Origin of the sequence: Bradyrhizobium sp. AUGA SZCCT0431 (assembly GCF_018131065.1) — a bacterium.
Classification (GTDB): domain Bacteria; phylum Pseudomonadota; class Alphaproteobacteria; order Rhizobiales; family Xanthobacteraceae; genus Bradyrhizobium.
In genome coordinates, this window is sequence record NZ_JAFCLR010000028.1 from 1 (window position 1) to 54665 (window position 54665).

Annotated in this window: 61 protein-coding genes (1 of these 61 running past the window's edge); 36 read left to right on the plus strand and 25 right to left on the minus strand. The window is 63.0% G+C overall.

From position 1 onward, the window contains the following. Nucleotides 1-506 precede the first annotated feature (506 nt). Nucleotides 507-1058 carry a carboxymuconolactone decarboxylase family protein gene (locus JQ567_RS24790; RefSeq protein WP_212441231.1) on the plus strand — a complete coding sequence of 184 codons (552 nt, stop codon included), beginning with the start codon at nt 507-509 and terminating at the stop codon, nt 1056-1058. A gap of 8 nt (nt 1059-1066) precedes the next feature. Then, nucleotides 1067-2458, plus strand: coding sequence for an amidase (locus JQ567_RS24795; protein WP_212441232.1), 1392 nt, complete (start codon nt 1067-1069; stop codon nt 2456-2458). A 41-nt stretch (nt 2459-2499) separates the two neighbouring features. On the opposite strand, the gene JQ567_RS24800 is transcribed toward JQ567_RS24795, so the two are convergent. From JQ567_RS24800 to JQ567_RS24815, 4 genes are all read right to left on the minus strand, one after another. Next, nucleotides 2500-3480, minus strand: a complete 981-nt coding sequence (locus tag JQ567_RS24800) for a thioredoxin family protein (RefSeq protein WP_212441233.1) — start codon at nt 3478-3480, stop codon at nt 2500-2502. Nucleotides 3481-3482: 2 nt separating this feature from the next. Beyond that, nucleotides 3483-4184, minus strand: a complete 702-nt coding sequence (locus JQ567_RS24805; RefSeq protein WP_212441234.1) for a cytochrome c biogenesis CcdA family protein — start codon at nt 4182-4184, stop codon at nt 3483-3485. Between the two features lie 30 nt (nt 4185-4214). After that, nucleotides 4215-4631 (minus strand): cupin domain-containing protein, encoded by a 417-nt coding sequence (locus JQ567_RS24810; protein WP_212441235.1) that lies wholly within the window; start codon nt 4629-4631, stop codon nt 4215-4217. Nucleotides 4632-4715: 84 nt separating this feature from the next. After that, on the minus strand, nt 4716-5375 hold the full coding sequence (locus JQ567_RS24815; RefSeq protein ID WP_212441236.1) for a VOC family protein: 660 nt from the start codon (nt 5373-5375) through the stop codon (nt 4716-4718). A 369-nt stretch (nt 5376-5744) separates the two neighbouring features. On the opposite strand from JQ567_RS24815, the gene JQ567_RS24820 reads away from it, so the two are divergent. Then, nucleotides 5745-6341 carry a YdeI family protein gene (locus JQ567_RS24820; RefSeq protein ID WP_212441237.1) on the plus strand — a complete coding sequence of 199 codons (597 nt, stop codon included), beginning with the start codon at nt 5745-5747 and terminating at the stop codon, nt 6339-6341. A 59-nt stretch (nt 6342-6400) separates the two neighbouring features. On the opposite strand, the gene gcvA is transcribed toward JQ567_RS24820, so the two are convergent. Then, on the minus strand, nt 6401-7324 hold the full coding sequence (gcvA, locus tag JQ567_RS24825; protein ID WP_249165695.1) for a transcriptional regulator GcvA: 924 nt from the start codon (nt 7322-7324) through the stop codon (nt 6401-6403). Nucleotides 7325-7459: 135 nt separating this feature from the next. On the opposite strand from gcvA, the gene JQ567_RS24830 reads away from it, so the two are divergent. Together JQ567_RS24830 and JQ567_RS24835 are read left to right on the plus strand one after the other, a co-directional pair. Further along, on the plus strand, nt 7460-7855 hold the full coding sequence (locus tag JQ567_RS24830; protein ID WP_212441238.1) for a RidA family protein: 396 nt from the start codon (nt 7460-7462) through the stop codon (nt 7853-7855). 1 nt (nt 7856) lies between these two features. Beyond that, entirely contained in the window at nt 7857-9044 is a 1188-nt protein-coding gene (locus JQ567_RS24835; RefSeq protein WP_212441239.1) for an NADH:flavin oxidoreductase, read from the plus strand. A gap of 75 nt (nt 9045-9119) precedes the next feature. Here the strand turns inward: JQ567_RS24835 and JQ567_RS24840 are convergent, their stop codons facing one another. The 3 genes from JQ567_RS24840 to JQ567_RS24850 are packed head-to-tail and all read right to left on the minus strand — an operon-like array spanning nt 9120 to nt 12094. Continuing rightward, complete coding sequence (locus JQ567_RS24840; protein ID WP_212441240.1) at nt 9120-10619, minus strand: tripartite tricarboxylate transporter permease; 1500 nt, start codon at nt 10617-10619, stop codon at nt 9120-9122. A gap of 1 nt (nt 10620) precedes the next feature. Next, on the minus strand, nt 10621-11079 hold the full coding sequence (locus JQ567_RS24845; RefSeq protein ID WP_192739635.1) for a tripartite tricarboxylate transporter TctB family protein: 459 nt from the start codon (nt 11077-11079) through the stop codon (nt 10621-10623). A gap of 31 nt (nt 11080-11110) precedes the next feature. Next, nucleotides 11111-12094 carry a tripartite tricarboxylate transporter substrate binding protein gene (locus tag JQ567_RS24850; protein WP_212441241.1) on the minus strand — a complete coding sequence of 328 codons (984 nt, stop codon included), beginning with the start codon at nt 12092-12094 and terminating at the stop codon, nt 11111-11113. Between the two features lie 206 nt (nt 12095-12300). Here JQ567_RS24850 and JQ567_RS24855 point away from each other — a divergent pair, with 206 nt between their 5' ends. From JQ567_RS24855 to JQ567_RS24865, 3 genes are all read left to right on the plus strand, one after another. Then, nucleotides 12301-13191, plus strand: coding sequence for a LysR substrate-binding domain-containing protein (locus JQ567_RS24855; protein ID WP_212441242.1), 891 nt, complete (start codon nt 12301-12303; stop codon nt 13189-13191). 95 nt (nt 13192-13286) lie between these two features. Continuing rightward, nucleotides 13287-14237 carry a 5-dehydro-4-deoxyglucarate dehydratase gene (kdgD, locus tag JQ567_RS24860; RefSeq protein WP_212441243.1) on the plus strand — a complete coding sequence of 317 codons (951 nt, stop codon included), beginning with the start codon at nt 13287-13289 and terminating at the stop codon, nt 14235-14237. A gap of 77 nt (nt 14238-14314) precedes the next feature. Continuing rightward, nucleotides 14315-15472 (plus strand): substrate-binding protein, encoded by a 1158-nt coding sequence (locus tag JQ567_RS24865; protein WP_212441244.1) that lies wholly within the window; start codon nt 14315-14317, stop codon nt 15470-15472. A 43-nt stretch (nt 15473-15515) separates the two neighbouring features. On the opposite strand, the gene JQ567_RS24870 is transcribed toward JQ567_RS24865, so the two are convergent. The 5 genes from JQ567_RS24870 to JQ567_RS24890 all read right to left on the minus strand — a co-directional run bounded on the left by JQ567_RS24870 (nt 15516) and on the right by JQ567_RS24890 (nt 19978). Then, on the minus strand, nt 15516-16808 hold the full coding sequence (locus JQ567_RS24870) for a TRAP transporter large permease (RefSeq protein WP_212441245.1): 1293 nt from the start codon (nt 16806-16808) through the stop codon (nt 15516-15518). 1 nt (nt 16809) lies between these two features. Continuing rightward, the gene (locus tag JQ567_RS24875) at nt 16810-17310 is read right to left on the minus strand and encodes a TRAP transporter small permease (RefSeq protein ID WP_212441246.1); all 501 of its coding nucleotides are present in this window, start codon (nt 17308-17310) and stop codon (nt 16810-16812) included. A 95-nt stretch (nt 17311-17405) separates the two neighbouring features. After that, the gene (locus JQ567_RS24880) at nt 17406-18401 is read right to left on the minus strand and encodes a TRAP transporter substrate-binding protein (protein WP_212441247.1); all 996 of its coding nucleotides are present in this window, start codon (nt 18399-18401) and stop codon (nt 17406-17408) included. Between the two features lie 84 nt (nt 18402-18485). After that, a complete protein-coding gene (locus JQ567_RS24885; protein ID WP_212441248.1) occupies nt 18486-19844 on the minus strand; it encodes an NAD(P)H-dependent oxidoreductase in 1359 nt (452 codons plus the stop codon). Then, complete coding sequence (locus JQ567_RS24890) at nt 19841-19978, minus strand: hypothetical protein (protein ID WP_212441249.1); 138 nt, start codon at nt 19976-19978, stop codon at nt 19841-19843. The genes JQ567_RS24885 and JQ567_RS24890 overlap by 4 nt, the downstream gene beginning before the upstream one ends. A 155-nt stretch (nt 19979-20133) precedes the next feature. Here JQ567_RS24890 and JQ567_RS24895 point away from each other — a divergent pair, with 155 nt between their 5' ends. Both JQ567_RS24895 and JQ567_RS24900 read left to right on the plus strand, forming a co-directional pair. Beyond that, nucleotides 20134-21039, plus strand: a complete 906-nt coding sequence (locus JQ567_RS24895) for a LysR substrate-binding domain-containing protein (protein WP_212441250.1) — start codon at nt 20134-20136, stop codon at nt 21037-21039. A gap of 220 nt (nt 21040-21259) precedes the next feature. Beyond that, entirely contained in the window at nt 21260-22942 is a 1683-nt protein-coding gene (locus tag JQ567_RS24900) for an SWIM zinc finger domain-containing protein (RefSeq protein ID WP_249165696.1), read from the plus strand. A 112-nt stretch (nt 22943-23054) separates the two neighbouring features. On the opposite strand, the gene JQ567_RS24905 is transcribed toward JQ567_RS24900, so the two are convergent. Further along, nucleotides 23055-23513, minus strand: a complete 459-nt coding sequence (locus JQ567_RS24905) for an SRPBCC family protein (RefSeq protein WP_212441251.1) — start codon at nt 23511-23513, stop codon at nt 23055-23057. Between the two features lie 118 nt (nt 23514-23631). Here JQ567_RS24905 and JQ567_RS24910 point away from each other — a divergent pair, with 118 nt between their 5' ends. The 7 genes from JQ567_RS24910 (at nt 23632) to JQ567_RS24940 (ending at nt 28666) form a co-directional block, all read left to right on the plus strand. Continuing rightward, entirely contained in the window at nt 23632-24717 is a 1086-nt protein-coding gene (locus JQ567_RS24910) for an adenylate/guanylate cyclase domain-containing protein (RefSeq protein ID WP_212441252.1), read from the plus strand. Nucleotides 24718-24799: 82 nt separating this feature from the next. Beyond that, on the plus strand, nt 24800-25153 hold the full coding sequence (locus JQ567_RS24915) for a helix-turn-helix transcriptional regulator (protein ID WP_212264863.1): 354 nt from the start codon (nt 24800-24802) through the stop codon (nt 25151-25153). Between the two features lie 12 nt (nt 25154-25165). Beyond that, nucleotides 25166-25696, plus strand: a complete 531-nt coding sequence (locus JQ567_RS24920; RefSeq protein ID WP_212441253.1) for an SRPBCC family protein — start codon at nt 25166-25168, stop codon at nt 25694-25696. A 54-nt stretch (nt 25697-25750) separates the two neighbouring features. Then, on the plus strand, nt 25751-26497 hold the full coding sequence (locus tag JQ567_RS24925) for a DUF899 family protein (protein ID WP_212441254.1): 747 nt from the start codon (nt 25751-25753) through the stop codon (nt 26495-26497). A gap of 104 nt (nt 26498-26601) precedes the next feature. Then, complete coding sequence (locus JQ567_RS24930; RefSeq protein ID WP_212441255.1) at nt 26602-26889, plus strand: hypothetical protein; 288 nt, start codon at nt 26602-26604, stop codon at nt 26887-26889. A gap of 42 nt (nt 26890-26931) precedes the next feature. Then, on the plus strand, nt 26932-27357 hold the full coding sequence (locus JQ567_RS24935) for a GFA family protein (RefSeq protein WP_212441256.1): 426 nt from the start codon (nt 26932-26934) through the stop codon (nt 27355-27357). A 94-nt stretch (nt 27358-27451) separates the two neighbouring features. Next, the gene (locus tag JQ567_RS24940) at nt 27452-28666 is read left to right on the plus strand and encodes an MFS transporter (protein WP_212441257.1); all 1215 of its coding nucleotides are present in this window, start codon (nt 27452-27454) and stop codon (nt 28664-28666) included. A 22-nt stretch (nt 28667-28688) separates the two neighbouring features. Here the strand turns inward: JQ567_RS24940 and JQ567_RS24945 are convergent, their stop codons facing one another. From JQ567_RS24945 to JQ567_RS24955, 4 genes are all read right to left on the minus strand, one after another. After that, a complete protein-coding gene (locus JQ567_RS24945) occupies nt 28689-29645 on the minus strand; it encodes a hypothetical protein (RefSeq protein ID WP_212441258.1) in 957 nt (318 codons plus the stop codon). Nucleotides 29646-29647: 2 nt separating this feature from the next. Further along, nucleotides 29648-31939, minus strand: a complete 2292-nt coding sequence (locus JQ567_RS24950; RefSeq protein ID WP_212441259.1) for an AAA family ATPase — start codon at nt 31937-31939, stop codon at nt 29648-29650. Then, complete coding sequence (locus JQ567_RS38675) at nt 31926-32057, minus strand: hypothetical protein (protein ID WP_283816549.1); 132 nt, start codon at nt 32055-32057, stop codon at nt 31926-31928. Before JQ567_RS38675 ends, JQ567_RS24950 begins: the two co-directional genes overlap by 14 nt. A 162-nt stretch (nt 32058-32219) precedes the next feature. Further along, nucleotides 32220-32657, minus strand: a complete 438-nt coding sequence (locus JQ567_RS24955) for a VOC family protein (protein WP_212441260.1) — start codon at nt 32655-32657, stop codon at nt 32220-32222. A gap of 192 nt (nt 32658-32849) precedes the next feature. Here JQ567_RS24955 and JQ567_RS24960 point away from each other — a divergent pair, with 192 nt between their 5' ends. From JQ567_RS24960 to JQ567_RS24980, 5 genes are all read left to right on the plus strand, one after another. Continuing rightward, nucleotides 32850-34034, plus strand: coding sequence for an aminotransferase class V-fold PLP-dependent enzyme (locus JQ567_RS24960; protein WP_212441314.1), 1185 nt, complete (start codon nt 32850-32852; stop codon nt 34032-34034). Between the two features lie 139 nt (nt 34035-34173). Next, a complete protein-coding gene (locus JQ567_RS24965) occupies nt 34174-34524 on the plus strand; it encodes a Lin0512 family protein (RefSeq protein WP_192739734.1) in 351 nt (116 codons plus the stop codon). Nucleotides 34525-34593: 69 nt separating this feature from the next. After that, nucleotides 34594-35928, plus strand: a complete 1335-nt coding sequence (locus JQ567_RS24970) for an amidohydrolase (protein WP_212441261.1) — start codon at nt 34594-34596, stop codon at nt 35926-35928. A 6-nt stretch (nt 35929-35934) separates the two neighbouring features. Continuing rightward, nucleotides 35935-37650 carry a dihydroxy-acid dehydratase gene (locus JQ567_RS24975; RefSeq protein ID WP_212441262.1) on the plus strand — a complete coding sequence of 572 codons (1716 nt, stop codon included), beginning with the start codon at nt 35935-35937 and terminating at the stop codon, nt 37648-37650. 22 nt (nt 37651-37672) lie between these two features. Beyond that, entirely contained in the window at nt 37673-38353 is a 681-nt protein-coding gene (locus JQ567_RS24980) for a GNAT family N-acetyltransferase (RefSeq protein ID WP_212441263.1), read from the plus strand. Nucleotides 38354-38361: 8 nt separating this feature from the next. Here JQ567_RS24980 and JQ567_RS24985 read toward each other — a convergent pair whose 3' ends face one another. Both JQ567_RS24985 and JQ567_RS24990 read right to left on the minus strand, forming a co-directional pair. Next, nucleotides 38362-38994, minus strand: a complete 633-nt coding sequence (locus JQ567_RS24985; protein ID WP_212441264.1) for an HAD-IA family hydrolase — start codon at nt 38992-38994, stop codon at nt 38362-38364. A gap of 18 nt (nt 38995-39012) precedes the next feature. Continuing rightward, a complete protein-coding gene (locus JQ567_RS24990; RefSeq protein ID WP_249165697.1) occupies nt 39013-39849 on the minus strand; it encodes an SDR family oxidoreductase in 837 nt (278 codons plus the stop codon). A gap of 113 nt (nt 39850-39962) precedes the next feature. On the opposite strand from JQ567_RS24990, the gene JQ567_RS24995 reads away from it, so the two are divergent. Beyond that, a complete protein-coding gene (locus JQ567_RS24995) occupies nt 39963-40667 on the plus strand; it encodes a glutathione S-transferase family protein (RefSeq protein ID WP_212441266.1) in 705 nt (234 codons plus the stop codon). On the opposite strand, the gene JQ567_RS25000 is transcribed toward JQ567_RS24995, so the two are convergent. Further along, on the minus strand, nt 40664-41221 hold the full coding sequence (locus tag JQ567_RS25000; RefSeq protein ID WP_212441267.1) for a disulfide bond formation protein B: 558 nt from the start codon (nt 41219-41221) through the stop codon (nt 40664-40666). The two genes, JQ567_RS24995 and JQ567_RS25000, sit on opposite strands and share 4 nt — an antisense overlap. 7 nt (nt 41222-41228) lie before the next feature. Beyond that, complete coding sequence (locus JQ567_RS25005; RefSeq protein ID WP_212441268.1) at nt 41229-41387, minus strand: DUF5993 family protein; 159 nt, start codon at nt 41385-41387, stop codon at nt 41229-41231. Between the two features lie 118 nt (nt 41388-41505). Between JQ567_RS25005 and JQ567_RS25010 the strand changes: the two genes are divergently transcribed. Then, entirely contained in the window at nt 41506-41874 is a 369-nt protein-coding gene (locus tag JQ567_RS25010) for an ArsC family reductase (protein ID WP_212441269.1), read from the plus strand. A gap of 13 nt (nt 41875-41887) precedes the next feature. Here the strand turns inward: JQ567_RS25010 and JQ567_RS25015 are convergent, their stop codons facing one another. Then, nucleotides 41888-42511, minus strand: coding sequence for a PAS domain-containing protein (locus tag JQ567_RS25015; RefSeq protein WP_212441270.1), 624 nt, complete (start codon nt 42509-42511; stop codon nt 41888-41890). A 4-nt stretch (nt 42512-42515) separates the two neighbouring features. Beyond that, a complete protein-coding gene (locus tag JQ567_RS25020) occupies nt 42516-43118 on the minus strand; it encodes a PAS domain-containing protein (protein WP_212441271.1) in 603 nt (200 codons plus the stop codon). 370 nt (nt 43119-43488) lie between these two features. Here JQ567_RS25020 and JQ567_RS25025 point away from each other — a divergent pair, with 370 nt between their 5' ends. From JQ567_RS25025 to JQ567_RS25055, 7 genes are all read left to right on the plus strand, one after another. Next, nucleotides 43489-44244 carry an ABC transporter ATP-binding protein gene (locus JQ567_RS25025; RefSeq protein ID WP_212441272.1) on the plus strand — a complete coding sequence of 252 codons (756 nt, stop codon included), beginning with the start codon at nt 43489-43491 and terminating at the stop codon, nt 44242-44244. After that, nucleotides 44237-44980, plus strand: coding sequence for an ABC transporter ATP-binding protein (locus JQ567_RS25030; RefSeq protein WP_212264842.1), 744 nt, complete (start codon nt 44237-44239; stop codon nt 44978-44980). The genes JQ567_RS25025 and JQ567_RS25030 overlap by 8 nt, the downstream gene beginning before the upstream one ends. A gap of 37 nt (nt 44981-45017) precedes the next feature. Continuing rightward, entirely contained in the window at nt 45018-46235 is a 1218-nt protein-coding gene (locus JQ567_RS25035) for an ABC transporter substrate-binding protein (protein ID WP_212441273.1), read from the plus strand. A gap of 109 nt (nt 46236-46344) precedes the next feature. Then, complete coding sequence (locus JQ567_RS25040) at nt 46345-47208, plus strand: branched-chain amino acid ABC transporter permease (protein WP_192739604.1); 864 nt, start codon at nt 46345-46347, stop codon at nt 47206-47208. A gap of 1 nt (nt 47209) precedes the next feature. After that, nucleotides 47210-48178, plus strand: a complete 969-nt coding sequence (locus JQ567_RS25045) for a branched-chain amino acid ABC transporter permease (protein ID WP_212441274.1) — start codon at nt 47210-47212, stop codon at nt 48176-48178. A 151-nt stretch (nt 48179-48329) separates the two neighbouring features. Continuing rightward, the gene (locus tag JQ567_RS25050) at nt 48330-48974 is read left to right on the plus strand and encodes a DUF47 domain-containing protein (protein WP_212441275.1); all 645 of its coding nucleotides are present in this window, start codon (nt 48330-48332) and stop codon (nt 48972-48974) included. A 14-nt stretch (nt 48975-48988) separates the two neighbouring features. Then, a complete protein-coding gene (locus tag JQ567_RS25055) occupies nt 48989-49993 on the plus strand; it encodes an inorganic phosphate transporter (RefSeq protein WP_212441276.1) in 1005 nt (334 codons plus the stop codon). A gap of 95 nt (nt 49994-50088) precedes the next feature. Here JQ567_RS25055 and sugE read toward each other — a convergent pair whose 3' ends face one another. Beyond that, the gene (gene sugE, locus JQ567_RS25060) at nt 50089-50403 is read right to left on the minus strand and encodes a quaternary ammonium compound efflux SMR transporter SugE (RefSeq protein ID WP_212034055.1); all 315 of its coding nucleotides are present in this window, start codon (nt 50401-50403) and stop codon (nt 50089-50091) included. 151 nt (nt 50404-50554) lie between these two features. On the opposite strand from sugE, the gene JQ567_RS25065 reads away from it, so the two are divergent. From JQ567_RS25065 to JQ567_RS25085, 5 genes are all read left to right on the plus strand, one after another. After that, nucleotides 50555-52174, plus strand: a complete 1620-nt coding sequence (locus JQ567_RS25065) for a peptide chain release factor 3 (protein ID WP_212207951.1) — start codon at nt 50555-50557, stop codon at nt 52172-52174. 258 nt (nt 52175-52432) lie between these two features. Further along, nucleotides 52433-53158, plus strand: a complete 726-nt coding sequence (locus tag JQ567_RS25070) for a crotonase/enoyl-CoA hydratase family protein (protein ID WP_212441277.1) — start codon at nt 52433-52435, stop codon at nt 53156-53158. A 60-nt stretch (nt 53159-53218) separates the two neighbouring features. Continuing rightward, nucleotides 53219-53776, plus strand: a complete 558-nt coding sequence (locus JQ567_RS25075; RefSeq protein WP_212441278.1) for a TetR/AcrR family transcriptional regulator — start codon at nt 53219-53221, stop codon at nt 53774-53776. An 87-nt stretch (nt 53777-53863) separates the two neighbouring features. Continuing rightward, on the plus strand, nt 53864-54466 hold the full coding sequence (locus JQ567_RS25080; protein WP_212441279.1) for a hypothetical protein: 603 nt from the start codon (nt 53864-53866) through the stop codon (nt 54464-54466). Nucleotides 54467-54552: 86 nt separating this feature from the next. Beyond that, nucleotides 54553-54665: the 5' end (the start) of an NnrU family protein gene (locus JQ567_RS25085; RefSeq protein ID WP_212441280.1), read on the plus strand. It continues 472 nt past the right edge of the window; 113 of the gene's 585 nt are visible here — the first part of the coding sequence; its start codon is at nt 54553-54555; its stop codon lies beyond the right edge, outside the window.

Below are 54665 nucleotides of genomic sequence, written 5' to 3' on the forward strand. Positions count from 1 at the left end.
AGATCGCGTTATAAGCCGTAAAGCAATTGCGCAGGGAAGGCTGGGTGTTCTCCGCTGCCCTGTATGCTCGTGTGCACACTTTTCTGTGCAAACCGCACACGAGACCGCGGGTGCAGCGCGCACCCGGTCTTCCCTGCGCCCTCTTGATGAGAGGGCGGGAAGTTACTTGCAAAGCTCGGGCGCGATGCGTCGCGAGAATGCGAAGTCATGTTTGGGTCTCGGTGCAACAACAAATACGCTGTCGTCCCGGCCTTGAGCTCAGATGCGCAATTGCGCATCGGGGGACCCATAACCACAGGAAGAAGTTTTGCGAACGGTCTCTGTTATCGGGGCTTCATCGAGAGATCACGCGGTATGGGTCCCGGCATTCGCCGGGACGACGCATGGTGGAGTCCTGTTTGACAATACCCGCCCCGGACAGATCTGCTATTCCAGGCAAGCCGCGCCAAAGATTCCTGTCTGTGGCAACATCACTGCAATTCCCATCCTCGATTAAGGATAAGCCGATGTCACGCGTGTCGATCAAGACCAAAGACGATCTCCCGGCCGAGTTGCAGCCGCTGTGGGACAAGATGACGACCTATGGCGCGTTCGAGAACCAGGCGGGCGTGATGGCGCACCGGCCGCCGATCTTCAAGCACACCTGGTCGCTGCTGGTTGATCTCGCCGAGAGCGGCACCTTGTCGAAGCGCCATCTGGAGATCGCGCTGGTGGCGGTGTCCTTGTTGAACAAGTGCGACTATTGCGTATCGCACCACGCGCCGAAACTGGCGATCCAGGGCGTATCGGAAGCGGGCGCCGAACGGCTGCTCGACTACAAGGACCATCCGGAACTCGATGTCGTCGACAAGCTCGTGGTCGAATATTCCGTTGCGGTCAACAATAACTGGAGCAAGACCCGCGACGAAATCTTCACCCGCCTTCGCGAACATTTCTCCGAAGCCCAGATTGTCGAACTGACCTGGCGCATCTCGCTGTGTGGCGCGTTCAACCGCTTCACCGATATCCTGCAATGCGATATCGAGCCGAGCGTCCCCGCGCGTGAAGCGGCCGAGTAACCCGCGCGATGTCTGACGATTTGAACTGGCTTTCCGGCCGCGAGATGACCCGGCGCTTCGCCAAGGGCGACCTGTCGCCGGTCGATGTATTGGAAGCGACGCTGGCGCGACTGCACGCGGTCAATCCGGCTCTCAATGCGACCTGCCTGCTGGATGAGCCGCAGGGGAGGCGATTAGCTGCGGAGTCGGCGGAACGCTGGCGTCGCGGTGAGCCAATGGGGCCGCTCGACGGCGTGCCCGTCGCGATCAAGGACACCGGACATGTCAAGGGTTGGCCGATGCGCATCGGCTCGCACTCGACGGCAACGGCGCCGAGCACGGAGGATACGCCGGGCGTCGCGCGCCTGCGTGAGGCCGGCGCGGTGTTCTTCTGCAAGACAACGACTCCGGAATTCGGCTGGAAGGGGATTACGCACGGCCCGCTGACCGGCATCACCCGTAACCCCTGGGACACTTCCCGCACGCCCGGCGGCTCCAGCGGCGGCTCGGCCGCCTTGGTCGCGGCGGGCGTCGTGCCGCTGGCCACCGGCGGCGATGGTGGCGGCTCGATCCGCATCCCCGCAGCGTTCAGCGGCGTGTTCGGATTGAAGGCGAGCTATGGCGTGGTCCCGAATCTGCTGGGGCCGATGGGCACGCTCGCGGTCTATGGCGGCCTGTCGCGCGATGTCGGAGACAGCGCGCTGCTGCTGAACGTGCTGGCGCGGCCGGATGTGCGGGATTCCTTCGCGATTCCCTATCGCGGCATCGACTATCTCGAGGGCCTTGAGCAGGGCGTGGCGGGAATGCGCATCGCCTGGTCGCCCGATCTCGGCTTCCCGGTCGCCGATCCCGCCGTGGTGGCCGGTATGCAGCCGGCCATCGACGCGCTGGTGAAGGCCGGCGCCGACGTGCAGCCCGTTGAACTGGATATCTCCGGCGCTCAGCCTGCGCTGGAAGTGATCTGGGGCGCATCGCACGCCGCTGTGGTGCGGGATTTCGACGGCGCGCAGCTGGCGGCGCTCGATCCGGGCCTGCTGAGGCTGGTCATCGCCGCCCAGGATATTTCGGCGAGCGAATTGCAGGCGGCCTATGCCGACATGCGCACGCTCAGCCAGCAGATGCATCATTTTCATCAGGAATACGATCTGCTGCTGACGCCGACCATTCCAATCACCGCCTTCGCGGCCGGCGTCGACACGCCGGATCCGGCACGCTTTCCGCAATGGTTCGATTGGACGCCGTTGACGTGGCCGTTCAATCTCACGCGCCAGCCCGCGGCCTCGGTGCCCTGCGGGTTTGTCGAGGGCTTGCCGATCGGCCTGCAGATCGTGGGGCCGATGTTCAGCGAGGAGAAAATCCTCCGCGCCAGCCGATGCGTCGAGCAGGCTTGCGCCAGCGGCGCGCGGCCAAATCTTGTCTAAGAAGCCTTGTCTAAGAAGCCTTTTCAATCAAGCCTTGGCGATCAACCGAACGTAAAGCTGTAAGCGCTCAGGCCGGCCTTGGGCACTTTCAGGCGCAACACATGCTCGCCACTGCTGCCGCTGTAGAGGGGATAAAGCCGGCTTCCATCGATGGTGACCGGCGGTTGCGGCCTGCCGTCCACGGTGACGGAAACCGCTTGCGGCAACGCGCTGCCAGCGACCAGATTGACCTTGGGCGCGTTGAAGCGGACCACGATCTCGGTCCCGTCTGCCGAGGCGGTGGCGCTGTCGCCAACGAGCTTCCAACCGCCACCGAGCGCGAAGCGACCTTGCGGCACGCTGTCCGGCAGCGCGTAGGATCGCTCTCCAGCTGCGGCATCCTGCGAGGCCACGATGGCGCCGTCGTTCTTCTCCGACCCGAGATAGAGTTCAGGCGTTTCGATGCCGGCGAGATCCGGATCGCTGGCCTGCGCCGCCGGTGTGGCTTCGCCGACGAGGCGGGCGATCGTGTTCTCCATCTGCTGGTAGCCGCCTTCGCCGAACTGCGTCGCGACGATGGTGCCGGACCTGTCGATCACATATCCGGCCGGCCAATACTGATTACCGAAGGCGCGCCAGGTGCGGTACTGATTGTCCTGAGCAACCGGGTATTTGATACCGAAGCGCTTGATGGCGGTCTCGACATTCGCCGTCTCCCTCTCGAAGGCGAATTCAGGCGTATGTACGCCGACCACGACGAAACCCTTGTCCTTGTAGGTGTCGTACCACTTCGTCACATAGGGCAGGGTGCGCACGCAGTTGATGCATGAATAGGTCCAGAACTGCACCAGTACGACCTTGCCGCGCAGGCTTTCCAGCGTCAGCGGCGGAGAGTTCAGCCAGGCCGAAATCCCGGCAAATTCCGGCGCGGTGCGGCGCTCGCTCGATGTGGTTTGCTCGCCGCGGGTCAGCGACGGGCTGAACTGCACGACGACGAGGAAGCCGACGATCAGAAGCACAACGAGGGTGAGGAGCTTGCGCATGGTCATAGTCCTGTTTGGTGGTTCGGGTAGAAGTCCGAGAGCCACACCGTGATGATGGTGTCGTATTGCGTGTAGAACGCGAACGCGACGAGCAGTACTGCCGCGCCGAAGCTGCGCTGCAGGGCAGGCGTGTAGGGCGTGAGCCTGCGCATCTGGGTGGTGGCGTATTGCCCGCCATAAGCGATCAGCAATATCGGGAGGGCCGCGCCGGTTGCGTAGGTGACGAGCAGCACGCCGGCGCGTGCGAGGTCTTCGGACGTTGCGATCAGCGTGAGTATGGAGCCGAGCACCGGCCCGGCGCAGGGCGTCCACAACACGCCGAGCGAGAGGCCGAGAACGAGGCCGCCGAAATTGCCCGGTCCGGCGGCCCGCACGGCGCCATCCGCGTGCGAGAGCAGGCCGCTCAACCGCGCCACGAGCCATTCGTAGGGTCGCGGCCAGAGCATCAGCACGCCAAAGCCGCCGAGCAGCACGATGGAAATCTTCCGCAAGCTGTCATGCGACAGCCCCAACACCGTTGGGAACGCGCTGAACAGCAGCGCGAAGCCGGAGAAGGCGATGACGAAACCGCCCACGATGAACAGTGGCCGCAACCGGCCTTGCTGGCCGATCGACGTGCCGAGCAGGATCGGAAGCAGCGGCAGGATGCACGGCGCCGCCACCGTCAGCAGTCCTGCCGCGAGGGCGAGGGCTATGTCGATCATCGCAGTATTCCTCGTGGGAAGCCGTCGCCGTCACTTCTTCAACGTCAGAAGCGGCTTGCCCTTTTCGACGATGTAGGTGGCGAGCTCGCTGCCGGTGACGCTGCCGACATTTTTGGCCGCGTGAACGGTACCGGCCGGAATGAACAGAACATCGCCCGCCTTGAGCGTGAGCGGTGGCTTGCCCTCGACCTCGTATTCGAGCGTGCCCTCCAGCACATTGACGATCTCTTCGCCGGGATGGCTATGCCTGCCGAACGCCGCACCCGGCGCGAAATCGACGCGCACCTGGACGACCTCGCGTCCGGGGATGCTGAGATCATGCCGCTGCAGATCGGTTCGCTTGATGCCGGACGGCTGCGCCTGCGCCGCAGGCAGCGCCAAAACGCTTGCCGCCATCAACGCGGCCGTTGTCGCAATTCGTATCGTCTTCAACAGATGGTTGCTCATATCGATTCTCCATGGGTTCAAGAATTTCGCAGTCCCTCGTGGACCGGGCCGAGACCCGGCCGGTCCGCGTGGGTTAGAAGCGGCTCACAGCGGCAGCGGCTCGCCGGCCTGTTCCTTGGCGATGTACTCGGCGTACCAGTCCGGCCAGTTCACATCGTGCTGGCCGCCGTTCCGCTTCTCATGCTCGCCATGGGCTGCCGCGGCGCGGCGAAGGGCGCTGGCGATTTCGGCCGACGACGAGAACGTCGTGTCGCCTTCGACGCGTCCGGGGGCGCGGGCGGTGACTTCCTGGAACAGCCAGCCATTGCCGTCAGGATCGCTAAAGGAAGCATAGGATTGGTAGGTGCGACGCTCCGGATCCGGGCCGCTGGCGCGATCGCGTCCGAGCAGGAAGGGTTCATGTTTGCCGGTGAACACGCCGTCGGCGGCGTGGAACACTTCGCTCACGTCGACGCCGCGACCCTGCAGTTCCTTGCGCGCGGCTTCGATGTCGGAGACCACCAGGTAAAGTCCCTTTGCGGAGCCGGGGGACGCCGCGGTGACGTTCTTGCCGAAGATGACAGAAGCGTCGGAGCCGGGCGGGGTGAACTGGATAACGCGATAGTCCTTGCCGTCGGCGAAGTCGGCATCGAGCCGCCAACCGAGGCTGCCGTAGAACGCCTTGGCGCGATCGACGTCGGAAACCGGGATGACGACGACCTCGAGCTTCATGGCGGTCGTCGCGGTCTTGCTTGCATTGGTCATGGTCCTTCTCCCTTTGTGAGTTAGATCGGATGCGATCTATTTGCGTACGCGGTATAAAGGCCCGAAAGCATCGGAAGTCAATGTGTCCGATTTAATCGTATGCGATATATTATTCACGTGTTCGTGTCCGGCAGACGGGGGCGCTGGCCACTTGTGAAGGACGGGCCCGGGCCGATTCCCCAGACAATTCAAAGGGAAGCTTCGCGACATTCGGGAGCCCTCTGGGAGACGCATAAGCTCGTCACTGCACGGCCAGTGCTGCCTTGGGGGTAAGGCCGGCCGCGCGCTGCAGCGCTCCTGAAGCCCGGCGGATGCGCGCGGTGATAGAAGCGTTCAACTACGAATGATTCTGCGATCAAAGGTCTGCTGGTGGCACCCGTTAAAATCAATCCCGACAAGGTCCGCGAATTCAAGGACGCCGAAAGTTTTTACAAGTGGCTCAGTAAACACCACGACAAGGAAGATGAAATCTGGATCAAGATCCACAAGGTGGATTCAGGATTCAAATCGATTACGCCGAAGCAGGCCATCGACGTCGTGCTGTGCTGGGGTTGGATCGATGGCCAGCGCAAGGGTTTCGACGACAAGAGCTACATGCAGCGCTACTCGCCGCGCACGAGGAAAAGTATCTGGAGCCAGATCAACGTCGATAATGTCGCAAGGCTGATCGATGAAGGCCGAATGACCGATCCTGGGTTAAGAGAAGTGGACGCGGCCAAGTCCGACGGGCGCTGGGCGCGCGCCTATAACAGCAAGGACATGAAGATCCCCGACGATCTGCAAGCCGCGATCGATGCCGAGCCCAGGGCGAAGGCCATGCTGGCGAAACTCAGCGCGCAGAACCGCTTCGCGCTGGCGTTTCGGACTCACAACATGAAAACCGAAGCCGGACGGAAGAAGAAGGTCGAAACGTTCGTCGCGATGCTCAAGCGCGGCGAGACGATCTACCCGCAAGGCAAGAAATGAGGCCTGGTAGAAAGTGGGCGGTAGGACTGAGCGCATGATCACCGCGCGACGAAGAATGATCACTCTGTCGACCGGACGCCATCAATCTCGGCTCGAAGCCAATCCGTGGCGGCCGTAATTACATGGCTCATCGGCCGGTCTGCGACCGTCAACATGTGGTAGGTCAGGCCCTCGACGACGGGTCCAAAGGGTTGGATGAGCCGGCCGGCCACAAGCTCATCCTCCACGAGGCTCAAGCTGAGCAACGCCACTCCCTGGCCGGCCACGGCGGCCTGGATGGCATGGCTTTCGTCTGAAAATCTCAGCTGGGATCTGGGATCGTTCGCAGTCACGCCTGCTGCTCTAAACCAACCCGCCCAGGTCGGATTGGCCGGATCGGGACGGTGCCATTCGAAGTGGATGAGGGGCACGCGGTCCAGATCGTCGGGGGTGCGGACGCCCAGATGGGGATTCACGACGGGTGCGAACCGATCGGTAAACATCGCTTCGGCACGAAGTCCCGGATAAGGGCCCCGACCGTAGCGGATCGCGACGTCGATGGCATTGCTCCCAAGGTCAACGGCCGCGTCCGAGGCATGTAGGTGCAGGTCAATGTCCGGATGAAGCGCCTGAAATCTCGTAACCTTGGGCACGAGCCACTTCGCCGTGAAGGCGGTGGTTGCGGTGATCGTCACGGTGGGTCGGCGTTTTGTTTTGCGCAGGCGGTCCAGCGCTGCAGCGAATGAGTCAAAGCCTTCGCGCAGCACGGGATAAAGCAGCTGCCCGGCCTCGGTCAGGATGACCTGACGTGTTCGGCGCTCAAACAGGACGAGCCCGGTATGATCCTCGAGCGACCGGATTTGGTGGCTTATCGCCGTTGGCGTGACAGCCAGGTCGATGGCGGCCTGCTTGAAGCTGCCGCAGCGCGCAGCTGCCTCGAAGGCGCGAAGGGCGGAAAGTGGTGGTAACTGACGCATTGGATCATATAGATGAAATTTACTCATCTAATGCCTGATGATTTCGAATTTGTCGAGTGCCAATAAATTCCCATATCTCTGCCAAGATGTCGCATCCAATGCATGCAGTTGAGATGAATTGGTCTCAGCTATGTGGCCGCGATTCAACAAATGGAGAAGTTCATGTTGCAGCGTGTGATCACCCAACCCGACCCCTACGAGCCCTATCTTCTGTCGCAAGGAATTAGGGTTGGCGAACTGCTCTTTATCTCCGGCCAGGCTGGTTACGCCGACGATGGCAAGATCGTTCAAGGCGGGTTCCGCGCTCAGGGCGAGCAGGCTTTCGCCAATTTGCGCCGTGCGCTCGAGGCGGGCGGATCAAGCCTGCAGAACGTCATCAAGGTGACGATCTTCCTCACCGGGATGACCCACTTCAAGGAGGTCGTCGACCTTCGCCGCACGTTCTTCAGCGCTCCTTATCCCGCCGACTCCATCGTCGAAGTCAAAGCGCTCTACACGCCGGAAGCCATGATCGAGATCGAAGCGATCGCTGCGGTCGCGACGGCGGGAAGGCCGTGACATGGCGCCTGATGAAGTAGAGAACCGACTTGAGCAGTCCGCAATCGAGCGCCTTTTCGTCCCTCTGCAGGTTGGCAGCCTCACACTGGCAAATCGGCTTGCCGTCGCGCCGATGACCCGCGTCAGCGCCGATCAGCATGGGCGCGCGACGCGGAGCATGGCGGACTACTATCGCTCGTTCGCCGAGGGCGGTTTCGGCATGATCGTGACCGAGGGTATCTACACCGACAAGGCGTTCTCGCAAGGCTATCTGTATCAGCCCGGCCTGACCGACGCCGCTCAAGTCGACGGCTGGCGTGCCGTTGTGGACGGCGTACATCAGGCGGGCGGGCGGATCATTGCGCAGCTCATGCACGCGGGCGCGCTCTCGCAGGGCAACCCATATCGTTCGCAGACCGCCGGACCCTCGGCCATTCGGCCGAGGGGAGAGCAACTGGCGTTCTACCGCGGCAGTGGTGCGTACCCCATGCCGGTCGCGATGACCGAGGCAGAGATCGCGGAGGCCGTCGAAGGCTTTGCGCGGGCAGCCCTGTTCGCGAAGGATGCAGGGTTCGACGGCGTCGAGGTGCATGGCGCGAATGGCTACTTGCTCGACCAGTTCCTGACCGAACACGTTAATCTGCGCGCGGATAAATATGGAGGCGATATCGCCCGTCGAATTCAGCTAACCGTCGAGGTGGTTCGCGCAGTCCGGTCTGCGGTCGGCGGCAAGTTCGTCGTCAGCGTCCGCATCTCGCAGGGGAAGGTCAACGACGTCCTCAATAAATGGTCAGGGCATGAGGACGATGCCGCGATCATATTCGCTACGCTCGGCCGCCTGCCGCTCGACTATCTCCACACAACGGAGTTCGAGGCGTGGCGTCCTGCCTTCGGTGAAACCGGCGCAAGCCTTTCAGCGCTTGCGAAACGACATGCGCGGCTTCCGGTTCTGGCCAATGGATCGCTTCACGACCCGAAGCGTGCGGCCGAACTCCTGGCGAACGGTCAGGCAGACTTCGTCTCGCTTGGGCGGGGCGCTCTGGCACATGCGGACTGGCCGGCACGGGCGCGGGCGGCAAACCCCATGGCGGAGTTCGATCGTGCGCTGCTATCGCCCATCGCTGATCTGGCTAACGCGGAACGGTGGCGAACGGCCAGACAGGAGCAGGACGTCCCGAGCGGCGACCTCGCATCGGGAGAGGCCGCATAATAGCAGGTCCGTCATCACGATGATCGGGACCTTCTCGGCCTCGCTAGGCTTGCCGTCTCTTTCCGAACGCCGTGGTCACTCCGCCAGCGCCTCCCGGCGGCTGCGCCGGATTGCCGGGAACACCATCAGCAGGAACAAGAACGCGACCAGGGCGAGCAGCGTGGCGCTGATCGGGCGGCGCAGGAAGACCGAGAAATCGCCGTCCGCCAGCAGCATCGCGCGCCGGAAATTTTCCTCAAGCTGCGGGCCGAGCACGAGCCCGAGCAGCAGCGGCGCGGGCTCGACGCCGACCTTGATGAAGAAGTAGCCGATCACCGCGCAGCCGAGCATCAGCCAGACATTGAACAGATTGTTGGCGATGCCGAAGGTGCCGATGCAGCAGAACAGCACGATGGCCGGGAACAGCAGGCGATAGGGAATTTTGAGCATCGAGACCCATACGCCGATCAGGGGCAGGTTGATCACGAGCAGCATCAGATTGCCGACCCACATGCTGGCGATGACGCCCCAGACCAGCTGGGGTTGCTCGCGCATGATCTGCGGCCCGGGCTGGATGCCTTGCATCATCAGCGCGCCAATCATCAGCGCCATCAGGGCATTGGCGGGGATGCCGAGCGTCAATAGCGGGATGAAGCTGGTCTGCGCGCCGGCATTGTTGGCAGCCTCGGGCCCCGCGACGCCTTCGATCGCGCCCTTGCCGAAGCGGGAAGGATCGCGGGCGAGCTTTTTCTCCAGCGCATACGAAGAGAACGGTGGCAGCGCCGCCCCGCCGCCCGGCAACACGCCGAGCACGGAACCGAGCAGCGTGCCGCGGACCATCGCCGGGAAGGCGGCGCGAAGATCGGCCCGGCTCGGGATCAGACTGCGGATCGACTGGCTGACGACGCGCATCGTCGCCGGGCGCTCGAGGTTGGCGATGATCTCGCCGAGACCGAACAACCCCATCGCGACCGGCACGAAGTCAAGTCCGTCGGAGATCTCGGGGATGCCGAAGGTCATGCGCGGCGCGCCTGAATTGACATCGATGCCGACGAGGCCGAGCAGGATGCCGAGCAGCACCATCGCGAGCGACTTGGCGACGGAGCCGTGCGCGAGCACGACGGCCGCGATCAAACCGAGGACGAGCAGGCTGAAATATTCGACCGCAGTGAATTTCAGCGCCAGCGCCGCCAGCGGCAGGCTGAGTACGGCGATGACGACTGTAGCTACCGTGCCGGCAAAGAACGACGAGATCGCGGCGATGGCGAGCGCCGTCCCGGCCTTGCCCTGTTTGGCCATCTCGTGGCCGTCGAGGCAGGTGACGACCGAAGACGTTTCGCCGGGCACGTTGACGAGGATGGCCGTGGTCGAGCCGCCATATTGCGCGCCGTAGAAGATGCCGGCCAGCATGATCATGGCGGATGGTGGCGACAGGCCGAAGGTGAACGGCAGCAGCAGCGCGACCGCCGGGATCGGCCCGATGCCGGGCAGCACGCCGATCGCGGTGCCGATGACGACGCCGATCAGGCAGAACAGCAAATTGTTCAGCTGCAGGGCGGTCGACAGCCCCATCAGCAAATTGTCGAAGAGCTCCATGTCAGAACCATGCTCCAGGCCAGATCGGCACCGGCAAGGCCAGCGCCTTGACGAAGAGCAGCACCGCGGCCGCCGAGAGCCCCAGCGCGAACAGCAGGGTTTCGATCGGCCGCGCTTCCCGCGTCGCAAGGCTTGCGATCAGGATTGCGGCAAAGGACGACAGCGCAAGGCCGAAGCGCGTGGCTGTCAGTGCGAACACCGCAACGGATGCCGTGATCGCGAGCAGGGGCTGCAGCCGGACCGGCGCGATCCCGACAAAGGGGCGGCGGATGCCGCGGACGCTGAACCAGAGCCCGAAACCCAGCAGCATGATGGCGATGGCGCGCGGCATGTAGCCCGGCCCCATGTCGGCGGCATTGCCGCCCGACAAGGTGCGCGTCGCCGCCAGCGCGATTGCAGCGACAGCGATCAGGAACAGCCCGAAGAGCAGGTCCTGCCAATCCGTTCGGCGGGCGTTCATCGCAAGCCTCGCATCGCACCTATCGATCGCGTCATTCGCCCTTGATGCCGGCTTCGCGAATGATGTCGCCCCAGCGCTTTGTTGAATCCTTCAACCAGGCCGCCATCGCATCCGTGGTGCCGGCGCGGACTTCGCCGCCCTGTTCGGCGATCTTGGCCTTGATCTCGGGTGTCTCCAGTATCTTGCCGATCTCGGCATTGAGTCGGGCAATCACCGCCGGCGGCGTACCGCTGGCCACGACGATGCCTTGCCAGGTGCCGAACTCACCGCCAGGCAGCTTGGCCTCCTTGAAGGTCGGCACGTCAGGCGCGGAGGGGACGCGGTTCTCGCCGGTGACCGCGAGACCGATCAACTGCTTGTTGTTCACGAAGGGAAGGGTGGCCGACGCGCCATTGATGAGGGCGCCGCTTTCGCCGGCGACGACGGCGCGGGTGGCCGCAGCACCGCCCTTGTAGGGCACATGCTTGAACTGGATGCCGAGTTCCTTCTGCATCACCACGGCGGTGATGTGATTGGCGCCGCCGACGCCGGAATTGGCGACGGCGAGTTTGCCGGGATTGGCCTTGGCATAGGCAACCAGTTCCGCCGCCGTCTTGACCGGGATCGATTCATGCACGGCCAGCACATAGGGGCCGAACATCACCATCGTGACCGGCGCGAGGTCCTTTTCGAGACTATAGGTCAGGTTCGAAAACAGGCTGGGCGCCGTCGTGAGCGAACCGAGATCCGTCAGCAGCAAGGTCGTGCCGTCAGGCGTCGCCTTGGCGACGGTGTCGGCGCCGAGATTGCCGGACGCGCCGGGCTTGTTCTCGATCACCACGCTCTGGCCGATCGCCGCCGACAGTTTCGGGCTGATCAGCCGCGCCAAAATGTCGGAGGTTCCGCCGGGCGCGAACGGCACGATGATGCGCACCGGCCGGTCGATGTTTTGGGCGGAAGCGGCGCCCGGCAGTTGGCTGAACAGGATAGCTGCTGCGGCGGCGAGGGCGGCGCGGCGCCCGAAACGTGGAAGCATGGTTTTTCCTCCGGTCGAATTCGCGCAAGCGCTCTGCGGCGTCGCGCATCGCGGTCTTTGGCCGCGCTGATGGCACGATAGGCGATGACCGATCCAATAGCGAACCAGAATGAGGATGGTCCGATACCAATTTTGGATCAAATGGCAGGGATGAGCTAGGCTAGCGAGCTGGGAGCCGGTATGCGCCAAAGAATAAAGGGAGTGGGATGTTCGAACTGAGTCAGGTGCGCTGCTTCGTGGCCGTGGCGGAGGAACTGCATTTCGGCCGCGCCGCTGCCCGGCTGAACATGACGCAACCACCGCTGAGCCGGCAGATCCAGATTCTCGAACGGATCCTGGGTGTAAAGCTGCTTCAGCGCGGCAATCGCCTGGTCCGGCTGACACCGGCCGGGCAAAGCTTCCTGACTGAGGCGCGGCTGATCCTGAAGCTGACGGAGAGCGCGGCTCTGTTGGCAAGGCGCGTGGCGGAAGGCAAGGCCGGCTCGGTCAATATCGGCTTCACCGCTGCATCTTCCTATAGTTATGTCCCGGAGCTGGTCGCGGCCTGCCGCCAGCAATTGCCGGATGTCGAACTGATCCTCAAGGAAATGGTCAGCGGCGACCAGCTCAAGCGTCTCGGTGCCGGCGAAATTGATATCGGCCTGTTGCGGCCGCCGATCCCGCGCACCGGCCTGCAGTTTTTTCGGGTCAAGGCCGAACGGATGATCGCGGCGGTGCCGGCCGGGCACAAGCTCGCCGGGGCGACGACGATTGATCTTTCGGACCTCGCGGCCGAACCGTTCATCACCTACGCACCGTATGAGGCCCGTTACTTCCATGATCTGCTGGTGGAGCTTTTCTCGCGCGCAGCATTGGCGCCGGTCTATGTCCAGCACCTCGCGCAGATCCATTCGATCCTGGCCATCGTGCAAGCCGGTGTCGGCGTCGCCCTGGTGCCGGAGGCCGCCGAGAAACTGCAGTTCAGGGGTGTCGCGCTGCGACCGCTGGCGGACGACCAGCAGCGGGCGGCCGAACTCTACTTCGTCTGGCGGGACGACAACGACAATCCGCTGTTGCCGGTGATCGCGGCGATCGCCCGCGATCTTGCCGGCGCCTGAACCATCCAATCAATGGATCATTCGATCCAGCAATTGGTCTGCGGCGGCATCAGTCCCGGTCTACTCCTGAGGTCTTCACAGCAAGGACCGCAGCGATGAGCAGAATGACCCCGAAGGAAATGGCACTGACGATCGGCAACGGGCTGCTGTCGTTCCCCGTCACGCCGTTTGACACAGCCAACAAATTCGACGCGGCGCGCTATCGCTCCAATCTCGACTGGCTGTGCAGCTATGAGGTGGCCGGTCTGTTCGCGGCCGGCGGCACCGGCGAATTCTTCTCGCTGACGCCGGCGGAAGTCGTCGACGTCGTTACAACCGCGGTGCAGCAGACCGCCGGTCGCGTACCGGTGCTCGCCGGCATCGGTTATGGCACGGCGATGGCGACCGAACTCGCTGGCGCCGTCGAGCGTGCCGGCGCCGACGGCATCCTGCTGCTGCCGCCCTATCTGGTGTTCTCCGAGCAGGCGGGGCTGGCTGATCATGTCGAGGCGGTGTGCAAGGCCACCGGCCTTGGCGTCATCGTCTACAACCGCGACAACGCCATCCTCACCGAGGACACGATCGCAAGACTTTGCGAACGCTGCCCGAACCTCGTCGGGTTCAAGGACGGCGTCGGCGACATCGAACAGATGACGCGCATTCATCTGCGGATGGGCGACCGGCTGACCTATGTCGGTGGATTGCCCACGGCCGAGACCTTCGCGTTGCCGTACCTCGAAATGGGCGTCACCACCTATTCCTCCGCCGTGTTCAATTTCGTGCCTGACTTCTCGACCAAATTCTACGCGGCCGTGCGGCAGCGCGACCGTGAAACCGTCCAGGCGGGTTTGCGCGATTTCATCATGCCGCTGCTCGCGATCCGCAACCGCAAGCGCGGGTATGCGGTCTCGATGATCAAGGCCGGGATGAAAGTGATCGGCCGCGATTCCGGCCCGGTGCGCTCGCCGCTGACCGACCTGACGTCGGGAGAAGTCGAGGAACTTTCGGCGCTGGTAAGCCGGTTGAAAGCAAGCGAATTCACGCGCCGGTCGCTCGCCGCCGCCTGAAGTCCGCGCGGCTGCACGGCCGACGAATCCCTAGTAGGCTCGCCCGCAACCGATTCTCGGTCGCGGAGGGGACGCGAATGACGTTGCGGTCGATCAAACGCATGGCGCTCGCGCTGCTGGTATGTGGCGTAGGCCTCAGCAGCGCCGATGCCGCCGAGCCGATCCGCGTCGGCGCGGTGCTGCCGTTTTCCGGCGGCGTCGAGCTTTACGGCCAGCAGGCCAGGCTCGGGCTCGACCTCGCGGCCAGGGAAATCAACGCCGCGGGCGGCATTCTCGGCAGACCCGTAGAAGTGATTTACGCCGACGACAAAACGAGGCCGGCCTCCGCCGAGGCCGCGATGCGCAAGTTAATCGAGACCGATGGCGTTGTGGCGGTGGTCGGCCCCATCACCTCGGCCAATCTGAATGCGAACGTGCCAATCGCCGAGAGCCTGAAGACGCCGCTGCTCTACGCCACCAATTTTGAAGGCGGCAAATGCAGCCGTTATGTTTTCTCGTTCTCGACGGTGCCCAACCAGGACATGGGCCAATTGCTGCCCTACATGAACCAGGCCTTCGGCAATACCTACTTTTTGCTGGGCGCCGACCGGGTCTGGCCGCACCAGATGTTCGATATTGCAAAGCCGCTGATTGAGCAGCTCGGCGGCAAGGTCGTCGGCACGCAATATACGCTGGGCACCGAAACGGATTTCACCCCGCTGATCGCGCAGGTGGCGGTGGCCAAGCCGAAGGTTTTGCTGTTCGCGCTGAAAGGCGATGGCATCGATTTCATCCGGCAGGCCGACGACAAGGGATTGTTCAAGGAGACGACGGTCGCATTCCTCGGATTGTCCGAAATCGATCTCGGCATTTTCCGCGGCAAGGGCCAGAACATGTACACGGCGGTGCCGTCGGTTGCGACCAGCGACGATCCCGCCATCAAGGCCTTCGTCGCCAAGGTCCGCGCTGAGGGCGGCGCGGACGTTCTGGTGTCGAACTACGTCATGACCCACTACAACACGCTGATCGCGCTCAAGGCGGCGATCGAGAAGGCCGGCAAGGTCGACAAGGAGGCCCTCATCGACGCGCTGGCGGGGCTCGTCTTTCCATCGCCGACCGGGCCGGTGACGATCGACCAGAACCACTACGCGACGATGAATATGTTCATCGCCAGGACGCAGGGGAGCGATCTCGTTACCGTCCGCGCGCTGGGCCAGATCGCGCCGCAGCCGGGATGCAAACTGGCGGATCGCTGATGCGGAGGCACGCCATCAAACACCTCCAAAGGCTCCGCCGCGTCTACTGGCCGTAACCCACAAGCAGTCTCGGCAGCCACAATACCGTCGCGGGAAACAGCGAGATGATGATCAGCACCGCGACCCCGGCGCCCAGGAAGGGGCCGAGTTCACGGCTCTCCTCTTCCAGCTTCACGCCGGCGAAGTTGGCGCAGATGTAGAGCAGGATACCGACCGGTGGCGTGATCAGCCCGAGGCAGAGGTTGAATACCATCACCAGCCCGAAATGGACGAGGTCGATGCCGACGGCCTGGACCACCGGCACCAGCACCGGGATCAGGATGAACATCGCCGGCAGCGGCTCCATGAAGATGCCGATGATGAGCAGGAAGACGTTGATCATCATCAGGATGATCGTCGGGTCCGAGGAGAGGGAGCCGATCCAGATCGCGAGTGCGCGCGGGGTGCCCGAGACCGCGAGCAGCCAGCCGAAACCCGATGACAGCGCGATGATGAACATCACCAGCGCGGTGTCGAGAGCGGTCTGGATCAGGATCGGCCAGATCGTCCTGAGGCTGAGCTCCCGATAGACGAAGAAGCCGATGAAGGCGGCGTAGACCACGGCGATGGTGGCGCTTTCGGTGACCGTGACGATGCCGCCGGTGACGCCGATCAGGATGATCACCGGCATCATGAGCGCCCAGCTTGCCGGCAGGAACAGCCGGGGAATCTGCCGGATCGGCACCGCTTCCGAGACGGGGTAGTTGCGCTTCACCGAAATCCAGTAGGCCGCGACCATCAGCGACAGCGCAAGCAGGATGCCCGGCACGATGCCGCCGAGGAACAGCGCGATGATGGAGACGCCCTTTCCAGCTGACAGTCCGTAGATGACCAGCGGGATCGAGGGCGGGATAATCGGCCCGTTGACGCAGGCCGACGCCATCAGCGCCGCGGCGAAGCCGCCGCCATAGCCCTGTTTCTTCATCGCCGGGATCAGCACCTTGCCGAGCGCCGACGCGTCAGCCGCCGCCGAGCCCGACAGGCCGGAGAAGATCATCGCCGCGGTCACCGAGGTCAGCGCCAGACCGCCGCGGAACCGGCCGACCATGGCGTTGGCGAGGCTGATGATCTGGTGGGTGATGCCGCCGCCATTCATCAGGTTTCCGGCCAGGATGAAGAAGGGGATCGCGAGCAGCGCGTAGGAATCGGCGCCGACCAGCGTGCGCTGCGCCAGGATCGACATCGGCAGCGAGCCATGGGTCAAGATCGCGCCGATGGTGGCGAGCCCCATCGCGAAGGCAATCGGCACGGACAGGGCGAGCAGCAGGAAGAAGCCGCCAATCAGAACGGTGCTCATATCAGAAATCCCCCGCGAAGCCGTCAGGCTGACGCTTGGAGGGATCGACGATCTTCTCGATGAAGTAGAGCATCATCATCGCGCAGGAGACCGGCGCCGAGAAATAGAAGAAGGCCGGAGTGATATCGAGCGCGCCATAGGTGTTGGGCAGGACGTCGATCGAGAGTTTCAGGCTGTAGACGAACAGCACGATGATGAAGGTCAGGTTGGCGAGTTCGATCACCCAGAACATCACCTGCTGGGCGCGTCCCTTGAGCATGCCGATGAACATGTCGACGCCGATATGCAGCTTTTGCCGGTAGAGCACGGCCGCGCCGATGAAAGTGATCCAGATGAACAGGATGTTGGAGACCTGCTCGACCCAGGCAATCGGTGCGTTGATGACATAGCGCCACCACACGGCGGCGAGCGTGATCAGCACGATCGCCGCGACGCAGAGTCCGAGCGCGAACTTGGCGATCTCGGTGATGACGTCCGATAGCTTGCCGATGAGCGCCTTCATGCGGGATGCTCCGCTGTCAAACAACAATTGCCCGCGCTTACGCGCCGCCTCGGCCGTGGACCGAAGCGTGCGCGTCCGCAGCAAGTCTGAACGCGTCAGGCGATCTGGCCGATGCGGTCGGCCCATTTCTTGCCGGCCGGAAACTCGGTGGTCAGGCTCTTCACGGTCGCGGTGAAGGCCGCCTTGTCGACCTCGGAGATCACGATCTTCTTGGCCTTGATCAGTTCCAGGATGCGAACGTCGTCGCCGATCACCTTCGGCCGCATCTCGGCTTCCATGTCGCGCGCGGCCTGATCGACCGCCTGACGCAGCTCCGGGCTCAGTTTCTGGTAGGCCTGTTCGCTCATGAGGACGCAGTTGTCCTGCATCATGTGCTCGGTCAGCGACAGATGGGTGTTGGCGTCGAAGATGCCCGAATTGTAAGTCAGGCCCATCGGGTTCTCCTGGCCGTCGATCACGCTCGACTTCAGGGCCTGGAAGACCTCGGGGAAGGGGAGCGGAGTAGGCGAAGCGCCGAACAGCTCGAAGGTCCGGCGCCAGAGCGCGGTTTCCGGCACGCGGATTTTGAGCCCCTTCATGTCGGCTGGCACCTTCACCACCCGGTTGCAGGAGAGCATGCGCGGCATGCGCGGGATGGCGCCGAGCGGCCGCAGCTTCGCGCTCTTGGCGATGTCATCCTGGTATTCGGCGCGCATGGTGTCCCAGACACGATCCTTATGCGCGACGTCCTTGAACAAATAAGGATGGGTCCAGACCTCGGCGGGGCGGTACCAGCCGGCGACCACACCCTGGCCCGGCGTGGCGATCTGGATCGCGCCCTGGAGGACGGCCTCGACATGCTCGCGTTCGCCGCCGAGTGCGCCGCCATGGTGGCCGGTGATTTCGATCTGGCCCTTGCTCAGTTCGGCGACGCGCTTGTTGAAGAAATCGAGGCTGACGCCGATGAAATCCTGCTGCGAGGCTGCGCTGGCGCCGATCCAGCTGAGCTTCTGGGCCCTGAGCACGCCCGGCATGCCGATCAGCGCCGCGCCGGTCGCGAGCCCGCCGAGCATGGCGCGGCGGGATAGATAGCTTCGTCCCTTGGTCGTCATGGTTAGTCCTCCTCGGTTGTGGTTCGGCCCGTTGTTCGGGCTCTGTGGCGATGGCGGGGCGCGATGGCCCCGTCATGAAGTCGGTCAGGCGACGCGGATGTTGGGGCGCGCGAAGGCGGCCTCCATCTCGCGCCGGACTTTTACGGCGAGATTGGCGGGATCGTACGCAACATCGCTCCATTTCAGGCGCTGGCCTTCGGCGATGTCGGTCTTGAGCTTGACGTTGTGGGCAAGTCCGAGCGGCAGATAGCCTTCATCGAGCGAGGCCGAGGCGGGCGTCTGCTTGCCCCAGACGCAGAAGCCGCCTTCGCCGTCGAGCATCTCGCCGGCCTTGAGCGCGCGCTTGGCGGTGGCGACGACATCCGAGTTGAACATGATCGGCGCGCCCGTCGGCTCCTTGCGCAGGGCGGCGGAGGCGACCGAGATGCCGAGCTCCAGCCCGATCATGTGGATCGGCCGGTACAGACAGGAATATTTGCCGGTCTTGTCCGGCAGCATGCTGTACTCGCGGAAGCACTCCTCGCTATAGGCGCTGTCGCTCTCGAAGACGACATAGGTCCCCATGACGAGGCTGTTGGCGACATCGGTGCCGTCGCGATAGACGGAAGACGTGACCTCGGTAACGCCACTGCGCTCCAGAACGCCGCCGTCCGATTTCGGCTTGCATATCTCGGCATGTTCGAAACGTGTCGCCGGCGGGAAGGAGAGGCCGTCGGCCTGCGCATGAAGGCCGGTCGCGTTGCAGACGGCGGTCATCTCGATGCCCGACTTGGTGCCGTCGACGAAGCTGTTGAACATCTTCGGATTGATCGAGTTGCGATCCTTGATCTTCATGTACTTGTCGAGGATGTCCCAGACCGTGTCGGGGGTCGACTGGTGGTAGGTCGGGTGGTAGCGCGTGCCCTTGCCGGCCGACACCACCTTGAAGCCTGCCGCGCGCGCCCAATCGACATGGTCGGCGATCAGCGCCGGCTGGTCGCCCCAGGCGAGCGAATAGACCACGCCGGCCGCGCTCGCCTTTCGCGCCAGGATCGGGCCGGCGACGGCGTCGGCTTCGACATTGACCATGATGATGTGTTTGCCGTGCTCGATCGCTTTCAGCGCAAAACGGATGCCGGCGCCGGGATCGCCCGTCGCTTCGATGACGACCTCGACTCCGGGATGGGTGACCAGCTTGTCGCCATCGTCGGTGATATGCGTCGCGCCATTTTTGAGCGCGTCCTCGATCGAGGCGGCCGCATATTGCTCCTGCGGCCAGCAGGCGAGCTGCAACTGCGAGCGGGCGCGCGCGGTGTTGAGATCGGCGACGCCGACGATGTGCATGCCGTCGGTGTTGCGGGCCTGCGAGAGGAACATCGTTCCGAATTTTCCGGCGCCGATGATGGCGACCGTGACCGGCCGTCCGGCCGCCTTCCGTTCCAGGAGCATGCGATGCAGGTTCATGTGGTCGCGCCTTTCGCCTTCGGCCGATCGATGATCGGGCCAGCCTCATCCGGTGAGGAATCGACGAACGGAAAAGTGGTTTCCGCGCCGCGTACCAGGCGGCGTACAGCGATCACCAGGGGCTTGCGCCGCATGCCGATCTTCGCCCCCACTATGGCGGGTGACGTCTCTTCCCGATCGCTAGCAGCTTCTTTTGATGAGCTGCATTCCTCATTTATGCGTGCTAGCATGAGCAAATGGGGCAGCAAAAGCGAATAAGGATGCTTGAATCGATGAGCTGTATTCGTCGATGATTGGCGAGTTGCCGCCTTTGCAGTGGCTGCTGACCTTCCGCGCCGTGATGGAGGCCGGCAGCTTTGTCGGCGCGGCCAGGCTGTTGAACCTGACGCCTTCTGCGATCAGCCATCAGATGCGTGCGCTGGAAGGCACGCTCGGGCGCCCGCTGTTCCTGCGCGTCAAGCGAACCGTCATCCCGACCGAGGAGGCGCTGACCTACAGCGCATCGATAGGGGAGAGCTTCGCCCGGCTCGTGACCGCAACCAGCCGCGTTGCCTCCGGCGCTGGCGTGCGCCGGCTGCCGATCCACGCTTCGCCAAGCTTCGCGACGCTTTGGCTGGTGCCACGGCTCGGCCAGTTCCTGCGCGAGCACCCGGCGATCGACATTGCGCTCTACGCCAGTCACGAGCCGGCGCGGCTCGGCCAGGACGGCATCCTGGTCGATATCCAGTATGCGCGTCCGGTGCCGGAATCCTGCGAGGCGGTGCCGCTGGTCGAGGAGTTGATCGTGCCGCTGGCGAGCGCAAGCTTCGTCGCCGAGCATCGATTGACGGCGCCTGCCGATATCGCCCGCGTGCCGCTGATCCACTCGCTGCGTTGCGTGGTGCCGTGGGACCAGTGGTCGGCCAGGCACGCGCGGCTGGTGCCGCTCAATCCGCGCGGCCTGCAGTTCGACCGCGCCCATCTTGCACTTGCAGTCGCCGCAGACGGGCTGGGCCTCGCGCTCGAATCGACCTTGCAAGCGGGAGACCATCTGCGCCGGGGCGCATTGATCATGCCTTTCGGGCCGCTCGGCATTCCTGCGGTCGCTCACCGACTGCTCTATCGCCGCGAGGATCGCGCCAATCCGGAAATCATCGCCTTTGTTGACTGGATCACTGGCATGCTGGCGCAGGAACGCCATTCCGAGTGGCGGTGAAGACGAAACTCAGCGCTCAGAACCGTTTAGCGCTGGCGTGCCGCAATTTTGAAGACACCTCACGTCCGGAGGGGCGGCGATGGAAGGACCGATCCGGCCAAGCGCATCGATGGTGGATTCCTGTCGATCGTTCGGTAACTATTCTTTCTCGGAGGCGATCTATGTGAGTTGATGAGGGCGTTGCAATTCGACGGGCGTGATTCCTGCTGTAACCGTTCCTATGCAAGCCAAGAGCCCACCCCGCTTCGACGTCGAGGTCCTGCGCGAACGTGCGGGCGCAAAGGTGTTTGCGCGCGGCGAAGCCTATTCCGTCAGCGGACAGGTTGAGATTCTCGTCATCGGGCCTCGGCGCGTGCTGGCAGAGGTCGCGGGAACGGAAGATTATCGCGTGGAACTGACAGGGCAGGGCAAGGAGTTTGATGGCGCGTGCTCATGCCCCGCGTACGGAGACTGGGGATTCTGCAAGCATCTGGTGGCCACCGCACTGGCGGCGAACGACGCGAGAACCGACGGCTATGATGCGTTTGCGCGGATTCGCAATCATCTGAAACAAAAAGGTGTCGACGCTCTCGTCGAAATGATCGTGGATATGGCGGAACAGGATACTGCATTGCTCCGCAAGCTCGACAACGCCGCCGCGTTGATGCACGCCGATGACAAGACGCTTGGAGCGCGATTGCGCAAGGCGATCGACGACGCGACGCGCGTCAGGGATTTTATTGATTATCGCAAGGCTTCCGGCTGGGTAGCCAATGTGGATTCTGTGCTCGACTCCGTTGCCGGTCTCGCATCCGGCACTCGCGCCGCCCTTGCATGCGAGCTTGCCGTGCGCGCGATCGAGCGGATCGAGCAAGCGATCGAGGGGATCGACGATTCCGACGGAGGTTGTGGCGCGCTGTTGGGCCGGGCGCGCGACATACATCTTGCCGCGGTTCGCGAAATACGGCCCGAGCCAATACAACTCGCCCGCGATCTATTCGCCCGCGAGATGCAGGACGAATACGGGACGTTCGACGGCGCCGTGGCGCTTTACGCCGAGGTGCTCGGCGAGAGCGGGCTCGCCGAATATCGACGGCTCGCTGCCGAGGCGTGGGAGAATCTGTCCCCGTGCAGCGGCCGCGGGAGGCAGCAGGAGCCGGAGCAGCAGGAGTTCAACGATAATTCGGACCAACTCATGAGGATTCTCGATTTCTTTGCCGAACGCGCCGGCGACGTCGACGCCCGCATTGCCCTGCGGGCCAAGGACCTGTCCTCCCAGTGGGACTATTTGCAACTCGCCGAATTCTGCCGCACGCACGGGCGCGAGGAAGAGGCCGTTCGCCGTGCTGAGGAGGGACTGTGGGTGTTCGAGGACGAGCGGCCGGACGAGCGACTCGTACTCTTCGCCGCGGACGCCCTGTCGAAGGCAGGTCGAAGCGCAAATGCCGAGGCGCACCTGTGGCGTGCTTTCGAAAAGACGCCTTCGCTCCATCTCTACTCGCGGCTGCGCAAATTCGGCGGCGAGGAAACCCGCGATCGCGCTGTCAGCTTCCTGGAGGCCAAGCAGGCCTCAGGCGCGCGATTCCATTGGTTTCAGCCGTCCGATCTTCTGGTCCGGATATGGATGCAGGAGAAGATGTTCGATGCGGCCTGGGCGGTGGCGCGGAAGCACGGCCTGTCGCCGGTCTTGAAGGACGAACTTGCCAGAGCGAGCGAAGCGACCCATCCGCGTGAGGCACTTGAAGTTCATGCCGAACGCGTTGTGCTGCTTGTCACTACTGGTGGCAATGCAGCATATGCGGAGGCAGCAAAATTGATCGCGCGCATGGCGACTATGCGCAGCAAAAAGGAGCAGGCGGATTATGTCCTGGGGCTCAAAGCGCGTTTCGATCGCAAGCGTAATTTCATGAAGTTGTTGGTTTGACTTGGCGCCAGCACGCGAAGCGATGCTCTGCCAGAGCGGCGCCGGCCGCCTGCGCTCGGCGCTTGATCTTCCCACGCCGGCCGCTTGACGAGAATGACGCGGGGATGAAACGTCAAGCCGCGCCCCGCGTGCCGTTCGGTCCCCGATCGGGGCCGGGATCGCGGCCGGCAGCGGCTGATGTGAGCCGGCCGAGATAATGCGCCCAACCCTTGTCATGGCTGGCGCGGGTCGCCTCGTTGGGAAGGCCGCTATGGGTCATGCGCAGCAGCGTGCCGCCATCCTGTTCGATCAAATCGATTTCGATCAGGCTTGATCCCGGCGGCACCTCGTCGTTGGTTTCCCAGCCAAAACTGTAGGCGAGGCGGTGCACCGGCACGACTTCGCGGAAGGCGCCGCGCGCGGTGGCGCTGCCAACGCCTTTGAGGAGATAGAGCCCGCCCGGATGCATCTCCGTCGTCGCCTCGGTCCCCATCCACTGCACGATCTTGTCGGGATCGGTGAGGAAGGCGAATACGCTGGCGCGTGGCGCCGCAATGTGGGTCTCGCGCTGGACGACGAACGCTTCAGTCATCGAAAACCTCGTTGTTCGTTGGCATGAAGAAGGTGCAACCGATGCGAACATATGCCCGCGCGCGGATTTACCAAGGGCAGTTGATGACAATGACGCGCCGCTGCCACATGATCGGCCCATGCAACTCAATTCGACGCTGACATGGCTGGTGGATGCGGCGGGCGCTTCACCGGGTGCGGACTGGTTCCTTGCCGAACTCGGTGCGCATTTGATCGCTGATAATCTGCCGCTCGCCGGCGGCGCCCTGACGCTCGCGGTTCCGCATCCGATCATTGCCCGCCGCACCTGGTTGTGGCGGGCCGAGAACGGCGAGGTGATCGAGGCGGTGGGTTTTGCGCCGGCAGATGCAGGACAGAAGGATTCCGCTGGCGATGCCGGTCGACGTTGGCTGGCCGGGCTCGCGGACGGAATGGTGCATGAAAACGTCGTGGGTCCGGGACCGGATGGACCGGTGCTCTCATGGATCGGGCCGCGCCAGTTCACGGAAGCAGAGATCGCCCGGCTGCGCGAGGTCACCCGTTTTGCCGCAGCACCACTCGCAGCCCTTTCAGCGCGCGCGACGCTGACCGCAACGCTCGAGGCCTATCTCGGCCGGCGCAGCGCGGCGCGCATTTTGGCAGGACCGTTGCGGCGCGATGTCGGAGAAACCATCCGTGCCGCGTTGCTCTATGCGGATTTGCGCAGCTTCACCGCGCTGTCCGAGACTTCGCCGCCGGCTTCCGTCATCACCGCGCTGGATGCCTGGTTCGATTGCATGGCCGGCGCCGTTCACGCCTTCGGCGGCGAAGTGCTGAAATTCATCGGCGATGGCATGCTGGCGATCTTTCCCGTCAGCGGAGACAATCCCGGCGATGCCTGCAACGCGGCGCTTCGTGCGGTCACATCGGCGCAAGCCGGCATGGCGCATCTTGATGGGATCAGGCGGGAGCAGGGGTTGCCATCGCTGGCGTTTGGCGCGGCGCTGCATCTCGGCGAAATTCTTTGGGGCAATGTCGGCGCGGCGGACCGGCTGGATTTCACCGCGATCGGTCCTGCCGTCAATCTGGTCAGCCGGCTCGAAGGGCTTTGCCGGCCGCTCGGCCGGACGGTTTTGATTTCCGGTGCGGTCGCCGCCGGGATCACCGCAAAACTGATCCCGCTCGGAACGCATCCGCTGCGCGGCATCGCCGCTCCCTGCGACGTCTACACCGTGCCGGACGGCTAGCCCCGGAACCCGAAAGAGCCCGATCACAAAGAAGTTAAACCGATCGGTTGACAATTCGCCGTGGGCGACTATGTTAAACCACATGGTTGAACAACACGCCCATCTGGACGCTGTCTTTCATGCCCTCGCGGATCCCACCCGGCGGGCCATGCTTGGCCAGCTCGCGGAACGCGAACTCACGATCGGGGAACTCGCTACCCCATTCAGTATGAGTTTCGCGGGCGCCTCCAAACATGTGCGGGTGCTCGAGAACGCGGGCCTGGTGACGCGCACGATCCAGGGCCGGACCCATCTGTGCCGCCTGCAAGCGGCGCGGCTTGCCGAAGCCAATGAGTGGCTCAGACGTTACGAACGCTTCTGGAATGAAAAGCTCGACACCTTGGAATCCCTGCTGCGCGCCGAAGACGAAGCGGCAGCAAAGAAAAGCAAGACGTGAAGGAGTAGAACGATGGATGCGAAGACACCCGATGCCTACGGCACGCTGATCGAACCCACGACGCTGAAGATCCAGCGGTTGCTGCCCGGTCCGATCGAGCGCATCTGGGCCTATCTCACGGATAGCGAACTGCGCCGCAAATGGCTGGCGGCAGGCGCGATGGAGATGAAGGTCGGCGCGCCCGTCGAATTCGTCTGGCGCAACGGCGAGCTCAACGACCCGCCAAGCCCGCGGCCGGCCGACTTCCTCGAAGAGCACCGCATGCAAAGCCGGATCACCGAACTCGATCCGATGCGCAAGCTTTCGATCGCCTGGAACAACAGCGGCGACGTGACGTTTGAACTGGAGCCAAGCGGGCAGGGCGTGCTGCTGACGGTGATCCATCGCCGCCTGCCGGATCGCGCAACCCTGCTCAAGGTCGGCGCCGGCTGGCATATGCACCTCGATGTCCTTGTCGCCCGCGCATCCGGCAACGAGCCGGCGCCGTTCTGGCAAGGCTGGAGTCGCCTGCGAGACGAATACGAACGGCGGCTTCCGGCCTGACGCCGCAGCACGACGCGTAACGCAACAAGCATCGCAACCAACAGGAGGCTAGCTATGACTCTAGCAATGAAGACTCATGTCGTTTCGGCACAGGAGTGGGAAGCCGCACGTCAGCAGATGCTGGTGAAGGAGAAGGCCAATACCCGCGCCCGTGACGCGCTGGCCGCCGAGCGCCGGCGGATGCCGTGGATGGCCGTGGAGAAGAGTTACGCGTTCGAAGGACCCGGCGGCAGAGCGAGCCTGGTCGATCTGTTCGACGGCCGCCTCCAGCTGATCGTGTACCGTGCCTTCTTCGAGCCCGGCGTGCATGGCTGGCCCGAACAGGCCTGCCGCGGTTGCTCCATGGTGGCCGACCAGGTCGCCCACGTCGCTCATTTGAACGCCCGCGACACCACGCTCGCGTTTGTCTCGCGCGCGCCGCAGGCGGACATCGCGCGGCTGAAGAAGCGGATGGAATGGAAGATGCCCTGGTACACCATCACCGACAGCTTCGACAAAGACTTCGGCGTCGACGAATGGCACGGCACCAACGTGTTCATCCGCGATGGCAACAAGGTTTTCCGGACCTACTTCATCAACAACCGCGGCGACGAGCAGATGGGTGGCACCTGGAACTACCTCGACATCACGCCGCTCGGCCGCCAGGAGGTCTGGGAGGACTCGCCTGCGGGCTATCCGCAGACACCGACCTACAAATGGTGGAACTGGCACGACAGCTATGTCCCGGACGCCGCGCCCGACAAAAAATGGGTCGAGGTGTCGGACGCCGGCGAGGCCGCCATGCGGAAACAAGCCGGCTAGCCTGGTGACATGCGGCATCGCTCGCTCGCGCCGAGCATTCTGCGCGAGCGATGCCCCGGGGCAGGTAGCAGCGGCGCAACAGCGCTTTGCCGCAGGAGACAAACATGCACGATATTCACGCCCTCGCACGCGATTCTGGCGGTCTTCCTCGTGAAAACGGCAACGCGGCGATGATCAGCGCCGCCGATTTTCTATATCTCGCCGCCGCGCCGACCTTCGCGATCATGGCGCTGCTGACGAGCTTCCTTGGATCATCCGACGCCCTTTGCGCGAGTGCGGGGGCGTCGCCGCTGGGCGGAATGGTCCCGATGTATTTGCTGATGAGCGCCTTTCATTTGGCGCCTTGGCTGAAGCTGATCTCTCACCGGCGAAACGGTGTCCGCCGGCGCTGATCCCACGTTCGAAATTAAATCATCCCACTGGAAGGAAACGACATGAGCAATGCCTATGCCGGCGGCTGCGCCTGCGCCGCGATCCGTTATGAAATCTCCGGCGAACCGGTCTTTATGAACCACTGCCAGTGCCAGGATTGTCAGCGCAGGAGCGGCACCGGGCACGGCTCCTATCTGACCTTCGCGGGCAGGAAGGGCGTGAAACTCGAAGGCAAGGCGGCACATTGCGACGTCGTTGGCGACAGCGGCAATGTGAAGACGCACAGCTTCTGCCCCGCCTGCGGCTCGCCGGTCTATCTGACGTTTGCGGCGATGCCGGATCTCTTCACCGTGCACGCGGCGAGCCTCGACGATCCCGGCCGATTCAAGCCGCAAGTCGTCACCTACGCGATGCGCGGCCACGCCTGGGATGATCTCGATCCGGGTTTGCCGAAATTCGACAAGATGCCACCTGCTGCCAGTTCCTGAACCGGCCACGCACCTCAAAAAAAGATCCTGATCATGTCGCCTTTGGCGCTTCTCAAACGTCTTGAACCGAGAGGCGCCAAAACGGAGATTTGTAATGGACCATTCTCGCTATCGTTGGGTAATCGTTGCGGCCGGCGGCACGCTCGGCTGCGTCGCGATCGGCGCGATGTTTTCGCTGCCGGTGCTGTTGCAATCGATCACGCGTGATACAGGCTGGTCGGTCGCCGGCGTATCGAGCGCGATGACGGTCGGTTTCCTGGCGATGGCGTGCTGCAGCATGCTCTGGGGCTCGCTGTCCGACCGCTTCGGACCGCTGCCGGTGGTGCTGACGGGATCATTGGTGCTGGCAGGAAGCCTCTTGCTCGCAAGCCTGGCGACGTCGCTGCTGGCGTTCCAGTTCGTCTTCGGCGTTCTGGTCGGCGGCGCGATTGCCGCGATCTTTGCCCCGATGATGGCCTGCGTCACCGGCTGGTTCGATACAAATCGCAGCCTCGCGGTCTCATTGGTGTCGGCCGGCATGGGAATAGCGCCCATGACCATGGCGCCGCTGGTGGCCTGGCTGGTCTCGGTCCATGACTGGCGAACGACGCTGCAGATCGTGGCTGCGATTGTTGCCGTCATCATGATTCCGGTATCGCTGTTGGTGCGGCGCCCGCCGGCGCTCGTAGCCGCCAACGCCAGTGCCCCGGCAAACGGCGCGCAGCAAACCGAGATGACGGTGGGCGAGGCGGTGCGTTCGCCCCAGTTCGCGATCCTGCTGCTGACGAATTTCTTTTGCTGCGCCACCCATTCGGGACCGATCATCCACACCGTCAGCTATGCCGTCAGCTGCGGCATCCCGCTGATCGCGGCAGTTTCGATCTACAGCCTCGAAGGGTTCGCAGGGCTCTTTGGCCGCATCGGGTTCGGCATCCTTGGCGACCGGCTGGGCGCCAAGCGCGTTCTCGTCGCGGGATTGCTGGTGCAGGCCTTCGGCGCGCTGGCCTATGTGTTCGTCCGTGACCTTGCCGGCTTCTATGCTGTGGCGGCGGTGTTCGGCTTCATCTACGCTGGCACGATGCCGCTCTATGCTGCGATCGCGCGCGAGAATTTTCCGCTGAAGATGATGGGCACCGTGATCGGCGGCACAGCGATGGCGGGCAGCCTCGGCATGGCCATGGGACCGGTGGCCGGCGGTCTGATCTACGATATCCTTGGTAGCTACACGTGGCTCTATGTCGGCTCCTGGGCCATGGGACTTGGCGCGTTCCTGATCGCGATGACCTTCAAGCCGTTCCCCAGAGTGCAGACGGCGCCAGTGCCGGCGTGAAGGTCACTCGCGGCGAGGTTGCTCATGGTGGCGGTGGCGACGAGATCGCGCTGCTGAACTCGCGCAGCCATTGGCGCGCCAATGTCGAAAATGGCTCGGTGGGCTCTGCCATCGACCGCATCTCGGCCAGCGTACGGTCGGCGAGGAAGCGGAGGCGTTGGACAATCGCATCGGCACGGCCTTGAGGCAAAGCGTCCTTGACGGCCGGATCGGCTATCTCGGCCGCCATGTCAGTAAGTTCAACGGCGATATTTCCCAGGAACTCGAGCCGTCGGAGCAGGCGGGTGCGCTCCTGCACGAGCCGCAGGCGGTTGAGGCCGTAGGTATGGATCGATGTCGTACCACGGGGGCTGGGCGTTGCCGGTCCGCCGGTCGGCAGCACCAGGCCAAGCGGGTTGTTGTGATCGATGTGAAAGACCAGATCGGCTTCCGGATCATCGCGGCAGGGGTCGAGCAATAGCGCGGCCTCTGCCGCATAATTCGTGCTCTCAGCCGGGATGCGGGTGCCGGCTATCGGGAAACTGTCCTGCTTCCCCGACTGGCTTGTCGGCTGGCCGGCCCGCGTCCGGCTCGTCCGCAGCAGATCCTGAAGGCTGGACCCCTGGCCAACGACGATCTGCCCTCGGCGGCGGTTGCAGTCGATGCAACTCGGCAGCAAATTGTGCCAGTCCATCGCCAGCCACCAATAACCGGGATGCGAAGTATCCTCGGCCACGCGGCCCTTGGGACGGTAGTGCTCGACGTCAACCGGAGCCGAGTTGGCGAAGAAAGTCTCACAGTAGGCGCACTTGCCGTGGAAGAGGGCCTCCAGCGCACGTTTGACTTCGTCGTCCTTATAGGCGGCGAACGGAAAGCCGCCTTTTTTGGGATTCGAATCGGCAGCATGCTCGCGCGCACGATCGAGTTCGGTTTTTCCCTCTTTGTTGGTTTTCGAGAGCGCTGCGGGGACCGCTTCCGCGTTGCGATCGACCTTGCGCACGATCAGATGCCCCTCAATGCAGCGACGATGTCCTGGCGGGCCTTGTCGCTCAAGGCTCGCATCCGGTCCGCCGACGCCTTGCGACGCTCGCGTAGATACTGGACGACCGCTTCCTGCACGAGACGATGCACCGCCGACGATCCGACTGGAAGCGCCGAGGCGATGTCGGCATTGAAGCGGTCAATCGTATCGAGTTCGGCCGTGCTGAGGGCGGTCCTTTGCCGTGCAAGGAGGTCGCCGATCTCCGCCAGCTTTGCGTCGGTCTCGGGCGTGTCCGTCGAGAAAAGCTGAAAGAGGTTGGATGTCAGCAGTTGCTCCAAGGTAAGCTTCGAGACAGAAGGCACATCGTGCAACTGTTCGACAAACACCGGCAGATCGGTGCCCCCGGTCACGTCGCTGCTCGCCACCTTCTGCATGACGCGGACTTCACCGTCGCCCATGCCGCGCAGGCAGAGAGGGTCGTGCGTTGTCGCGATGAAGGTAACATTGGGAAGCGCCTTGCGCAGCCCGCGCATGATCTGCATCTTCCAGCGCGGGTGAAGATGCGCCTCGACTTCGTCAATGAGGACGACCGCCCGTGCGGCGGCCAGCGTCTCGAACCCGCCATAGACGCGGGGATCCATCAGGCCTTCGAAGATGTCGCAGACCATCGCCAGTACCGAACGAAAGCCGGAGCTCGCGATATGCAGCGGCGTCGAGATGTCGACGTAGCTGCCGTCGGGCTTCGTCATGCGTGTCATGATCAGACAGCGTTTTTCCTCACGCTTGATGACCTCGAATTCGTCGTCGATCGAGAAAATATCGCGCAGGGCGCGAACAACCATATTGAAATGTGTTGGGTCGAGGCTGAGCAACCATCGCTCGGGGTTGGACAATAGCTGATCGGGTCGGAACAGGCTCTGGATATACTTTTCCGGCGTATGCTTACGACGTCGATCGGTGTAGTGCCGGAACGCGCCATAGGCGAAGACGGGTGGTACCGGGACGTCGGTCTCATTCCGGTCCTGATACCCGTTTTCGGATATGGTCAGGTGACGAGACCGGATGCCGTCCAGCGCAAGCGTGACTTCTGCGGTGCGGCTGGCATGATCGGGTCCAGCGCCGAGGAAGGCTGGATCAAGCGGCAGCGAATCAACGGCCAGTTTGAGCGCGGTGCGCGCCGTATGATCCGCAAGGGTAAGGCCGATCGCTTCAAGAAGCGAACTCTTGCCGGCAGCGTTCTCGCCGAGGATCAGCACCGACGGCACCGGTGCGGTCGAACCCGCCTCCGGCGCCGCGTCGGGCATGGCCAGATCCAGCGACTCGATCGATCGGAAGTTTCGGACCTGAACCGCGGTAAGGCGGGCGTGGCTGCGGCGGGGCGCTGGAGCTGCTTTCTGCGCAATCGCCACGCCGGTGCGGTCCTCATGCTGCAGCGCGTCCACGGCGGCGTTCAACTGCTTGCCAATGTCGCCTCGGCCATAAAATCGCATGAACGATGCATGTATGCCATTGCGGGAGGCGTTGATCTGCGGCAGTCCCTGTGCCCGCAACACCTTGGCGAAGCGGCGCAAGAGGATGAACCAGCTGCCACCGAACTCGATCTCGGCAAATGAAAACAGATTGTGTTGACGGTTGCCAGACGTAAGCGCGAAGGTAAGCTGATCGAAGCGCTCGTTGAATGTCATGCGCCGGGCCGCGACGCGTGATTCATCGTTAAGTTTGAAATGGTCGACGGTTGTGCGGGCTGCTTCCGTGCGTGGCACGAGCCGGCCTTGCAGTTCGACGTGGAAGTGGCCATAGAGCTCGCTACGGCCGCAAGGATCGAGCAGGAGCGCCTTTTCCCGCGGCGGATGATCGCGCCACAGTCCGATGCCCTCCTTGATGTATCGATCGATTTGCTCGTCGGTGGGCAGCGAAGTCCGATTGCCCTTGACCGGGAAAAAATCCGGCTCGGATGGGTCGCACCGATCGCAAATCGAATAGATGTTCTCCCAGGCGTCGGCGAGCCAAACATAATAGAGGTGGCCGATCTCGGAGGCCACGAAAGGACGTGCCTCGGCTGGCGGCCGGAATCGATATGGCTTTATTGGCACGCGCATCTCGCAAAATGCGCATTTCTGGTAGAAGAGCAGGTCCAGGGCCTTGAAAACCGAGGGGTGTTTGAGGAGGTACGACTCCTGGGGGGCCGTCGTCTGCGCACGCTTGACCGTTTCTGTGCGCAGATAGTCACGCAACACGGAGCGATTGCGTTGCGCCTCGCTGATTCGGAACGCCTCGGGTGGAGGCTCGCGGCCGCGCTCAAATCGCTGCATCGCTCAGCGCCTCGATTTTCCGGTGCTCTTCTCCCTCTTGGTGCTTTTCTTCTTTCGAGCCTTTTTGGCGGTCGTTTTGGCCAGCCCTCGGATCGTCAATTCCGCCGCGTTCACGCATGTGATCCCCAATCATTTTGCGCAATACAAGCCAAAGTAGCATTGCCGGCGAGAGAAGGCGAGTGAACTGGATCACATCCACGGGCGACGGCCGGCAAGACGGATCAATATTGCAACAGACGGTGAGATTGTTGCAAACGCGCACGCCTTGCTGTGTCAGGGTTCAGCCGGCAAATGCCTTTTCCAGATCGGCAATAACGATCTTTCGCATCTTCATCATCGCCTGCATCGCGCGATCGGCTTTTTTGCGATCGGGATCGCCGAGGTATCGGCCCAGTGCCGTGGGCACAACCTGCCAGGACAGGCCGAATTTGTCCTTCAGCCATCCGCATTGCGATTCCTCGCCGCCGTCGGCGGTCAGCCTGCTCCAGAAATAGTCCACCTCTTCCTGGGTCTCGACGCTGATGAAGAAGGAGACCGCCTCGTTGAATTTGTACTTGGGGCCGCCATTGAGGGCGTTGAACTTCTGCCCCTCGAGTTCGAAACTCGCCATGAAGTCATTGACGACCTCGACCTTGGCATTGGGAAACACCGATTTGTAGAAGGCGACGGCCGCCGGGACGTTGTTGTCGAACCAGAGGAACGGCGTGATGGAAGTCATGACGGATGTCCTTGTCAGTTGGGGGGAATCGGCAGGCTTGGTGCTTTGGAGGGAGTGGGCTCGGGGGGAGGACGAACGAGGGGACAGGATTCCGACACGGCCTGTTTCTTTTTTTCTCTATGCCAAATCCACCCCTCCGGGGGCAGGGCGGGTCTGGTAGGCTTCCTCGGTTCGTCTGAAACCGGATTGCCCATGTCCATTGATCTTGAACGCCTTCGCGCTGAGACGCCCGGTGTTGTCAGCCGTGTCCACCTCAACAATGCCGGCGCCGGCCTGATGCCCTTGCCGGTGCTGCACGTGATGACAGACTACCTCAGGCGAGAGGCCGAGATCGGGGGCTACGAGGCCGCCGCCGAGGCTGCAGCACGCCTTGACGGCGTTTACGACAGTGTTGCCGGTCTGATCGGCGCCGCCAGGGATGAGATTGCGCTGACCGAAAATGCCACTGTGGCGTGGCAAATGGCCTTTTACGCCCTGCCACTGCGCGCCGGCGATCGCATCCTGACCGCGCGGGCCGAATATGCGGCAAACTACGTTGCGTTTCTGCAGGTCGCCAAGCGCACGGGGGCGGTGATTGAGATCATCCCTGATGACGCAAATGGCGTGCTGGATGCGGAAGCGCTGGAGCGGATGCTTGACGATCGGGTGCGTCTGATCGCGATCACCTGGGTGCCCACCAATGGCGGCCTGGTGAATCCTGCGGCCGCCGTCGGCCGCATCGCACGGGCGCACGGGATTCCCTATCTGCTCGACGCGTGTCAGGCCGTCGGACAGATGCCAGTCGACGTCGCGGCGCTTGGCTGCGACATGCTTTCAGCGACGGGACGCAAGTTCTTGCGCGGTCCGCGCGGGACCGGATTCCTGTATGTGCGTCGCGAGCTGCTGGGCAAGCTCGAGCCACCGATGATCGATCATTTCGGCGCGCCGTGGGTGGCGCCCGATCGCTACCAGCTTCGACCTGACGCCCGTCGCTTCGAGACCTGGGAGAACAACTACGCCGCAAGATTAGGGCTCGGTGTCGCGGTGGACTACGCGCGGGCGATCGGAATCGAGCCGATTGCCGCGCGTTGCCGGACGTTGGCTGGCCTGCTGCGCAATGGGCTTGGCCAGATTCCTGATGTCGCGATCCATGATCTTGGACCGCATCCGGCGGCGATCGTCACATTCACCGTCCTGGGCTTTGAGGCCGATGCGGTGAAGACGCATCTGGCCAACGCGGGAATCAATGTCAGCACGTCAGATCCTGCGAGCACGCTGCTCGACGCGAAGCGGCGTGCATTACCTTCGATTGTGCGCGCCTCGCCTCACTATTATAATACGGAGGACGAAATCGATCGTCTGACGACGGCTGTTCGGAAGGTCAGGGATCGCCCGTGATCGGTTTGCGCATCTCACCGCTTCAAGAAAGAGCGGGTCGCCTCGTCGCTTTCAGTCGGCCACTTGCCTTCGGACCGCCACGGCGCGAAACTCTGCGCCGAGACTGATCTCCCCGCACTCCAACGAAAGCAAAAACCTGATGGCACGCGTGCGCTGTATTACCGAAATGGGCATGGGCGTTGATGTTCATGGCCGCGACGCCACCAAGGCCGCGAAGCGCGCGGTCTCGGACGCGATCCGCCACTCCAGCCTCGGCTTCTTCCGGATGCTCGGCAAGACCGCCAACGATATGTACGTCGATGTCACCATCGCCGTGCCGAACCCCGAGGCGGTGGATACCGCGGCGGTCGCCAAGGAATTGCCATATGGCACCAAGACCGTGAAGGCGATCGCGGGCGGGCTCGAGATCCCGTCCGATCTGGGCAACGATCCTATCCTGATCGCCAACGCTGCCGTGATCGTGAGCTTTGACGACGGCAAAACCGGGTAGACTCCCAACAAGCCGTCGTCCAAGCTGCCGATAAGAGCAACACCGGGGAAACAAGGGAGCGTCACCGCCATGAAGCACTCTGTCAAATCCTTGCTCGTGTCCGCGGCGCTCTGCGCCGTCCCGCTCTGGCCCGCGCATGCCGAGTTGGACGTTCCCGCGCTCAAGGCCGCGATCGAAAAAACGTTCGAGGCGGACTATCCAAAGCTCGATGCGCTCTACAAGGACCTCCATGCCCATCCTGAACTCGCCTTTCAGGAGGTAAAGACCGCGGCAAAACTCGCCGCCGAGATGCGCGCGCTTGGTTTTGAGGTCACCGAGAAGGTCGGCAGGACCGGGCTGGTCGCGATTTACAAGAACGGTGACGGCCCCACTATTCTGGTGCGCACCGAGCTCGATGCGCTGCCGATGGAGGAGAAGACCGGCCTCGACTATGCGAGCCGCGAAAAGACCACCTGGAACGGCCGGGAGACGTTCATCGCGCATAGCTGCGGCCATGACATTCACATGGCGAACTGGGTCGGCACGGCGAAGACACTGCTAGGCCTGAAGGACCAGTGGAAGGGCACCTTGATGTTCATCGCGCAGCCGGCCGAGGAAATCGTGCAAGGCGCGAAGGCCATGCTGGATGACGGCCTGTTCACGCGATTTCAGAAGCCCGATTTCGCCTTTGCCTTGCACGCCGGCGGCTTTCCCTACGGCAATCTCAGCTATCGCGTCGGCGTCGGCTCATCCACTGTCGACGGCCTCTACATCAAGTTCCGTGGCCGCGGCGGTCACGGTGCGATGCCGCAGCTGACCATCGATCCCGTGATGATGGCCGCGCGCTTCATCGTCGATGTGCAGAGCGTGATCAGCCGCGAAAAGGATCCGACCGAATTCGCCATTGTCACCATTGGGTCGATCCATAGCGGCACGGTCGGGAATATCATCCCGGACGAGGCAACGCTGCTGGGGACGATTCGCACCTTCAAGCCGGCGGTGCGCAACAAGTTGGTGGCGGGGATCGAACGGACGGCGAAGGCGGTAGCCGCGATGTCGGATGCGCCGGCGCCCGACATCAGGATCGGGGAGGGTACCAAGGCTGTCATCAACGATCCTGCTGTGGTCGCGACCGCCGAGAAGGCGCTGAAGGCGGCGTTCGGCGACAAGCTGCGGCTGACACCCGCGAACACGACAAGCGAGGATTTTTCCGAGTTCGCCGCGGCCGGCGTGCCGTCGATGATGTTCAATATCGGCGTCTACGAGCCGGAACGGTGGCTGGCGGCAAACAGCAGTGGAACGCCGCTGGCGGGCAACCATTCGCCGCTGTTCGCGCCGGTGCCGAAGCCGACCATTCAAACCGGTATCACGGCGATGACGCTCGCGGTGCTCAGCGCATTCGATCAGCATGCAAGAGGCAAATAAACAATAATGGTTGAAGACAGCAGTACCTACTGGAAGAGAGCCCGCGTCGAACTGCGTGCCGCCGGATTCGAGCCGGATCGCGCCGCGAAGACCAGCGCTGTCGTGACGATTGCGAGCGCCTATACCAATGCGCATCGCTGCAACAATCGCGTGCGTACCATTACGGATTTGCTGGTCGATATTCTCGCCGAACGCGGCGGGCAGGGGCTGATCGTGGGGGCGCCTGCGGTGTCGGACGCGCTGACGCAGGGCACGCCGACGGCCGGCTACAGCCTGGCGTCGCGTGACGTCGTCGCCGATTGCTTCGAGATCGGCCACTACGCGCACCATGGCGACGCCATGATTGTGATCTCCGGCTGCGACAAGACAGGCGCTGCCGCATTGATGCCGCTGGCGCGGACCAACGCGTTCGGGCTCGTGCTCTATCCCGGCACCAGTTCGCCGGGGCGGGTGTCGTTCGGGGCGTGGGCCGCCAAGGGCAACAATCTGACCATCATGGATTACGCGGAGGCGCGCGCGGCCAACGATTCCGGCCGCATCTCGTCGGAAGAGTTGACCGAGATCGAGCGCAACGTGATGCCCGGCAGCGGCACCTGCGGTGCAATGTTCACCGCCAACACGATGAGCACGATTGCGGAAGCGATCGGCATGATGCTGCCGCGCGGCGCCTCGCATCCTGCCGACTACCACGCCGGCAGCGACATCCACGCCGACGTCCGCGCGCAGGCCCGTGCCTCGGTCGACGCGCTGTACCGGCTGATCGAGGCCGGCATCCGGCCGCGCGACATCATGACCGAGCGCGCGTTCGAGAACGCGATCACCACCGTCTACGCGATGGGCGGTTCGACCAACATGTATCTGCATCTGCTCGCGGTCGCGCGCGAGGCCCAGGTGCCGGTCGGCATCGAGCGCATCCAGCAGGTCGGCGAGCGGGTGCCGCTGCTGGCCGACCTGCAGCCGCATGGACCCTTTGCGATGGGAAGCCTGCATGCGATCGGCGGCGTGCCTGTCGTGATGAAGGAGCTGCTGCGCAACGGCCTGCTGCACGGTGACGTCATGACGGTGACCGGCAAGACGCTGGCGGAAAACCTCGCTGATGTGCCGACGCTGGAGCAGATCGGCCTGCAGAAGATCGTTTCGCCGGTGGCTAGTCCCGTCGCGCCGCCGAACAACCACATCAGCGTGCTGAAGGGCAATCTTGCGCCGGAAAGCTGCCTGCTCAAACTCTCCGGCAAGACGCTCGACAACGGACAATTTCGCGGCACGGCACGGGTGTTCGAATCCGAGGCCGCCACGATGGCTGCGATCCGCGCCGGCGAGATCGTGCCCGGCAATGTGATCGTGGTGCGCAATGTCGGTCCGGTCGGCGGACCGGGCATGCCCGAAATGGTGATGCTGACGATCCAGTTGCAGGGGCAGGGTCTCGGTGAGGATGTCGCGCTCATCACCGACGGGCGCTTCTCCGGCGTCTCGCACGGCATCCTGATCGGCCATGTCTCGCCGGAAGCGGCGCGCGGCGGTCCGATCGCGGCGGTCCGCGACGGCGATATCATCGTGATCGATCCCGGTGCGCGCACCGTCACCCTCGACGTGTCGCCCGAGGAGATCGCCCGGCGCATGGCCGACTGGCGCGGGCCAGACGCGGCGCGGGTGCGGCGCGGCTCGGTGCACGACAAATATATAAAGCTGGTGTCGTCGGCGCATTATGGCTGCGTGCTTTGAGCGGACTTGCGTCGGCAAAACCATGACCCATCCGCTCGATCAGCCGATCTGGAGCGCTCTGACGACCCGGCAGCAGGCGCTGGCGGAGGGCGGCGCCGTGGCGCGGCGCTTCCCGCTTGCGATCGGGCCATTCGCCGACATGGTCGACATGTCGCCCGAGAGTTTTGCAGCACTTGGCGCGCTGATGTCCGGAACCGAGATCGCTGTGCTGTTTACGTCGGACGCGGTGACCGTGCCGGATGACTTCAAAACCCTGCTTGCCGAGACCGGAGAGCAGATGGTCGGCACACCAGCGCAAAGTTCGCTTCCCGGCATGGACATCGTCACGCTCGGCGCCGCCGATGTGCCCGAGATGATCGCGCTGGTCGAGCTGACAAAACCCGGTCCCTTCAGTACACGAACCCATGAACTCGGAACGTTTCTCGGCATCAGGGTCGATGGCCAGCTCGTCGCGATGACCGGCGAGCGCATGAAGCCCGGCAATTACACCGAGATGACCGCGGTCTGCGTGCATCCGTCCCATCGCGGCCGCGGCTACGCGCAGGCGCTGCTCGGTGCCGTCGCCCGCGGAATCGTTGATCGAGGCGAGATTCCGTTCCTGCATGTGTTTACCAGCAACACCTCGGCGATCGCGCTCTATCAACGGCAGGGAATGCAGATCCGTCGTCGCCTGCATGTGACGGTGCTGCAGAAAAAGGCGTGACGGTTCAATCAGGCGATCGTGAGCCCTAGTTTGATCTCTTCGAGCGTATGGAAGAAATGCGTCGGCCCGGCTGCCTGCAGCGCGGCGGGCAGGGCGTAGCCCCAGGCGACCGCGCCTGAATCCATGCCGGCGGACCTGGCGGCTTCGATATCGCGGAGTTCGTCGCCAATGCAGAGGACTTCGGAGGGACTTGTTCCGAGCTGCAGCGCAACGCGCTTGAATTTGTGGTGCTTGCCGAACAGCGAGGCGCCGCAGTCGAAGTGCTCGATCAGCGCCGCGGAAGGACCGAGGACCTGGCGTACCGATGCTTCGCTGTCGGAGCTGACGATCGCGGTGTGAATGCCGAGGCTCTGCAGGTCGGCCAGCAGTTGCGGGGCGCCGTCGAACAGCGATATCTGGTTTGCGGCCGCAAGCTTGCGCCGCCGCATGTCGCGCGAGATGGCCGGCAGCTTCCACATTGGCATGTTGAGGCGGGCGATGATTTCGCGGCCCGACCGTCCGCGCAATCCCTCCAGTTCCTCGGCGCTGACGGGCGCGAGGTCGAACTTCGCGATCAGGTCCTGAAAAATTGTTCGAAACCAGGGAAGCGAGTCGGCGAGCGTGCCGTCGAAATCGAAAATGGCGAGGCGATAGCGGGGCATGCGGGATCGACTAGCACATCACCTGTCGCCGCCGAAATAGTCCGGCTTGCCGGTGGTCCAGGTCTCACCCCACAGCTGACCGCCGCCGTCGACCGTCAGCGTTTCGCCGGTGACGAATTTACCGGATGGGGCGGCGAGGTAGACGCTGGCTTCCGCGATGTCCCATGGCGATCCCGCGCGCATCATCGGGTTCGAGCGCGGATAGGCGGCGCGGGCTTCCGGCGTGTAGACGTTCCAGCCCTCGGTTTCGATCGCGCCGGGCGCCACGCAATTGACGCGGATGTTCAGCGGCGCCCATTCGACCGCGACGGCGCGCGACAGCCCGATCACGCCGGCTCGCGCCGCGACCGAATGCGCGATGCCGTAGAGCCCGTGTGTCGTCACCACCACGATGTTGACGATGCTGCCGGGATGCTTGCGGTCACGCCAGCGTTGCGCGGCGGCCTGCATCATGTACCAGGTGCCGTTCAGGTTGGTGTTGATGACCGTGTTCCAGCCCTTCACGGAAAAGTCGATCGCGGCTTGCGGAAACTGCCCGCCGGCGCTGTTGACGAGAATATCGAGCCTTCCATGCGCGGCCCATATCACGTCGAACAGGGCGTTGATCGCGTCGGGCTCCCTGATGTCGGCGGTGTGGGCCGATGCTTTCAGGCCGCGTCCGGCCATTTCGGCCACCAGTGCATCGAGCTTGCCCTGATCGCGCCCGACCACGGCGACATGCGCGCCGAGCCGCGCAAACAGCCAGGCGATCGCCCGCCCGATGCCGCCGGCGCCGCCCGACACCAGCACGACCTGACCGTTGAGGGCATCTGCCGCGAACACGGTCGGATGAACCGCAAGCTCTGCGTCAGTCATTCCGAGCTTCGGCGGCGACGGATGATCAGTCATTGGTGGCGCCAACCCTTGTTAAGCGCGGCAAGGTTCGTACATTACCCGCCTCACAACAACCAAGCAAAGAACGAGTGTCAATGTCCGACCTTTCCGGCTTTCCCATCACAAAACGCTGGCCCGCCAAACATCCCGAAAAACTTCAACTTTATTCGCTCCCGACGCCGAATGGCGTCAAGATCTCGATCATGCTGGAAGAGATCGGGCTGCCTTACGAAGTGCATCTCGTCGACTTCAACAAGGACGACCAGAAGACGCCGGAATTCCTGTCACTGAATCCGAATGGCAAGATCCCTGCGATCCTCGATCCCTATGGTCCCGGCGGCAAGCCGCTTGGCCTGTTCGAGTCGGGGGCGATCCTGCAATACCTCGCCGAGAAGACCGGCAAGCTGCTGCCGGCGGACGCCGCGCGCCGCTGGCAGACCATTCAGTGGGTGCACTTCCAGATGGGCGGGATCGGGCCGATGTTCGGCCAGGTCGGCTTCTTCCATAAATTCGCCGGCAAGGAGTTTGCCGACAAGCGGCCGCTTGAGCGTTATGTCGCCGAGTCCAAGCGCCTGCTCGACGTGCTTGAGATGCATCTGGGCGGCCGGCAGTGGGTGATGGACGATGAATATACCATCGCCGATATTTCGATGCTCGGCTGGGTGCGCAACCTGATCGGTTTCTATGGTGCGCGCGAACTCGTCGCGTTCGATAGTTTTAAATACGTGCCGGCGTGGCTGGAGCGCGGCCTCGCGCGGCCTGCCGTGGAGCGCGGCCTGAACATTCCGAAGCGGGCTTAGGAGAAGCGCTTGAGCAGTTCGTAGACGGTCGGATTGTCGGCGCAGGCGCCGAAACCGCATTCCAGGAGGGTCGAGATCACGTTGAGCGCAGTCAGCCCGATCACGAGCCATACGGCGGCCTGCGCGAACAGGCCGCCGGTCGGCGGCAATGCAGCGCCATCATCTTCGAACTGACGGTCGAACAGCAGCGCCGCCGCGAGAAGAACGATGGCCGCGATGAAGCCGATCAGGGCCCAGGTGTAATAGTGATAGCCGAGCAAGGCCGAACCGTAGCCCACGTCTCCCGGCATGATGTGCAGCAGCACCTGCCGGGTCGAGGCCACAGCGCCGGCAACCGCTGTAAGCAACGACAGCGCATAATGGCTGGGACGCGGTCCGAAGCGGATGTTCAGGATCGGGCCGATGGCCAGCATCGCAAACAGGATGCGCTGCAGCAGGCAGAGCGGGCAGGGCAGTTCGTGCAGCAGCAGCTGCGCCGCAAACGCCGCCGCCAGCACCAGCGCGACGGCGTAGAGGCTGAGCGCATTCAGGGTGATGGCGCGGGTCTGGGTCATGGGCGGCTCAGAACGACAGTTTCAGCGTATCGGTCGCGTGGTGCAGATAGGTTGCGGCGCAGGCGACCATGACGGCGGCGTACAGGCCGAGCGCAAGGGCGCGTGAACCGCGCCAGGCAACCAGCATCACGATGCTTGCTGCCACAAACAAAAGGGTGAATTCCATGCGGGGCCTCACCTGCGGGTGACACGTCAGTCTATGATGGATTCGCTGATCTGCATTGTATAAAAACCTGCGGACGATCCGCCAGGAGCGAATGGCGCCAAATCTGGAATGTATTGAAATGCCCATCACCATCTACGGCATCAAGAACTGCGACACCGTGAAGAAGGCCCGCACCTGGCTCGACAGCCACGGCGTCGCTTACGATTTTCACGACTACAAGACTGCGGGCATCGCCAAGGACAAGCTCAAGCAATGGTCCGATGAACTCGGTTGGGAAACCCTGCTCAACCGCGCCGGCACGACCTTCCGCAAGCTGCCGGATGGTGAGAAGGACGGGCTGAACGAGCGCAGGGCGCTGGCGCTGATGCTGGCGCAGCCGTCGATGATCAAGCGTCCCGTGCTCGATCTCGGCGGCAAATTGCTGGTCGGGTTCAAGCCGGACGTCTACGCCAAGGAAGTGGCGTCGAAGAGCAAGCGCAAGGCTTAATTGAGTTCAAGGCCTAGCCCAGTTCGATCACCTCGTCGGATAGCTGCCGGCTTGCCGTGCTCGGCACGAAATCGCGGTCGATGATCGCCCTGACCAGAATTACGGGCACGGCCTTCGGCCTGAGACCCATCAAATTTTTGACCTTGAAGCCGCCCTCGATACTGATGCTCTTGTAGGAGCCGACGATCTGTTCGACCGTATGGCCGCGACCGAACGGCAGCAGCAGCCGCTCATAGGACACGTCCTTGTTGTCTTCATCCTGCACCGTTGAAATCGAATAGGCCGGCCGCTTGTGTTTCAGGCAAGCGCGATAAAGCGTGGCCACGCGAGCATAGCGTTCCGGCCCGACTGCGTCGTCGAGATAGCGATTGGTCCGCTCAGCCGGCTTGAGGTGATCGTTGCCATAGGTGGCGCTTAGTGTGGCGCCTGACTGGGTGATCAGGAAGCGCGCACTGTCGCCTTCGCCGATAACATCATATCCCATCATGTCGGCGAGTTCGTCGCCAACGCGGTTGGGCTGGAAATCATCGACAAGGGGAAGTGGCCGGTGCTTGGCGGCGGCGTGCAACCACGCGTTCAGGAACTCACGCTGCTTGATCGACCTCACCACCGAGGCATCGCAACTTTCGAATTCCATCGGACTAACCAAATTCCAGTATGTCGCCGGACGGAATGCGGCCGGGCGCGCGATGGAAGAGATCGCGGTCGATGATGGTGCGAAGCTTGGGCACCGGCAGCTTGTCGCTTCCGCGCATCAGGTTCCTGATCTCGAAACCGCCATCCTCGCTGATGGTCTTTAGCGATGCGATGATGTGGGTGACGTTGCCGTCGTCGGAGAACGGCAGCAGCAGCCGCTCATAGGCAACGATTCGCCCGTAGATGTCATCGATATTGGCGATGGTGTAAGCGGGGAGGCGGCGGGCGATGCTTTCGTAATAGACCGGCATTACGATGGACGCGAGCCTTGCGCCCAGATACTCGTCAAGATAGCGGCCCTTGCCGGTATTGCCATACGCGCTCGACATCCGCCTGCCGTCACTCTGGATCAGCAGGCGCGGTGGCTGAGCGCCGCTATCGACAGCCAAGAAAACAAGGTCGGGAAGTTCATCCTCGATCCGCGCCGGTTGATATTCGTCCATGCGCGGCAGGGCCTGGTCGCGGGCAAAAAGCCGCAGCCAGGTGTTCAGCAAATCGCGCTGCTTGATCGATTTGACGATTGATGGGTCGGCGCTTGCAAAATCCACGGCCGCGATCCCTGCCTGACTAAATCGCGAGATAATCCGCCGCGGGCGGTAATATTCTATGAAACGGCCCGATTGCAGCAAAACACCGTTAACGGCGGCTTTCCGGTGCGCGGGAACGGCGGAAAAACGCTCCGGCACCCTGCTATTCGCGCAGGCCGTGCAATTCGACTAAGGGCGGATTTGGAACCGGCACTAATGCTTTGGCCTAGCCAAGCTTTCCGCCTTGCCTAATCCGTGCCGTTGACGGCATATTCCGCCCGGAGGCGGCAGGTCCGGGACGGTTTCCAAGGCGTCCGGGAGAGCCTGCCCGACAAGGGAAAAATTGGCCGCGCGCGAGGGACTTCGCAGCGGGCTGATGGGGGAAGTTTGTTTGGCCGATGAGTTCATTCTCGAAACCCACGGATTGACCAAGGAATTCGCGGGTTTCTTCGCCGTTCGCGACGTTGCTCTCAAGGTGCGTCGCGGCAGTATTCATGCGTTGATCGGGCCGAACGGCGCCGGCAAGACGACATGCTTCAACCTCCTGACCAAGTTTCTGAAGCCCTCGGCGGGTCAGATTCTGTACAAGGGGCGGGACATCACCGCGATGGCGCCGGCCGATGTGGCCCGTCTCGGGCTGGTGCGTTCGTTCCAGATTTCGGCGGTGTTTCCGCACCTCACGGCGCTGGAGAATGTTCGGGTCGCGTTGCAGCGGCAGCACGGCAGCTCATTCGATTTCTGGCGCTCCAAGAGCGTGCTCGATCGCTTCAACGGCCGGGCCCATGAGCTGCTGAACGATGTGGGTCTAAGCGAATTCGCCACTACGCCGGCGGTCGAGATGCCCTATGGGCGCAAGCGCGCGCTCGAAATCGCAACGACACTGGCGCTCGATCCGGAGATGATGTTGCTCGACGAACCGATGGCCGGCATGGGCCACGAGGACATCGACAAGATCGCGGCGCTGATCAAGAGCATCTCGGCGAAACACACGATCCTGATGGTCGAACATAATCTCTCCGTGGTGGCGAACCTTTCCGATATCATCACGGTATTGACGCGCGGTCAGGTGCTGGCGGAAGGCAACTATGCCGATCTGTCCAAGGACGAGCGCGTCAAGGAAGCCTATCTGGGGGCCGGTCATGGCTGAAGTAAAGATGGCGGAAGCCCCTGCAAAGACGACCGGCACGCCGGTTCTCTCGGTTCAGAACCTGGAGGCCTGGTACGGCGAATCCCACATCCTTCACGGCATCAATTTCAATGTGAACGCCGGCGAGGTGGTGACGCTGCTCGGACGCAACGGTGCCGGCAAGACCACCACGCTGAAATCGGTGATGGGGATCATCGGCAAGCGCACCGGTTCGATCCGCTTCAACGATCAGGACATTACGCGCGCCGCGTCCGACAAGATCGCGCGGATGGGCGTCGCCTTCTGCCCGGAGGAGCGCGGCATTTTCGCGAGCCTCGACGTGCGCGAAAACCTGCTGCTGCCTCCGATCGTACGCCCCGGCGGCCTGTCTCTCGATCAGATCTTCGAGCTGTTTCCGAATCTGAAGGAACGGCTCAACAGCCAGGGCACCAAGCTTTCGGGCGGCGAGCAGCAGATGCTCGCGATCGCCAGAATCCTGCGTACCGGTGCGCGGTTCCTGATGCTGGACGAGCCGACCGAAGGTCTGGCACCCGTTATCATCCAGCAGATCGGGCACACCATCGCGCGGCTGAAGTCGGAAGGTTTCACCATCCTGCTGGTCGAGCAGAATTTCCGCTTCGCCGCGACGGTCGCGGATCGCTACTACATCGTCGAGCACGGCAAGGTCATCGACGGGTTCGCGAATTCGGAACTGCAGGCCAATATGGACAAGCTCCACACTTATCTTGGCGTCTAATCGGTATAGTTCGGCAAGCAAAATTCAGGGAGAAAATATGAAACAGAAAATTTCGGCACTTCTTTTCGGCACCGCGCTGACCCTCGCCGCGAGCGGCGCGATGGCGCAGGATAAAACCGTCAAGGTCGGCGTACTCACCGACAATTCCGGTCTCTATTCCGACCTCGGCGGCGCCGGCTCCACGCTCGCCGCCCAGATGGCGATCGAGGATTCCGGGCTTGCCGCCAAGGGCTGGAAGATCGATCTGATTTCGGCCGACCACCAGAACAAGCCCGACATCGCCACGACAATCGCGCGCCAGTGGATGGACGTCGAGAAAGTCGACATCTTCGTGGACGTCCTCAACTCCGGTGTTGCGCTGGCGGTCAACAACCTGGTGAAGGAAAAGAACGCCATCATGATCAATACCGGCGCGGCGACGTCGGACCTCACAAATGCCCAGTGCTCGCCGAACACGATCCACTGGGTTTACGACACCTACATGCTGGCGAACAGCACCGGGCAGGCGCTGGTGAAGGCCGGCGGCGATACCTGGTACTTCCTGACCGCGGACTACGCGTTCGGCCACGCGCTGGAGCGCGACACCGCCGCCGTGGTGGTTAAATCGGGCGGCAAGGTTATCGGCAACGTCAGGCATCCCCTGAACTCGTCGGACTTCTCCTCGTTCCTGCTGCAGGCGCAGGCTTCCAAGGCCAAGATCGTCGGCATGGCCAATGCCGGCGGCGATACCACCAACACGATCAAACAGGCGTCGGAATTCGGCATCGTCTCAGGTGGCCAGAAACTCGCAGGCCTGCTGCTGTTCATCAACGACGTCCACGCGCTTGGTCTGAAAGTGGCTCAGGGCCTGAACTTCACCGAAACCTTCTACTGGGATCTCAACGACGACACCCGCGCGTTTTCCAAGCGCTTCTCCGAGCGCATGAAGAACAAGGCGATGCCGTCCATGGTGCAGGCCGGCGTCTATTCCGGTCTGATCCACTATTTCAAGACGGTCGACGCGATGGGCGGCAATCCGCATGACGGCATCAAGGTCGTCGAGAAGATGAAGGCGGCGCCGACCGACGACCCGCTCTTCGGCAAGGGCACCATCCGCGCCGACGGCCGCAAGCTTCATCCGGCCTACCTGTTTGAGGTCAAGAAGCCTGCCGAGTCCAAGGGACCGTGGGACTATTACAAGCTGGTCGGAACGACCCCGGCGGACCAGGCATTCAGGCCGCTTTCGGAGAGCGCCTGTCCGCTGGTAAAGAAGTAACGACGGCAGCCCGCCGGCACCGTGCCGGCGGGCTTCCCTTTGCGTCACCGCGCGATACCTTCGCGTCACCACGCGAAATAGCGTCACAACGAAATCGAGTGCGAAACCGATGCAAGCTCTCTACGCGCAGCTTTTAGTGGGATTGATCAACGGCTCGTTCTACGCGCTGCTCAGTCTGGGGCTGGCCGTGATCTTCGGCATGCTCAACATCATCAATTTCGCCCATGGCGCGCTCTATATGATGGGTGCGTTCTGCGCCTATTTCCTGCTCAACCTGGCGGGCATCGGATACTGGCCGGCGCTGATCATCGCGCCGATCGTGGTCGGCATCTTCGGCATGATCCTGGAACGGACCATGCTGCAGTGGCTTTCGGGCCTCGACCATCTCTACGGGCTGCTGCTGACGTTCGGTATCGCGCTGATCGTGCAGGGCGTGTTCCAGAATTATTTCGGCTCCTCGGGCCTTCCCTATGCGATCCCCGATGAACTGAAGGGCGGCATGAACCTCGGCTTCATGTTCCTGCCGATTTACCGCGGCTGGGTGGTGGTGTTCTCGCTCATCGTTTGCCTCGCCACTTGGTACCTGATCGAAAAGACGCGGCTTGGTGCCAATCTGCGCGCCGCGACCGAAAATCCGACGCTGGTGCGCGCGTTCGGCATCAACGTGCCCAGGATGATCACGCTGACCTATGGGCTCGGCGTCGGCCTTGCGGCGCTTGCCGGCGTCTTGTCCGCCCCGATCAACCAGGTCCGGCCGCTGATGGGCGCCGACCTGATCATCGTCGTGTTCGCGGTGGTGGTGATCGGCGGCATGGGCTCCATCATGGGATCGATCATCACCGGCTTTTCGCTCGGCGTGATCGAAGGACTGACCAAATATTTCTACCCTGAAGCTTCAAACACCGTGGTTTTCGTCCTGATGGTGCTGGTGTTGCTGGTGAAGCCAACGGGTCTGACCGGACGGGCGGCCTGATATGAGCGCATTGACTGACGATACACTGCCGGTGTCACCGCGTGCCGTGCGCGACGAGATGATCGTATTCGTCCTGATGGCAGCGCTACTGGCGATCGTGCCGCTGACCGGGATCTATCCGTTCTTCGTGATGCAGGCGCTGTGCTTCGCGCTGCTGGCCTGCGCGTTCAACCTCCTGATCGGCTACGGCGGGCTATTGTCGTTCGGCCACGCGATGTTTCTGGGGACGGCCGGTTACTTCACCGCGCATGCGCTGAAGGTCTGGGGGCTGTCGCCGGAGCTTGGAATTCTGGTCGGCACCGTAGGTGCCGCCGGGCTTGGCGTCATTACCGGCGTCGTCGCCATTCGCCGTCAGGGCATCTACTTCTCGATGATCACGCTGGCGCTGTCGCAGCTTCTGTATTTCATCTACCTGCAGACGCCGTTCACCCATGGTGAGGACGGCATCCAGGGCATCCCGCAGGGCTATCTGTTCGGCATCTTCAATCTATCCAAGCCGACGGTGCTCTATTACGTCATCCTCGTCGGGTTCCTTGGCGGTTTCCTCCTGATCTATCGCACCATCAACTCGCCGTTCGGCGAGGTCTTGAAGGCGATCCGCGAAAACGAACCGCGCGCGATCTCGCTGGGTTACAAGACCGATCACTACAAATTGCTGGCCTTCATCCTTTCCGGAACGATCGCCGGTTTCGCAGGTTCGCTAAAGGTATTCGTGGCGCAGAACGCCTCGCTCACCGACGTGCACTGGACGATGTCGGGCGAAATCGTACTGATGACGCTGGTCGGCGGTCTCGGAACCGTGTTCGGCCCCGTGGTCGGCGCCTTCGTGATCATCGCCATGCAGCAATATCTGGCCGGTTTCGGCCAGTGGGTGACGGTGATCCAGGGCGTCATCTTCGTCGCCTGCGTGCTGACTTTCCGCCGCGGCGTGATTGGCGAGATCGCGCATTTCTTCCGCCGTTCGCTCTAAATTGCCCGTTCGGGCGCGTTTTAACGGCCGACAAAGCGGTGGATGACCACTATTCCGGGATCCGTCGTCGCGCGCTTTGCCTGTGAATGGTCTATGACAGTTTTGTGACAGGCTGCCTCGGGCAGCCGTTCCAGAACGATGGATAAGACCGATGTTGCGCTGGTTTCGCTATTTCCTGCCCAAGGAAGAGCGGTTTTTCGACCTCTTTGCCCGTCATTCCCAGACCGTCGTGCAGGGGGCGCTGGCCTTGCAGGACATGCTGCGCGGCGGCGACGAGACGCCGGTGTTCTGCCAGCGCGTCAATCAGTTCGAGAACGATGCCGACAATATCACCCGCGAGGTGCTGACCGCGGTCCGGCGCACCTTCATCACCCCGTTCGACCGCGGCGATATCAAAAACCTGATCACCTCGATGGACGACGCCATCGACCAGATGCAGCAGACCGCCAAGGCCGTCATCCTGTTCGAGGTCCGCGCCTTCGAACCGCCGATGCGAGAAATTGGTACGCTGATTGTCGAATGCGCCAATCTGGTCGGCCGTGCTTTGCCGCTGATGCAGTCGATCGGCGACAACGTCGCGATGCTGACGGCGATCACCGAGGAGATCGGCAAGCTGGAGGGCCGCATCGACGACCTGCACGATATCGGGTTGAAGGAGCTGTTTCTCAAGCATCGCAACGCCAATGCGATGGACTTCGTTGTTGGCGCCGAGATCTACAAGCATCTCGAAAAGGTTTCGGACCGCTTCGACGACGTCGCCAATGAGATCAACTCAATCGTGATTGAACAGGTTTAGGGCAGGGCCATCAGGTGGACGCCACGCTTGGTCTTCCAATTCTGATCGCATTGATTGCGGTCGCGCTGCTGTTCGACTTCCTCAACGGATTGCACGACGCCGCCAATTCGATCGCCACCATCGTGTCGACGCGCGTTTTGCGGCCGCAATATGCGGTGTTCTGGGCCGCCTTCTTCAACTTCATCGCCTTTCTGGTGTTCGGCCTTCACGTCGCCAACACCATCGGCACCGGCATCATCGAGCCCAGCATTGTCGATGCGACGGTGATCTTTGCCGCGCTGGTCGGCGCCATCGTCTGGAACCTGATCACCTGGGGGCTTGGCATTCCCTCGTCCAGTTCGCACGCGTTGATCGGCGGCTTGCTCGGCGGCGGGATCGCCAAGGCAGGCCTGTCCGCGGCGGTCTGGAGCGGGCTGTCGAAGACGCTGCTGGCGATCGTGCTGTCGCCGCTGGTCGGATTCCTGCTGGCGCTGGTGCTGGTAGCGATCGTGTCCTGGCTGTCGGTGCGCTCGACCCCGTTCGCGGTCGACCGCGCCTTTCGCATCCTGCAATTCGTTTCGGCCTCGCTGTATTCGCTCGGTCATGGCGGCAACGACGCACAGAAGACCATGGGCATCATCGCGGTGCTGCTCTATTCGCAGGGCCATCTCGGCGCCGATTTCTCGATCCCGTTCTGGGTGGTGATCTCGTGCCAGGCGGCCATGGGCCTCGGTACGCTGATGGGCGGCTGGCGGATCGTTCGAACCATGGGATTGCGAATTACCAAGCTGACCCCGATGCAGGGCTTTTGCGCGGAAACCGGGGGCGCGGCGACCCTGTTCATGGCGACCTGGCTCGGGGTTCCCGTTTCCACCACCCACACCATCACCGGCGCCATTGTCGGCGTCGGCGCGGCGCGCCGGGTCTCCGCGGTGCGCTGGAACGTCGCCAGTTCGATCGTTTATGCCTGGGTCATCACCATCCCGGCCTCGGGAATAGTGGCGGCTGCGACCTATTGGGCGGTGGTGCTGCTGCGTTAGAGCGTTTTCAAGCGAAGTGGACGCCGGTTCGCGCCAAGAAAACGCGTCAAATCAAGAATCGAGAGGCCGTTCCGATTCAGCGGAACGGGCTCTCGTCAGGTGACCAGCTTCAGCCCGACAATACCGGCTACAATCAACCCGATGCTGGCCAGGCGGGCCGCGGTGGCAGGTTCGCCGAACAGGGCGATGCCAAGGATAGCCGTGCCGACGGCGCCGATCCCGGTCCAGACGGCATAGGCCGTTCCGATCGGCAGGGTTTTCAGCGCCAGTCCAAGCAGGAGGATGCTTCCGGCCATGGCCGCCAGCGTCAGGGCCGACGGCACCAGCCGCGTAAAGCCTTCGGTGTATTTGAGACCGATAGCCCAGCCGATTTCGAGGAGACCGGCGGTGAACAACACAGCCCAGGCCATGACAAACCCTCCAGATAAGGCAGGGTCGTCCCCGCGGATGATGGTGATGGGAAGGTCGTCCTTCCCTGCTGGATATGGGGGGTGTATCCACCGTCGGCAATCGCCAAATCGCCCTTGATTGCGCCCGTTTTCCCTGCCAAACGCTCGATTCATGTCCGACATTGCCGTTTCAGCCGAATCGCCGTCCCGCTCGCCGCTTGCAGATGAAGTGGCGCGGCGGCGGACCTTTGCCATCATTTCCCACCCGGACGCCGGCAAGACCACGCTGACCGAAAAGCTGCTGCTGTTCGGCGGCGCCATCAACCTTGCCGGTCAGGTCAAGGCCAAGGGCGAACGCCGCAACACTCGCTCCGACTGGATGAAGATCGAGCGCGAGCGCGGCATCTCGGTCGTGACCTCGGTGATGACCTTCGAGTTCGATGGCCTCGTCTTCAACCTCCTGGATACGCCGGGCCATGAAGACTTTTCGGAAGACACCTACCGCACGCTGACGGCGGTCGATTCCGCGGTCATGGTGATCGACGCCGCCAAGGGCATCGAGGCGCGGACCCGAAAGCTGTTCGAGGTGTGTCGCCTGCGCGACATCCCGATCATCACCTTCATCAACAAGATGGACCGCGAAAGCCGCGACACGTTCGAACTGCTCGATGAAATCGAGAAGACGCTGGCGCTCGACACCACGCCGATGACCTGGCCGGTCGGCCGCGGCCGTGACTTCCTCGGAACTTACGACATCGCCACCGGCGGCGTGCGCCTGCTCGAAGGCGGCGGCGCCAAGACCGGCGCCGCGCAGCAGATCGACATCGCCGATCTCGCCGGCCGGAGCGCCAATCTCGACGTTGCCGAGGTCAAGGACGAACTCGCGCTGGTCTCGGAAGCCTGCAAGCCGTTCGAACTCGAGGCGTTCCGCGAGGGCCATCTGACGCCGGTCTATTTCGGCAGCGCGCTGCGCAATTTCGGCGTCGGCGATCTCTTGGAAGGCCTCGGGCGCTTCGCACCGGCGCCGCGCGCGCAGGAAAGCAATCTGCGCAAGGTCGAGGCGGCAGAGCCGCGCATGAGCGCCTTCGTGTTCAAGATCCAGGCCAACATGGACCCGAACCACCGCGACCGCATCGCGTTCGCGCGGCTGTGCTCCGGCAAGCTCAGCCGCGGCATGAAGGCCAAGCTGGTGCGCACCGGCAAGAACATGTCGCTGTCCTCGCCGCAATTCTTCTTTGCCCAGGACCGCTCGGTGGCGGATGAAGCCTTTGCCGGCGACGTCGTCGGGATTCCCAATCACGGCACGTTGCGGATCGGCGATACGCTCACCGAAGGCGAAGATCTCACGTTCGTCGGCGTGCCGAGCTTTGCACCGGAAATCGTCCGCCGCGTGCGGCTGACCGACGCAATGAAGGCCAAGAAGCTGAAGGAGGCGCTGCAGCAGATGTCGGAGGAGGGCGTCGTGCAGGTGTTCCGCCCGCGCGACGGCGCGCCGGCGCTGGTCGGCGTGGTCGGTCCGCTGCAGCTCGACGTGCTCAAAGCGCGGCTCGATGCAGAATATTCGTTGCCGGTCGAATTCGAAGTCTCGGAATTCCAGCTGGCGCGCTGGATCTCGTCCGACGACCGCAAGAAGCTCGACGCGTTCATCTCGGCCAATGGATCGGGTGTTGCCGATGACGTCGACGGTGACCCGGTGTTCCTCGCCAAGAACGAGTTCTATTTGGGTTATACCAAGGAACGCGCCGAGGGCATCGTGTTTTCCCACATCAAGGATGTGAAGAAGAAGGGGTGAGGGCGCAGTTCGGCGTCTCCCACCGCTGTCGTCCTCCGCGAAAGCGGGGGACCAGTACGCCGCGGCCTCTCGATTCCATCACAACCGTCTCTGGAATACTGGGTCACCCGCCTGCGCGGGTGACGACAGCTGTTCTGTGATTGGCACCCATGCATCCAGTGGATGCCTGCATGCGCTGGCCGGTTCGGAACCAGCCTTGCAGATCAGTCCGCGTTCCGAAAGTATCCAATGGATGCTTATAGAAACAGGGAGGCCAACATGACTGATCTCGCGACCTATTCCCGCACCGGCCCCGTCGGCACCATCGTGATGGATGATGGCAAGGCCAATGTGATGTCGCTGGCGATGCTGAACGCGCTGCATGCGGCGTTCGACCAGGCGGAAAAGGACAAAACCGTCGTGATCCTGAAGGCGCGCGGGAGGCACTTTTCCGGCGGTTTCGACCTCAACGTCTTCGCCAAAGGGAGCGCCGAGGATCAGTACCTGATGCTGAAAGCGGGCGCCGAACTGGCGCTGCGCATCCTGTCGTTCCCGACCCCGGTGGTCGCCGTCTGCCAGGGCAATGCCTATCCGATGGGGGCCTTCCTGATCATGTCCAGCGACCACCGTCTCGCCGCCGAGGGCAATTACTTGATCGGGATGAATGAAGTTGCAATCGGGCTCACGGTGCCGCGGTTCGCCATAGAGATCGCCCGGCAGCGGCTGACGCCGGCCTATTTCAGCCGGGTGGTGATGACGGCCGAAATGTTCGGTCCGGCGGAAGCCGTCACCGCCGGCTTCTTCGATCGCGTGGTGCCGGCTGCCGCGCTGGAGCGCAGCGCGGAGGAGGTCGCCGGGAAGCTGAGCACGCTCGACATGGCGGCGCATGCCGCCACCAAGGCGCGGGCGCGTGGTGCCGTGATCGAGATGATCCGCGGCATGATCGACGAGGACATCACGCCGCAATATGGCGAGGATCGCGTCAGGAGCCGCGCTTCGGCTTAAGCTTCGGAAAATCGTGTCCGCGACAGTGGCGCTGCGGCCGGGGCCTTTGTATGAAGGGATATGACCGCATCGCCGCGCCGGGCGACCTATCGCCACGGCAATCTGAAATCAGCCGCGCTGAAGGCCGCCACCCGTCTGGTGGCCAAGGCCGGCCATGAGCAATTGAGTCTGCGCGAAGTGGCTGATGCCGTCGGCGTTGCGCATCGCTCGCTGTATAATCATTTCAGGGACCGCGAAGCGCTGCTCGATGCGGTCGCCACCGGCGCCTATAACCGGCTAGCCGCGATCCTGGTCAAGGCGACCACGCCGGAGGATTACACCGCGAAATATGTCCGCTTCGCGCTCGCCAACCGCGCGCTCTATGCGCTGATGACCAGCCGCCCGCACGCGACGATGAAGCACAATCCGCCGCTGCAGACCGCGGTCCACGGCGTCATCACCCAGGCGATGCGGATCTTTTGCCAGGACATCCCGACATCAGCCGCGCGGCGCCGGGCCGTGATGAAGATCTACATCACGCTCTATGGCGGTATTTCGCTCTATGCGGCCGGCGTGCTCGACCAGCCCAGCGAAAAGGCGCTGATTGCGGAACTATCGGCGATGAATGCCGGGAAATGAACGCGGGGATGTGAACGCCGGCCCGCTTGAACCCGACCAAGGCGCGGACCAACTTGATTGGATCGTCGACTTCAAGGGAACCGGCGTATGCTCCGGCGTGTCATCATCTGCCTGATCGTCGCGGCTGCCGGTATCGGCGCCGCTGACGCCCAGCCGCGGCGTCAGATCGATGCCACGCCGTTTTCGCACGCGCCGTGCAGCGTGCTCGACGGCCAGCCCTGCACGCCGTCGTTCTGCAGCGTGTTCAACGACGGCCCGTGCATTCCCGAGATCGATTATCCCTACGGCCAGAACCTGCAACTGACGATCGAAAGCGTTCCGCCAAAGGACCAGGCGGCGAAATACCGGAAGCCGGACCACGACCTCGACAGCATCGGCGACCTGTTTGCGGCGCTGCGGTCCTGCTGGACCCCGCCGCCGGCCGATAGCGCGCGCGAGGGCATGCAGATGTCGGTGCGCTTCAGTTTCAAGCGCTCGGGTGAAATCATTGCCGCCCCTCGGCTGACCTTCGCCACCGCCGGCGTTCCGGCCGATACCCGCGCCATTTATCTGAAGGCGATCAACGCCTCGCTCGATGCCTGCAAGCCGCTGAGATTCACCGGCGAGCTCGGAGGCGCGCTGGCCGGGCGACCGATCGCGATCCGCTATGTCGATAATCGCGATCTGAAGAAGCAAGCGGAGAAGCCATGAGGCGGATGGCGGCGTAGCGCATTGCGCTCCAAGCCCCATCAATGATACGCGAGGGTGGAAGCGAAGCCGCACAGGAGAGGGACATCATGGGACTGCTGGTGATGATCCTGGGCTTGGTCCTGTTTCTCGGGGTCCACACGCTGACCACGCAGCGCGAATTGCGCGCACGGGTCATCGGCTCGATGGGCGAGGGCGGCTA

Excerpts from the sequence above, each read along its gene's own strand:
- JQ567_RS24790 (WP_212441231.1), top strand. The coding sequence starts at position 507 with ATGTCACGCGTGTCGATCAAGACCAAAGACGATCTCCCGGCCGAGTTG.
- JQ567_RS24795 (WP_212441232.1), top strand. The coding sequence starts at position 1,067 with ATGTCTGACGATTTGAACTGGCTTTCCGGCCGCGAGATGACCCGGCGC.
- JQ567_RS24800 (WP_212441233.1), bottom strand. The coding sequence starts at position 3,480 with ATGCGCAAGCTCCTCACCCTCGTTGTGCTTCTGATCGTCGGCTTCCTC.
- JQ567_RS24805 (WP_212441234.1), bottom strand. The coding sequence starts at position 4,184 with ATGATCGACATAGCCCTCGCCCTCGCGGCAGGACTGCTGACGGTGGCG.
- JQ567_RS24810 (WP_212441235.1), bottom strand. The coding sequence starts at position 4,631 with ATGAGCAACCATCTGTTGAAGACGATACGAATTGCGACAACGGCCGCG.
- JQ567_RS24815 (WP_212441236.1), bottom strand. The coding sequence starts at position 5,375 with ATGACCAATGCAAGCAAGACCGCGACGACCGCCATGAAGCTCGAGGTC.
- gcvA (WP_249165695.1), bottom strand. The coding sequence starts at position 7,324 with ATGAGTAAATTTCATCTATATGATCCAATGCGTCAGTTACCACCACTT.
- JQ567_RS24830 (WP_212441238.1), top strand. The coding sequence starts at position 7,460 with ATGTTGCAGCGTGTGATCACCCAACCCGACCCCTACGAGCCCTATCTT.
- JQ567_RS24835 (WP_212441239.1), top strand. The coding sequence starts at position 7,857 with ATGGCGCCTGATGAAGTAGAGAACCGACTTGAGCAGTCCGCAATCGAG.
- JQ567_RS24840 (WP_212441240.1), bottom strand. The coding sequence starts at position 10,619 with ATGGAGCTCTTCGACAATTTGCTGATGGGGCTGTCGACCGCCCTGCAG.
- JQ567_RS24845 (WP_192739635.1), bottom strand. The coding sequence starts at position 11,079 with ATGAACGCCCGCCGAACGGATTGGCAGGACCTGCTCTTCGGGCTGTTC.
- JQ567_RS24850 (WP_212441241.1), bottom strand. The coding sequence starts at position 12,094 with ATGCTTCCACGTTTCGGGCGCCGCGCCGCCCTCGCCGCCGCAGCAGCT.
- JQ567_RS24855 (WP_212441242.1), top strand. The coding sequence starts at position 12,301 with ATGTTCGAACTGAGTCAGGTGCGCTGCTTCGTGGCCGTGGCGGAGGAA.
- kdgD (WP_212441243.1), top strand. The coding sequence starts at position 13,287 with ATGAGCAGAATGACCCCGAAGGAAATGGCACTGACGATCGGCAACGGG.
- JQ567_RS24865 (WP_212441244.1), top strand. The coding sequence starts at position 14,315 with ATGACGTTGCGGTCGATCAAACGCATGGCGCTCGCGCTGCTGGTATGT.
- JQ567_RS24870 (WP_212441245.1), bottom strand. The coding sequence starts at position 16,808 with ATGAGCACCGTTCTGATTGGCGGCTTCTTCCTGCTGCTCGCCCTGTCC.
- JQ567_RS24875 (WP_212441246.1), bottom strand. The coding sequence starts at position 17,310 with ATGAAGGCGCTCATCGGCAAGCTATCGGACGTCATCACCGAGATCGCC.
- JQ567_RS24880 (WP_212441247.1), bottom strand. The coding sequence starts at position 18,401 with ATGACGACCAAGGGACGAAGCTATCTATCCCGCCGCGCCATGCTCGGC.
- JQ567_RS24885 (WP_212441248.1), bottom strand. The coding sequence starts at position 19,844 with ATGAACCTGCATCGCATGCTCCTGGAACGGAAGGCGGCCGGACGGCCG.
- JQ567_RS24890 (WP_212441249.1), bottom strand. The coding sequence starts at position 19,978 with ATGCGGCGCAAGCCCCTGGTGATCGCTGTACGCCGCCTGGTACGCGGC.
- JQ567_RS24895 (WP_212441250.1), top strand. The coding sequence starts at position 20,134 with ATGATTGGCGAGTTGCCGCCTTTGCAGTGGCTGCTGACCTTCCGCGCC.
- JQ567_RS24900 (WP_249165696.1), top strand. The coding sequence starts at position 21,260 with ATGCAAGCCAAGAGCCCACCCCGCTTCGACGTCGAGGTCCTGCGCGAA.
- JQ567_RS24905 (WP_212441251.1), bottom strand. The coding sequence starts at position 23,513 with ATGACTGAAGCGTTCGTCGTCCAGCGCGAGACCCACATTGCGGCGCCA.
- JQ567_RS24910 (WP_212441252.1), top strand. The coding sequence starts at position 23,632 with ATGCAACTCAATTCGACGCTGACATGGCTGGTGGATGCGGCGGGCGCT.
- JQ567_RS24915 (WP_212264863.1), top strand. The coding sequence starts at position 24,800 with ATGGTTGAACAACACGCCCATCTGGACGCTGTCTTTCATGCCCTCGCG.
- JQ567_RS24920 (WP_212441253.1), top strand. The coding sequence starts at position 25,166 with ATGGATGCGAAGACACCCGATGCCTACGGCACGCTGATCGAACCCACG.
- JQ567_RS24925 (WP_212441254.1), top strand. The coding sequence starts at position 25,751 with ATGACTCTAGCAATGAAGACTCATGTCGTTTCGGCACAGGAGTGGGAA.
- JQ567_RS24930 (WP_212441255.1), top strand. The coding sequence starts at position 26,602 with ATGCACGATATTCACGCCCTCGCACGCGATTCTGGCGGTCTTCCTCGT.
- JQ567_RS24935 (WP_212441256.1), top strand. The coding sequence starts at position 26,932 with ATGAGCAATGCCTATGCCGGCGGCTGCGCCTGCGCCGCGATCCGTTAT.
- JQ567_RS24940 (WP_212441257.1), top strand. The coding sequence starts at position 27,452 with ATGGACCATTCTCGCTATCGTTGGGTAATCGTTGCGGCCGGCGGCACG.
- JQ567_RS24950 (WP_212441259.1), bottom strand. The coding sequence starts at position 31,939 with ATGCAGCGATTTGAGCGCGGCCGCGAGCCTCCACCCGAGGCGTTCCGA.
- JQ567_RS38675 (WP_283816549.1), bottom strand. The coding sequence starts at position 32,057 with ATGCGTGAACGCGGCGGAATTGACGATCCGAGGGCTGGCCAAAACGAC.
- JQ567_RS24955 (WP_212441260.1), bottom strand. The coding sequence starts at position 32,657 with ATGACTTCCATCACGCCGTTCCTCTGGTTCGACAACAACGTCCCGGCG.
- JQ567_RS24960 (WP_212441314.1), top strand. The coding sequence starts at position 32,850 with ATGTCCATTGATCTTGAACGCCTTCGCGCTGAGACGCCCGGTGTTGTC.
- JQ567_RS24965 (WP_192739734.1), top strand. The coding sequence starts at position 34,174 with ATGGCACGCGTGCGCTGTATTACCGAAATGGGCATGGGCGTTGATGTT.
- JQ567_RS24970 (WP_212441261.1), top strand. The coding sequence starts at position 34,594 with ATGAAGCACTCTGTCAAATCCTTGCTCGTGTCCGCGGCGCTCTGCGCC.
- JQ567_RS24975 (WP_212441262.1), top strand. The coding sequence starts at position 35,935 with ATGGTTGAAGACAGCAGTACCTACTGGAAGAGAGCCCGCGTCGAACTG.
- JQ567_RS24980 (WP_212441263.1), top strand. The coding sequence starts at position 37,673 with ATGACCCATCCGCTCGATCAGCCGATCTGGAGCGCTCTGACGACCCGG.
- JQ567_RS24985 (WP_212441264.1), bottom strand. The coding sequence starts at position 38,994 with ATGCCCCGCTATCGCCTCGCCATTTTCGATTTCGACGGCACGCTCGCC.
- JQ567_RS24990 (WP_249165697.1), bottom strand. The coding sequence starts at position 39,849 with ATGACTGACGCAGAGCTTGCGGTTCATCCGACCGTGTTCGCGGCAGAT.
- JQ567_RS24995 (WP_212441266.1), top strand. The coding sequence starts at position 39,963 with ATGTCCGACCTTTCCGGCTTTCCCATCACAAAACGCTGGCCCGCCAAA.
- JQ567_RS25000 (WP_212441267.1), bottom strand. The coding sequence starts at position 41,221 with ATGACCCAGACCCGCGCCATCACCCTGAATGCGCTCAGCCTCTACGCC.
- JQ567_RS25005 (WP_212441268.1), bottom strand. The coding sequence starts at position 41,387 with ATGGAATTCACCCTTTTGTTTGTGGCAGCAAGCATCGTGATGCTGGTT.
- JQ567_RS25010 (WP_212441269.1), top strand. The coding sequence starts at position 41,506 with ATGCCCATCACCATCTACGGCATCAAGAACTGCGACACCGTGAAGAAG.
- JQ567_RS25015 (WP_212441270.1), bottom strand. The coding sequence starts at position 42,511 with ATGGAATTCGAAAGTTGCGATGCCTCGGTGGTGAGGTCGATCAAGCAG.
- JQ567_RS25030 (WP_212264842.1), top strand. The coding sequence starts at position 44,237 with ATGGCTGAAGTAAAGATGGCGGAAGCCCCTGCAAAGACGACCGGCACG.
- JQ567_RS25035 (WP_212441273.1), top strand. The coding sequence starts at position 45,018 with ATGAAACAGAAAATTTCGGCACTTCTTTTCGGCACCGCGCTGACCCTC.
- JQ567_RS25040 (WP_192739604.1), top strand. The coding sequence starts at position 46,345 with ATGCAAGCTCTCTACGCGCAGCTTTTAGTGGGATTGATCAACGGCTCG.
- JQ567_RS25045 (WP_212441274.1), top strand. The coding sequence starts at position 47,210 with ATGAGCGCATTGACTGACGATACACTGCCGGTGTCACCGCGTGCCGTG.
- JQ567_RS25050 (WP_212441275.1), top strand. The coding sequence starts at position 48,330 with ATGTTGCGCTGGTTTCGCTATTTCCTGCCCAAGGAAGAGCGGTTTTTC.
- sugE (WP_212034055.1), bottom strand. The coding sequence starts at position 50,403 with ATGGCCTGGGCTGTGTTGTTCACCGCCGGTCTCCTCGAAATCGGCTGG.
- JQ567_RS25065 (WP_212207951.1), top strand. The coding sequence starts at position 50,555 with ATGTCCGACATTGCCGTTTCAGCCGAATCGCCGTCCCGCTCGCCGCTT.
- JQ567_RS25070 (WP_212441277.1), top strand. The coding sequence starts at position 52,433 with ATGACTGATCTCGCGACCTATTCCCGCACCGGCCCCGTCGGCACCATC.
- JQ567_RS25075 (WP_212441278.1), top strand. The coding sequence starts at position 53,219 with ATGACCGCATCGCCGCGCCGGGCGACCTATCGCCACGGCAATCTGAAA.
- JQ567_RS25080 (WP_212441279.1), top strand. The coding sequence starts at position 53,864 with ATGCTCCGGCGTGTCATCATCTGCCTGATCGTCGCGGCTGCCGGTATC.